Below are 57,671 nucleotides of genomic sequence, written 5' to 3'. Positions count from 1 at the left end.
GTGATTCTTTTCGTCGGGAGCGAAGTAATCGTAACTCAATCCGCCGCCGTTGATGTTGTGTTCTACCTGTTCGGCGATATTGGCTTCGTGAGGCGGGCGTCTCAGCAGGTTTCCCCCGCGGCGGAACTCATTGATGCCATGATATTGCAAGCTCAGTTTGGAATAAGGCGAAAGCCTCAGGAAGGAGCGCAGGCCGAGGGTTTGGTTTCTTAGAGTGGGGAGTTCCGTATATCCGTCTCCGTCGCGATCGTAGCCGGCGCGATACCGATTCTGCCCGTAGACAAAGAATCCCGCCTTATTGTCGTTCGTCACTAACGATGCGTTTAATGTGGTATTGTTTTCGAAAGAGTTCTTGCCGCCTAACGACATCAGCGAGTGGGTAGTTTCTGCCGAATTGCGGGCAGGCTCTTTGGTGATGATGTTGATAGTGCCTCCGATGGCCGATGCCCCGAATAAGGCGGAACCGCCCCCGCGTACTACTTCTACCCGTTCGATCATGTTCGATGGTATTTGCTCCAACCCGTACACTCCGGTCAAGGCCGAGAAGATCGGGCGCGAATCGATCAGTATTTGCGAATAGTGTCCGTCCAATCCGTTGATTCTGACTTGAGTAAAGCCGCAGTTCTGGCAATTGTCCTCCACGCGTACTCCCGGCTGAAAACATAATCCTTGCGCCAGGCAAGTAGAATGGGTGGATTCGAACAGTTTCGAGTCGACGACGTTGACCAGGTTCGGAGCAACTCTGCGCATCGTTTCCATTCGATTGGCGGAAATGACGACTTCGTCCAAGGCGATATCGTCCTCTTCCAGTTCGAAGTTCAGCTCTTGAGTAGTGTTCTTCCGGACGGTCACTTTCCTTTGTATCGTGCGGTATCCGAGATATTTGACTTCCACGGTCAGGGTACCTACAGGCACGTTTTTCAAGAAGTAATGCCCGGAGGCATCGGTCGTCGTGCCGATCGTCGTGCCTTTTATCACGATATTGATGTACGGCAGGTGTTCTCCGTTCTTTTTGTCTTTTACGTGCCCGTATATGTTGGCGTCCGTATCCTTACGGGGCAAGGGTAGGTTATCGTTGGCGAACAGCGGGGAGAAAAGCAGTTGCAGGGTGATGAACAAATAGATGAGTGTTTGTTTTTTATCGTGTATATGGTTCATAAAAATGATTGTTTGGTTATTGTATATGTATGTTTTCGTTTATTCTTTATCCAAAATCTTTATGCTTACGGCTTTCAGTTCTTGCCAGCCGGATTTGTCGGTTACTCTGATCATGAAATGATAGTCTCCCGAATCGATCTCCGTGGGAACAGGGATATTTACTTGCGCGTCGTAGCGCGATGATTTCTCTGGAATAGTGAAATCCTTATTGTACACCCACGGTCGTACGGGGGCTTTTATTTTGTCCAATGAACAATCCCCTGCTTCCGTGCTATGGGTATGGTGATCGAAATTATGATGAATTTCGATGTTGTAGCTTCCTAATTCCACGTTGTCGGTAAAAGTGCATCGAAAGGGAATTTCCTCTCCTTTGCGGTATGCCTGACAGTTCTGCGGAACGGCCTCACTGCTCGTTTCGATGACGGGTTTATCCAGGTCCTTGCCGTTGTCCTCTTTGCTACAACTTGTAGCAAAGAGGAAGATGAGCAAGCTGTAGATGATCAAATGCTTGTCGTTTGTCATAAATACTTTAAATTTTTAAGTGCGGATTTATTTTTCTATAATGTTAAATTTCTCCTTGAATACTTTGTTCGCCCCCTGCGCATATTCCACTCTGATCTCGAGAATATATGTTCCTGCGGCGGTAGGATTGCCTTTATCGTCCTTCGCTTCCAGCTTTTGGGAGAAAGCGTATTCTTTCAGCTCTTTGCCGGCAAATGCTTCTTTCCATGTACGGTTGTAGAAGTATTCGCTCGGGGCGGTTTCTTTGTAAATGCGCGTGCGGATCGCATGCAGGTCATCCTCGGCTTTTACCTTGAACTTCGTCGGTATGTCGGAGGCAGTAGCCGAGCGATTGGTTCCTATTTCGATCTCCGACAAGGCGGCATCGCTCTTTTTGAAGAAGATGCCTTCGATGGCGTGTTCCGACACTTCTCCGTTTTTATCGTAGACGTTGAAGTGCAGGTGATATTCGCCCACGGGAGCCTTTTCGGAAACGACGACGTGTTTGTGTTGTCCGCCGGTGCCCCATTCTTTTTCGCCGTTGAACGTATAGGTGGTATCTATTTCGAAGGCAGGCGTACCTTCTTCGTTATGGATAAATACTTTAATCTTTTCGAGGCCGTTTTCCGCTGTGATATGGGCGGATATCATCGGTTTGGTGCCTGCATAGCCGATCTTGTTGTCGGGGAAATCGTGCGACGCGCCGAACTTCAGGTCTTCCACCTTGATATGTGCGGCGACGGCTTTTACGGTCAGTTCCGATTCTTTCATTTCCGTTTGTCCCGACTGATCGGTCACGGAGAAGTGCAGGTGATATTTCCCGGCGGGAGCGTCGGCGGGAATATCGATATGTTCGTGGAAGGTTGTATTCTTCACCCCAATGTACTTGCCTTCGGTGAACGATTTTGTGATCTTGAAGCTACCGCCCTCTTCCTGATGGATATCGATGTCGATGCGTTTTATCAGATTTTCGGCGGTGATCTTGCCTTCGAGGTGGAGGTCGCTTCCGGCTGTTACGGTTTTGCTGTTTTCCATGCCTACTTCGTTCAACTCGATGGCTGGTTTGGCGGCATCTTCCGTTTTATCGTCTTTACAGGACGAAAAGATGAGTGCACATGCACTCCACAGTAATGTTATCGTAAATATCGAATTCTTTTTCATAATGGTTACTTTTTTAAATCGAAGTCTTTGCCGGTTTCTCTTTTTTTCGGCACGTTCTTCGTCGTTTTTAATATTTGTTTTAAAAATCAAATCCTATCATGAGCGAGAAGTTACGACCGGGTTCGGGCACATCGATCAACCGATAGTAGCTGGTATGGTCATAATATCTCTTGTTTAATAAATTCAGTCCTTGCAGATTCAGTCTTATCCTGTAGTCTTTCCATGCAAAAACTTTTCCTACGGCTATATTCAGTACCTGATATCCCTGGGTAGCTTTCTCGGGAGGGACGATTTCATGTTGATCGCCCACGACCTTGCAGGTGATCGAAACGAAGCCGCCCGCCTCTTCCTGTTCCGGCGAAAGGATGTATTTCAATTCCGCACTGGCCGACCAGGGCGGCGAGAAAGGCAACGTATATCCTTTTTTATCGCCCGAAAGTTGTTCGGCATGCAGATACTCTCCTTTTATTCCGGCTTCCCAGTTCGGTAGAAACCGATAACTGGCTTCCGCTTCGAATCCGTAGCGGATCACTCTGCTCTGCGTATAGTAGTAGGTCTGCAACCCTTCGGTATAGGCAGAAGTCGGATTCAAATAGATGTAATTGGGAAAATAATTCAAATACGGATCCACCTGAACGTGGATGGCCTCACTGTGCCAATGGATGCCGGCATCAAGCTGGTACGATTCTTCCGGCGATAGCCGGGATGTTCCTTTTTCGTAACGGAAGATGTGGTAATTGATTCCGTCGGCTCCCAATTCTTTCGGAATCGGCGCCCGGAAGCTTTTCCCGAGATTCGCCTTCCATATCCATTGCCCTGCATGGTAATTCACGCCGAGCGACCAGGTGAGGCTGTGGAAAGAACGTGTCAAGTCGGCGGAGCGTTCCTTATACACCGAGTCGGCTCCTTCGACAGGCGTCTTGTACCAGTCGTGATAAGGGCGGATGTGCGTATGCACTCTGTCGAAACGCACGCCCGCGCTCAGAATCATATTTTCCGTCAGATGATACCGCTCGTAGACATATCCTCCGCAGGAAGCCGTTTCGAAATCGGGAATGATGAACCCCCAACCGCCGCGTCTGTTATGCTGATATTCCATGTTCACGCCGGCGTTCAGGTTATGCTTTTCGGCTATCGAGGCGTTCATGCTGAGATGGGCCGTATAGGTATTCTTTACATATTTCCTTTCCAAGGTACCGGGGGGCAGGGGCATGTAGCCGTGCGATACGGGTTCCGACTGTTCCTTGCGGAGATTGTGCTGGTAGGCCAGATTGCTTTTCCAGCGGATCGTTCCCCATCGCCATGTCGATTGATTCAGTACTTTGATATGATTGACCAGGTGATAAGGCAGATCGATATCGCGCCGGGAGCGATCGTAATCGATGTCCGACATCCGTACTTCCAATCCGTGTGCGTCGGCGAAGAATCCGCTTTTGGCATAGGCATCGGAGACCTTTAAGTTGGTTGAGAAGTTATTTCCCAAGTATCCCAGCGTCAAGCTTCCGTCCCGTTCTTTCCCTGCCGTGTTGCGCAAGCGTCGCTCTTTCAACTTAATGTAATAAGAATAGTACTGAATGCTGTCGACGGGTACCTGGTAATCGGCATAGTCGATCCAGGTCAGGTTCGCCTTGTAATAAAAGCGTTTGCCTTTCCCCGCCAATTGCGCCGAGAGCCCGACCGATTCGTTGTTGCTTCGGGCGAAGAGATCGAGCTTGCCTTCGCATCGTTTGATAGGAAGATAATTGCTGTACAGATTGATGACGCCTCCAATGGCATCCGACCCGTAGAGCAAGGTGGAAGGGCCTTTGATCACTTCGACTTTATCGATGGCGAATTGATCGATCTCCAGACCGTGATCCTCTCCCCACTGCTGGCCTTCGTGTTTGATACCGTTCTCCGTCACCGCCATACGATTGAACCCCAATCCCCGTATGGCAGGCTTGGATTGCCCGGAGCCGATGTGCATGGCTTTTACTCCAGGTATGCCTGCCAAGCTCTGCATCAAGCTGCCCGCAATGTTGGCATCGAGGTAGGATTTGCTGATGCTGACGAGGTTTTGCGAGGATTTCATCTGCATGTCCCGCTGGTTCTTATTTCCTATAATGACGACTTCATTCATCGTTACGCCGTTTTTTATCATGCTTTGGACCGTATCCTGCGGTTGGGCGTGAGATAAAACGACGAACAGGAATATTACGACGGTGGTAATTATTCTCTTCATGGCTGCTTTTATTATTTGACAGAAATAGTTACTGAAATAATCTCTCGTATCCCAGTCGGCCGGTCAATGAACACTTTTTATTTGCGCAATCCGCCCTACGACAAATAATCTCAAATGCCGGCATAGAACAAAGGAGATAACGATACGATTACCTCATGCTATATGGCCTGACAAATAGGAGGAGCGCGTAAATGTGGAGAATAGACAGGGCGATGGCTCGGCTTGTCCACACGATATACCGGTTTATAAGAGAAAACCGGAATCAGACAGTGAATTTGAATCGTTTCGCCCTGGGTGAACGGAGAGAGCGTAAACTGACAGACTACGCATTCGTCGGCGGGTAGCTGGGCGGATCCCTTTTCCGAGTGGCAGCTGATCATTTTCTTTTCGCTGTGATAGTGAATGCTTTTCACAATGAAAAGAGGCATAAGCGCTATGAGCAGCACCCATGCGACGATGATTCTGTTTTTGGTCTTCGTCCTCATTCCGTTCTTTAAGCGATGACGAAGATAAAGACTTTTATTCGTTCGGGAAGATGTTTGAATGTTAATAATTGTTTTTCTGCGGACGATCCTCCTCCTTTTACCTACAAGTAGGTAGCAGAAATGCGTCGAACTTGACGGCGGGCGAGTCGACTGGCTTAGCAAGGCCCAAAGAATTATTTTGAAGGCTTTGACTGGCTTAGCAAGGCCCAAAAAATTATTTTGGAGGCTTTGACTGGTTTAGCAAGCTTCAAAAAATTATTTTGAACGTCTTGACTGGCTTAGCAAGGCCCAAAGAATTATTTTGGAGGCTTTGACTGGCTTAGCAAGCTTCGAAAAATTATTTTGGAGGCTTTGACTGGCTTAGCAAGCTTCGAAAAATTATTTTGGAGGCTTTGACCGGCTTAGCAAGCTTCGAAAAATTATTTTGAACGTCTTGACTGGCTTAGCAAGCTTCAAAGAATTATTTTGGAGGCTTTGACTGGCTTAGCAAGGCCCCAAGAATTATTTTGGAGGCTTCGGGATAGACCGGAAACCTTATTCAAAGGGAGTATCCCATGTTTTCGCGAGGTATTCGGAAAAAATCGGATAAAATTTGACTTTCCTCCGTGCTTACACTATCTTTGCACGATAAAATGATCGTCGTGCAATGAAAAAAGGGATCGCATACCTCGTTTGTTTTTTTCTTTTATGCAACTGTACGCTGCTGAACAGGACAGTTTGCGGTGGAGTCTGCTGACGTGTCAGCCGGGGCGAGAGATCTATCAATTGTTCGGGCATACGGCGTTGCGCTGCGAAAAGGTAAAGGATGGGACGGACGTCGTTTTCAACTACGGGCTGTTCAGCTTCGATGCTCCTCACTTCGTGCTGCGATTCATCAGAGGAGATACGGATTATGCGTTGGGAGCGGAATCGTTTTCCGATTTCGTGGAAAGCTACCGGCGAAGGGGAAGAGGCATCTTTCAGCAGCGGTTGAATCTGACCCCAGCGGAAGCTGTTCGCTTGTGGAACGTGCTCCTGGAGAATTGCAAACCGGAGAATAGGATTTATCGGTATAATTACTTCTTCAATAATTGCACGTCGAAAGTGCGCGATCGGATCGAAGAATGCGTGGATGGAAAGGTGGTTTATCCGACCGACGCTTCCGTGAAATCTTTCCGTTCCATCGTTCACGAATACACGAAGGAAAGCGCGTGGGACGAATTCGGTATCGATCTGTTGTTAGGGCAGGATGCAGATGCGCCCGTTTCCGTTCGGGAACAGATGTTCGCTCCGTTTTACCTTTCCGCGTATGCGAAAGACGCCCGCATCGTTGTCGGCGATACCGTCCGCAATCTGGTCGGCAGCGAGGGATACGTCGTTGCTTTTACCGAGGCGCCGTCCGCTCCGGGTTTTTTCCTTTCGCCGTTTGTCTGTGCTGTCTTGCTTTTACTCATAACAATGGTCGTGATGGGTATTCAAATAAAGCAGAAACGGATTTGCTGGGGATGGGATCTGTGCCTTTTCGGCGCGCAAGGTTTAGCCGGCATCATCCTCTTTTTTCTGATGTTCTTCTCCGTCCAGCCTACGGTCGACAGCAATTGGCTGTTCATGTTGCTGAATCCGATCCCCCTCTTTTACCTACCTTTTATGATCCGGAAAGATGTGAAGCGGCAGCGGGACGCATACCATGCTATCAATGTCAGCTATTTAATCATTTTTATGATTTTAATGCCGTTGGTTCGACAAACTTTCAATGCTTCGGTAGTACCTTTGGCATTGTGCTTGTTGGTAACATCCGCAAGCCATTGGCTTATTTACAAGAGTTATCCATGAAAAAAGAACATCTACTCACGTCGCTTTTAACCCTTTTAGCTTTGAGCCTGCAGGCTCAAAACATTCCCGAAGTCCCGAAGTTGGTGGTCGGACTGACCATCGATCAGCTCCGGGTGGACTTTCTCGATGCATTCTCTGCCTTGTACGGAAGTCGCGGGTTCAAGCGGTTGAAGAAAGAAGCCCGGTTCTATCCGCAGGCAGAGTATGATTTCATCGACGTCGATCGGGCGTCGGCCGTCGCCGCCATTTATACCGGTACCGTCCCTTATATGAACGGGATCGTCGGTAATCGGTGGATGGACCGCCGTACATTGCGCACGATCGGCTGCGTAGACGATGCTCGTTTCATGGGAATCTATTCTTCGGAGTCGACCTCCGCCGCAAACCTGAAGGCCTCTACGATTTCCGACGAACTGATGGTGGCCACGCAGGGGAAGGCTCAGGTATATGCGATCGCTCCGACTCGCGAAATGGCGGTTTTGGCTGCTGGACACTCCGCGAAAGGAGCTTTCTGGATCGACGACGATACGGGTAAATGGAGCGGGAGTACCTACTACGGCGCTTTTCCCGAGTGGGTCTCTGCGTTGAACGATCGGGAAGGATTGGACACGCGGATCGACGATCTCGTCTGGACTCCCTCCTTGCCTGCAGGAGTCTATCATTATTTGGCGACCGAGAATCCGTCGGCCGCTTTCAAGCATCGTTTCAGCGACGAGAAGAACAATAAATATCGCCGGCTGAAGACCAGTCCGTTGGTGAACGATGAAGTGAACAAACTGGTCGGTGCCTGCCTGGCTTCCGCGTCTATGGGGTACGATCAGGTGCCTGATTTCCTCTCCGTGGCTTATTATGCCGGAAATTACAACCAGCTGTCCGTGCACGACGGTGCGATGGAAATCCAAGATGCGTATGCCCGACTGGATAACAGTATCGCCGAACTCTTGGAGATGTTGGATCGCAGAGTCGGTCTGCACAATATTTTGCTGTTTGTCACTTCCACGGGATACGCGGATACGGATGCCGCCTATCCCGAACAGTACCGAATTCCCGGAGGAGAATTTCACATGAATCGCTGTGCGGCCTTGTTGAATATGTATCTGGCAGCTTTGCACGGCGACGGGCAATATGTGGAGACGCATACGGACAACGAGATTTTCTTGAATCACAAACTCTTGGAGACCAGGAATCTGAACCTGACAGCCATCCTGAATCAGAGCGCTGATTTCTTAGTTCAATTCAGCGGGGTGAAGGATGTCTATACCTCGCAACGCTTGCAGTTGGGTTCGTGGACGCCGGAGATGGCCCCAATAAAGAATCGTTATCATGTCGCCTGCTCGGGAGATATCTGGGTGGAGATATGGCCGGGCTGGACGATTGTGAACGACGCGGACGGTTCCAAGCAAGTGGTCAGGCATGCCTATCATGCCGTTCCCCTCTTCCTGATGGGATGGGAGATCAAACCCGAGCTTATTCAAGTTCCGGCAAAGATAGGTCGTATCGCGCCTACCATCGCTCATGCCTTGCGGATCAGAGCGCCTAACGCCTCTACGTTAGCGCCGATTGCCGATTGCCGAAAATAGACCTGATGGAATATTGCGCTCCTGTCGGTCGAGACAAACGGCCAGGGCGAAAATAAAAGCAGATAAGGTGCCGCGAAATCAGCATTTTGTTATACATTTGCATGAATGGAAATAAAGAGTAAATAGTAAAAAAAGAATACGATGGGATTTAATGAATTGGTAGGAAAGTTGTTTGGCAATAAAGCAACTCGCGATATGAAAGAAATAAAACCTTGGGTAGACAAGATTAAGGCTGTCTATCCGGATATTTCGGAATTGAGCAACGATGAACTTCGCGCCCGGACCGTCCGCCTGAAGGAAAAGGTTCAGGCACCGGTGGCCGAGAGCAAACAGAAGATTCTGGAACTGAAAGAAAAAGTGGAAACGTTGGAGCTGGAAGACCGAGAACCCGTTTTCAATCAGATAGATAAGTTAGAGAAAGAAGTCTTGGACATCTACGAGAAAGCGTTGGACGACGCGTTGCCGGAAGCTTTCGCCATCATGAAGGATACGGCCCGCCGTTTTACGGAAAATACGGAGATCGTGGTCACAGCTTCTGATTTCGACCGCGAATTGGCCGCGCAAGGGAAGGATTTCCTTCGTATAGAAGGCGACAAGGCTATTTATGTGAACCGCTGGATCGCCGGCGGCAATGAGATCGTATGGAACATGATTCATTATGATGTGCAATTGTTCGGCGGAGTGGTGCTCCATCAGGGAAAGATCGCGGAAATGGCCACGGGCGAAGGAAAAACGCTGGTGGCTACCTTACCGGTATTCCTGAATGCCTTGACCGGAAACGGCGTTCACATGGTGACGGTGAACGATTACCTCTCGAAACGAGACTCGGAATGGATGGGCCCTCTGTACGAATTCCACGGCTTGAGCGTAGATTGTATCGATAAGCACCAACCGAACTCCGAAGCTCGCCGGAAAGCATATCTGGCCGATATTACCTTCGGTACGAACAATGAATTCGGCTTCGACTACCTCCGGGACAATATGGCCATCAGCCCGAAAGACTTGGTGCAACGCGCCCATAACTATGCCATCGTCGACGAGGTCGATTCCGTCCTGATCGACGATGCCCGTACGCCGTTGATCATCTCAGGTCCGGTTCCTAAGGGGGAGGATCAGCTGTTCGAACAGTACAAACCGATGGTCGAACGCTTGTTCGAGATGCAAAAAACCTTGGCGACGAACTATTTGGTGGAAGCGAAGAAAGGGATCGCCTCTTCCGACCAGAAAGAGATCGACGCCGGTTTTCTCGCTTTGTACCGCAGCCACAAGGCCTACCCCAAGAACAAGGCGCTCATCAAGTATCTGAGCGAACCGGGCATAAAGTCGGGGATGCTGAAGACGGAAGAAATATACATGGAACAGAATAACAAGCGGATGCCGGAAGTGACGGATCCCTTATATTTCGTGATCGACGAAAAACTGAACAGCGTCGACCTCACCGATAAAGGCATCGACAAGCTGACAGGCAACGATCCCGATCCGTATCTGTTCGTCTTGCCCGATATTACCGGACAGTTGTCCGCTTTGGAAAACGAACAGGGCCTGACGGAAGAAGAACGATTGACGAAGAAAGATGAATTGTTGACGAACTACGCCATCAAGTCGGAACGCGTGCATACCATTCTCCAACTGCTGAAAGCGTATGCCATGTTCGACCGGGATGACGAATACGTGGTGATCGACGGCCAGGTTAAGATTGTAGACGAACAGACTGGGCGTATCATGGAAGGTCGTCGCTGGTCGGACGGCTTACATCAGGCGGTCGAAGCTAAAGAAGGGGTGAAGATAGAAGCCGCCACGCAAACTTTTGCCACTATCACTTTGCAGAACTATTTCCGCATGTATCATAAGTTGGCGGGTATGACCGGCACGGCCGAGACGGAAGCGGGAGAGTTTTGGGATATCTATAAACTGGATGTGGTCGTGATACCTACCAACCGCCCGATAATCCGTATCGACATGAACGATCGGGTTTATCGTACCAAACGCGAGAAGTACAGGGCGGTTATCCAGGAGATAGAGAAGATGGTGAAGGAAGGCCGGCCGGTGTTGGTCGGCACCACATCCGTCGAGATCTCCGAAATGCTGAGTAAGATGCTCGACATGCGAAAGATTCCGCACAATGTGCTGAACGCGAAGCTGCATCAGAAGGAAGCCGATATCGTGGCAAAGGCCGGTCAGTCGAGTATCGTAACCATTGCCACGAATATGGCCGGTCGCGGTACCGATATTAAACTGAGCCCCGAAGTGAGGGCTGCGGGAGGTTTGGCCATCATCGGTACGGAACGGCATGAGAGCCGTCGAGTCGACCGACAGCTGCGCGGGCGGTCGGGACGTCAAGGCGATCCGGGCTCTTCGGTGTTCTTCGTGTCTTTGGAAGACGATTTGATGCGTCTGTTCTCCTCCGATCGCATCGCCGGAGTAATGGACAGGCTGGGCTTCAAGGAAGGAGAGATGATCGAACATAAGATGATTTCCAAGTCGATCGAACGAGCTCAGAAAAAAGTGGAGGAAAATAATTTCGGCATCCGTAAACGTCTGTTGGAGTACGACGACGTGATGAACAAGCAACGGGTGGTTATCTATGCCAAACGTCGGCATGCGCTGATGGGCGAACGCGTCGGCATGGATATCGTCAACACGGTGTGGGACCGCTGTTCCTATGCGGTGGAACTGGGCGATTATACTAACGTTCGCGAGGAGATGTTCCAGACATTGGCGATGGAACCTCCCTTCACGGAAGAGGAATACAATGAGAAAAGCCATGACGGGTTGATAGAAAAAACGTTCGATACGGCTATAGCGAATTTCAAACGCAAGACCGACCGGATGGCGCAGATCGCGTATCCCGTAATCAAACAGGTGGAAGAAACGCAGGGCGACCGGTACGAGAATATCCTCATTCCCATCACCGACGGCAAACGGATGTATAACGTAGCGGTGAACCTGAAAGAAGCTTACGAAACGGAAGGACGCGAGATTGTAAAATCGTTCGAGAAATCTATCCTGCTGCATACGATCGACGATGCGTGGAAAGAAAATTTGCGCGAGCTGGACGAACTGCGCCATTCGGTGCAGAATGCGAGTTATGAGCAAAAGGATCCGTTGTTGATATTCAAGTTGGAATCCGTGACGCTGTTCGATTCGATGGTAAACACGATCAATAACAATACCATTTCGGTATTGATGCGCGGACAAATCCCTGTTCAACAGCCTGAACAGGTGAGGGAAGCCGCCCCCGAACCTCAGACTCCTCGACAGCGATACCGGGAGACCAAGCAGGATTTGACCGATCCCAACCAGCAGGCGGCAGCAGCGCGCGACACGCGAGAACAGAAACGAGAACCGATCCGGGTGGAAAAGAAGATCGGACGGAATGATCCTTGTCCTTGCGGCAGCGGAAAGAAATACAAGAACTGTCACGGAAAAGACTTGCCCCGCTGACATTCGTACTTTACTATCGGTAACTGACAAGAAAAATGAGAGGCGTATGCAAAAATTGCAATTAATAGTGATAGCCGCCGCGATCGGGGTATTGACATCGTGCAGCAGCATTCGGTTGATGAGCATAGAACAGCTGCAACCCGCTCAAACCACTTTTCCCGATCAGGTGAGGCGGGTAGCTGTCGTTAACAATATGCCTGACGACGAACGGAATTCGGGATCTTATCTCAGGTCGCGAACGAAAGATTTCGAAGGAGACGGCAAGACGTTCTCGCAACGTTTGGCCGATGCGTTGGCCGAAGGTCGCTACTTCGATAAAGTCGTGATCTGCGATTCGCTTTTGTATGAGGATAACGATTCGCTTCCCCAGAAATTTCATCCGTTGCAGCCCGGACAGGTAAACCAGTTGACGAATGATTTGGAGGTGGACATGATTATCGCGGTCGATCGCCTTTTCATTCGCAATGCCGATGCCCGCATCTATAACGACGATTACGGTCTGCTTATCGATGCCGTGAGTTCGAAGTATACGTCGTTGCTTCACCTGTACGTTCCGGGCAGAGAAAAGGCTTTGGCGTCTCTCTCGCATGCGGATACGTTGCATTTCCAATTGACCGTGGAGTTGACCAATCGGGAAATAGCGGAAAAGACGGCCGACTATGCAGGCACGAAGGAAGCCGCATACCTGATACCGTTCTGGAAAGAAGTTCAACGCTTTTATTATGATGGCGGTATCAGCGACTTCCGGGATGCCGGGGTCGCCTTGCGGGAAAACAATTGGGAGGAAGCTCATCGTTTGTGGAGCAAAGTCTATGATACGAGGAAAGGCAAATCGAAAATGCGTTCGGCCTATAATATCGCTTTGTATTACGAGTTGAAAGATGACCTCGATCAGGCGATGGAATGGATTGATAAGGCGGAGGTGTTGGCGAAAGAGACGAATGCCTCTGATAAACAGTTGATAGCGTATTATCAGACCAGTTTGACGCAACGAAAGGCGGATATAAGCAAGTTGAACATTCAGATGCAACGCTTCGACGAGCAGAAAGAGTAGGCCATATCCGAAAAAAAGGATGAAATGTATGGTGGGTAGTTTTTTCTTTGTATTTTTGAACATCGAATAAATTAGGAATAGAATATGAGATTTAGTGAACAGTCGAAAGCTGCGGTGATCTCCTGTATGGAGGAGGCGATGGATAAATACAGGAGAGGCACCGAAATGAATCAAGCGGTTACCGACATCTATCTGCAGCCCAGACAGGATGTGGGTGAATTGGTTATCTGTAATGATGAGGACGAAGAATTGGCTCGTACCATCGTCGCAGACTGGGTCGATTATGAAGAGGATGATTTCGACGTAGAGACTGAACGGATCTTGAGGAATATACTGAACGGAATGAAATCGACGGGAGGCTTCGATAAGTTGAATATTATGAAACCTTATTCCTTCGTATTGGTGGATGAAGAAAAGGAAAGCGTTGCGGAACTGTTGGTGATGGATGATGAGGATACCTTAGTGATCAACGATGGATTGATGGAAGGTTTGGATGAGGATTTGGATAAATTCTTGGAAGATCTGCTTAAAGAATAAACATAAACGGGCATAACAACCTCCACCCATTTCTTCCGGAAACGGGTGACAGAGGATACAAACCGGTCGAGATGAGCAGGCTCCGACCCTTTCTTCGGGTTTGGAAAGAGGTATGGGCAATTTATTTTCTCAAAGCGGCGATGCTTTGCCTGATAACTGCCATGCGATTTTCGGCGTCAGCCTGCTTCTTGCGCTCCATCTCAATGACTTCGGCAGGAGCTTTGCTGACGAAGTTTTTATTATTCAGTTTCTTTTGAACGCTTCTCAGGAAACCTTCTTCGTATTCCAATTCCGCTTCGAGTTTCTTTACTTCCTCTTCGGTATCGATCAGATTGCCTAACGGAACGGCATATTCGGTTATTCCGACCATGAAGTTGACTGCGCCTTCGGCCTTGTTCGTCGTTACGTCGATAGCCGATAGGTTGCAAAGTTTGGTCACAATGTCGTTGAATGGGGCGATAGGATTTTTCTCTATGATCTGAAGGGTGAGCGTTTCTTTCTGGGCGATTTGTTTCTGAGTGCGGATGGTACGAATGCCGCTGATGACGCCTTTCACCGTTTCGAACGCCGCAATGACCTGTTCGTTCCAGCTCGGACTGAATTCCATTTTTTGCACCATCAGGCTTTCGCCTTCTTTACGGTCGTACAGATGTTGCCACAGTTCTTCGGTAATGAACGGCATGAACGGATGTAATAACTTTAGCAAGCCGTCGAAAAAGTTCAATGTTTTTTTGTATGTCGCCTGATCGATGGGCTCGTCGTAAGCCGGCTTGATCATCTCCAAGTACCAGGCCGAGAATTCGTCCCAGAATAAGCGGTAGACCGCCATCAATGCTTCGCTGATGCGATACTTGTCGAACAGATCGGCCACTTCGTCGGCAGTTTTTGCCAGTATCGCTTCGAACCATTCAGTGGAAAGTCGGGCGTATGCGGGCTGTTCGATGTCGGCGATCCGCCATCTTTTCACTAGGCGGAAAGCGTTCCAGATCTTGTTGTTGAAGTTCCGGCCCTGTTCGCAAAGCGTTTCGTCGAAAAGGATGTCGTTTCCTGCGGGAGCCGACAGCATCATTCCCATGCGCACGCCGTCAGCACCGTATTGTTCGATCAATCCTAAAGGATCGGGGGAGTTACCGAGCGACTTGGACATTTTTCTGCCTAATTTATCCCGGACAATGCCGGTGAAATATACGTTTCTGAACGGCATCTCGCGTCGGTATTCATAACCTGCCATGATCATTCTGGCTACCCAGAAGAAGATGATGTCGGGGGCCGTCACCAAGTCGGCGGTCGGGTAGTAATACCTGATTTCTTCGTTGTCGGGGGCGAGGATGCCGTTAAACAGGGAAATCGGCCATAACCAGGAGGAGAACCAGGTATCGAGGCAATCCGGATCCTGTCGCAGGTCTTCCGCTTTCAGCGTACGATCTCCGGTCTTTTCCTGCGCCAGTTGCAACGCTTCCGCCATCGTCTCCGCCACCACGAAACCGCCTTGCGGCATGAAATAAGCAGGGATACGATGCCCCCACCAGAGCTGACGGCTAATGCACCAGTCTTTGATGTGCTCCATCCAATGCTTATAAGTGTTTTTATACTTGGCGGGGACGAACCGGATGTCGTCATCCATGACAGGATCGGTTGCAAGGTCGGCGAAGTGTCGCATTCGGAGGAACCATTGCATAGAAAGTTTCGGCTCGATGGGGACATTCGTCCTCTCCGAAAAGCCGACCTTGTTGGAGTAAGGTTCGACCTTCTCCATCAAACCGGCGGCCTCCAGATCCGATTCGATCCGTTTGCGGACGTCGAAGCGGTCCATGCCCACGTAAAGTACGCCGGCTTCGCCGATCGTTCCGTCATCGTTGAAAATATCGATGCTCTCGAGGTTGTATTTTTCACCTAACAGGTGATCGTTGACGTCGTGCGCCGGAGTTACTTTCAGACAACCCGTGCCGAAAGCTATGTCGACGTATTCGTCTTCGATAACCGGAATGACTCTGTTTAGCAGCGGCACGATTACTTTCTTTCCGCTCAACCAGCGGTTTTTCGGATCTTTGGGATGAATGCACATGGCCGTATCGCCCATGATTGTTTCGGGGCGGGTCGTAGCCACGACGGCGTAACGCTTTCCGCTTGCGTCGCGATGAACGACTTCTTTCTCATCGCCTGTTTCGCCTGTACCGTCGTCTTCCGTCAAGTAATACTTCAGGTAGTAGAGTTTGCTGTTTTCTTCTTTATAGACGACTTCCTCGTCGCTTAAAGCCGTCAGAGCTTTCGGATCCCAGTTGACCATCCGGACTCCGCGATAAATCAATCCCTTACGGTATAAGTCGATAAATACGCGAATGACGCTTTTGCTACGAATTTCGTCCATCGTAAATCCTGTGCGGTCCCAATCGCAGGAGCAACCTAATCGTCGGAGCTGTTTCAGAATGATGCCTCCGTGTTCTTCCGTCCAATCCCATGCATGCTTTAAGAATTCCTCGCGGGTAAGATCGGCCTTTTTGATGCCCTGTCGAGCCAGTTTGTTGACTACCTTCGCTTCGGTCGCAATAGAAGCATGGTCTGTTCCTGGAACCCAACAAGCGTTCTTCCCCTCCATTCTGGCACGACGGACCAGGATATCTTGAATGGTATTGTTCAGCATGTGTCCCATGTGGAGCACGCCGGTCACGTTGGGCGGCGGGATGACGACGGTATAAGGTTCTCGATCGTCCGGTCTGCTACTGAAAAGTTTATTATCTAACCAATATTGGTACCATTTTCCTTCCACATCGGCAGGATTGTACTTACTTGCTAATTCCATTTTGCTCTTTGCTTAAGCGGTTTCCATTTAAATTGGTGCAAAATTAATAAAATTGGTGTACAAAAGGAGAAATAATCGCGTACTTTTGTTCAACAAAATAAATAAGGACATCCCTACGAGAGAAGAACAGACGAAAACTTTCGGAGAGCTTCTCGATATCATGGACGATTTGTACGAGAAATGTCCGTGGGATCAAACAGACCACTGAGAGCTTAACACCATTATTTTTCTTATCCCCTAAATATGCTGAAATTATTATTTTATCGGGGATGACGCCATCGGTATCGTAGCTGTGAGGAATGCGGAGATTCATTAATTTTTCGTTTTTACACTTAAAAAAACTATCTTTGCAGAGAAAAACAACCGAGCCTCTTTTGAAGCTCGAACGATAAACGATGAGAAACGTCTGCAAGATATATGGTATGGCTTCCGCAATTCTGCTGACCTCGTGCAACGCCGACGTATTTATCGACGATTTTCTTTCTGAACCGCCGGAAATTACGGTGACGGCAGAAAAAGCTTCGGTGAATTTCAAGGCGAAAAACTGGGGGATCTTGGGAATCGCGAAAAACTTTTTGTCCTCCATTCCGGTCTATACCACCGTCTGCGATCCGGCGGGGAATCCGATGAAACCTCTCCCGTTGGAGGAAGGCGAGTTGGCAGTCGTCGCCGTAAAAGATGAATTCGTCGATTTCAGGATAGAGAAAAAAGACGATCGCAGGCTCGAGGTGATTCGCGGAGAGAACTTGGACGACGGTCCTGCCCGTTATCTGATCGAAGTAGGGAACAGGTACGAACGGAAGATGATTTCCGTGGTGTTTCCTCCGTCCGTAAAATATCGAATCGACGATGTCGTCTACGAATGGGATGCCCTCTTCCTGTCGAACAATTCCCTAGAGCCGGCGAGTTCGGTAATCGTCGACAATTCCGAGTCCGCCGCCCCGGTCGGGATATGGATTCGTCCGTATAGGGACGCATTTCGGGGGGTGAGTTGCAGCTTCGATACCGGATGGAAAACCCGGGAATTCGCAAAAATATTCGGTTCCGACTTACCCGAGCTCACGATACCGGACATCGCGGAAGGTCGGCCGGTCCTGAACGATACGAAGATCGTTTTCGGGACGGAGAATCAGAAGATCGACGCGGGGCTCGACAGGAATTATGCCGTAGAGGTAAGTATCAATGCCGGAGAAAAACGGAGAGTAGAGGTTTACATTCAGATGGAAAAATATTCGGTCCCTTTCAAAGTATACGCTTCCAATCCGGAAACGGGCAGAAAAAAGATTGTTTCCGGCACTATGTACAGCGAGCGGCCGTTCGATTACACGATTTTGAAGAGAAAAGCGGAAGATGAGAGGGACGATCATTGAAATTGCCATGCTGTGCCTGCTGCTTCAACTGTCTTCGGCCGATGCATCCGGCGGAGATGATACTCCCCGAAAAATCGTACCGGTTGCGGATGTGGGAGTCAATCCGTCCTATACCTTGCCTACCAACAGGTTTTTCAGAGGCACTGAAACCGAGGGAAGACCTGTCGGTACGGCGCTTTCCACTCATCTGAAATACGGTTTCCGTTTCGGCCCCGAAACATTCTACGGAAAGCTCTATCCTCATGTGATACAGGGGATAGGAATCGGATACGACACCTTTTTCAACCCTTCGACGATCGGGAATCCTGTCTCCCTGTACGTCTTTCAGACTTCCAGAATCGCCTCGCTGACGGAAAGGCTGTCGCTCGACTACGAGTGGAATTTCGGAGTTTCGTTCGGTTGGAAAAAATACGATCAGACCCCCAATCCGCCCAATACCATAGTCGGTTCGAAAGTTAATGCCTGCATTCGCTTCGGACTTTTGCTGAACTGGAGACTCGGTTCCCATCTCAAACTGAAAGCTGGAATAGGAATGGCACATTTCTCCAACGGTAATACCAGCTACCCAAACGCCGGAATAAATACGGCGGGAGGCAGCATGGGACTGGCATGGGATTTCGATCCCGAAAATGTCGGAAAGGACGAAAAGAGGGAGATTCGGTTCAAGCCGTACGTGAGCTACGATCTCGCATTCTACGGTTCGGTGAGAAAGAAAGGTTTCCGTCGGGACGACGACGGCACTCCGGTCGTCGTTCCGGGAACATTCGCCGTAGCGGGAATGAACCTGTCGCCGATGTATAATTTCAGCAAATATTTTCGTGCCGGGATCTCACTCGATGCGCAGTTCGATGAAAGCGCCAACATTGCCGATCATATTGTGAATACGGATCTCCCCGTCGACGATATCAAGTTCCACAGACCGCCATTCGGAGAGCAGTTCTCCTTGGGAGTCTCGGCTAGAGCCGAAGTCGTCATGCCGATCTTTTCCATCAACATTGGGGGGGGCCGTAACATATTGTGCAAAGGGCCAGACACGGATTCTTTCTATCAGATTTTTGCCTTGAAAACGAATATAACCCCCCAAATATTCATCCACACAGGTTATCAGCTTTACAGATTCAAAGATCCGAACAACCTGATGCTTGGAATCGGTTACAGGTTCCGTTAAGTTGGCTTTATCTCTTTTTTATTCCTCGATGCGACTAAAATATCCTGAAGGACAGGCTGTATCAGTCTCTCCCCGCAAACACGAGCAAATAAGCTTGCGGCAGATGTTGCCATAGGAGGTTCAACCACATCGAAACTATTGGTGTCAAGATTATATCGTCCAACGCGGATAAAGCGTCCGTTTGCACAGGATTGCATAAATAAGAGTGATCCGACCGGCAATAGTCAGTCACGGTTTGGTCAATAGACGATTTCGGGTCTTACAGCTGGTCGAGACGCATGCTTGCTACCTGTGCCATTCACTGCTTGAAGGACGTTGTCTTTGTATCAATTGGAAAAGCTGCTCCGTATCAGCAACATCCGTCAGGTGGTGCATCTTATCTTCAGTAGGATCGTATTTATTTGCTACTTCCGTTTTACCCTTTTGTTTAAGCGATTGCCATTTAAATTGGTGCAAAATTAATAAAACTGATGTGCAATAAGGAGAAATAATTGCGTATTTTTGTTCGACAAAATAAAAAGAACATGCATACGAGAGAAGAACAGATGAAAGCCTTCGGAAGGCTTCTCGATATCATGGACGATTTGCGCGAGAAATGTCCATGGGATCATAAACAGACCAATGAGAGCTTGCGGACGAACACCATTGAGGAGGCTTATGAGTTGAGCGACGCTTTGCTGGGCGACGATAAACAGCATATCTGCAAAGAGTTGGGTGACGTATTGTTGCAAGTTGTTTTCTATGCGAAGATCGGAAGCGAAACTGGCGATTTTGATATGAAAGATGTGTGCGATAAGCTTTGTGATAAACTGATTTACCGCCATCCTCATATTTATGGCCAGGTTGTAGCTGATACGGCAGAGAAAGTCGTCGATAATTGGGAGCAATTGAAGATGAAAGAAAAGGACGGGAATAAAATGATCCTGGGCGGCGTGCCGGCTTCCTTGCCGTCCGTGATCAAAGCTTACCGTATTCAAGACAGGGCGCGTGCGGTGGGATTCGATTGGGAAGAACGTTCTCAGGTCTGGAATAAAGTAAAGGAGGAAATCAGCGAATTTGAGGCGGAGGTGGAACAGATGGACAAGGAAAAGGCCGAAACAGAGTTCGGAGACGTGATGTTCAGCCTGATCAATGCGGCAAGGCTCTATCAACTGAATCCCGATAATGCGTTGGAACACGCGAACCGGAAGTTTATTCGCCGGTTTAATTATGTGGAAGAGCACACGGTCAAACGGGGGCGAAGTTTAAAGGAGATGACGCTCGAAGAAATGGATGCCGTTTGGAACGAGGCGAAAGCGCAGGAAGATCATTTGGAGCGGAAATGATTGAATCGGCGGAGTGTTGAGGTGAATTACCTGTGTCTCCTCACTCTTTCTTTATCTGGATGCCTCCCTTGCGGCCGATGCATGATCTTAAGCATGTGACGGTGGAATTGAATCTCCGCTCGCTGGATCAGGTAGATTTTCTTCGGAGGGATGATCTTTTTGAACTGTTCGATGTATTCCAAATCTAATTTGTCACAGGCGATTCTCGAATTTGCGAGCTCTTTCAAGATCTCTTCGTATTCGTGGTCGGTCATTTCTTTTCTCTCGCATTCGTCGGACTTGCGCCATGTTTCTTCGTGTATTTTGGCTTTCTTATCTTGCAGTTCGAAATAAACAGGGAAAAATGCCTTTGTTTCTTCGTGCGTCAGCCCTGCTTTCTCCCTCAGGTAGTCTTTCTGCTTCGCTCTGAATTCTTCGACATTAAAGCGTTGCGGATTTTTATTTTGAGCCTGCCCGAGGAAAGCGAGGCCAAATAACAGGCAACATAGTGAAATCGTTCTTCTCATCATGATCGTTTACGTTAATAATTCGCATCGGTTTCTGTCAGATACTGATACAGGGTATAGTCATCCATCATGGACTCGTTGGTGATCGTTTCCATATATTGGTCGGGGATGTCAAGGATTTCGACTACCATCGTTTCGTGGACAGCTGAGGCATGCTCCCTGATATGTTGGAACATTTTGAACATTAACATGATACCGGCGAACATTGCTGCCATATAAATCCAGGGTTTTATGCGTTGCCAGAGAGTAATGTTTAGGGGAGCAGAGTCCGGTTCTTTTTTCGGAAGCTTTGTCATCAAGTCCGATGCGAAGTTTTCGAAATAATTTTCAGGCACTTTGAACGGATTTTTGGTCCCGACCCTTTTTAATAAATCATCTTCTTGTTTCATGCCGTCTCATTTTTTTCATTCTTTAGATTATAAATCTGTCGAAAGGTTTAACTATTGTCTTTTAAATATTCTCGAATCTTTTTTATCGCATGGTGATAGGATGCTTTTAACGCACCGATGCTGGTTCCCAATACCTCGGAAATTTCATTGTACTTCATCTCCTGAAAATATTTCAGGTTGAATACCATACGCTGTTTCTCGGGTAAAGTGAGCAATGCTTTCTGGAAAAGTCGCTGTATCTCGTCGCCGTCGAAATCGGCATTATCTTCCAATCGATCGATCAATGGTGCTTCTGTGCCGTCGATCGATGCATGGGTTGTCGCTTTTTGTTTGTTCAGAAAGATTAAACATTCGTTAAAGGCTATGCGATAAAGCCACGTGGATAGTTTTGCTTCTCCCCGGAAATATGCTATATTGTCCCACGCTCTGAGGAACGTGTTCTGCAGAATATCGTTTGCATCGTCATGATTGAGCACCATGCGCCGAATTTGCCAGTACAGCTGTTCGGTGTAATGCTGGACGATCTGCCCGAAAGCATTCCTGTATCGGGAAGGATCTTGTAAAGAGGCTAATATTTCTTTTTCGTTATAATTGTTCATCCGTTTTTATTGCTTTAAAGTACGATCTTTAAGTTTTCGGACGCTAATATGGTATTCGGGAATATGCTGGATGCTTCTTCCAGCAATACGTTTTCGTCTTCGTAACGGGCAGAAAAGTGTCCGATGATCAATCGTTTTACTCCTGCCTCTTTAGCAATGGTCCCGGCTTGGAGGGAAGTGGTATGAAACGTTTCTCGGGCCCTGACGATGTCTCGATCCAACAGCGTAGCTTCGTGATACAGCAAATCGACGCCCTTTATTTGTTCGATGATCCGAGAGTAGTACACGGTGTCGGAACAGTAAGCATAACGGCGAGGAGGTGCTGACGGATAAGTGAGGCGTTCGTGCGGAATAAGCGTCCCGTCGGGTAGCTCATAGCCAGCACCGTTTTTTATGAGATTAATTTTATTTATCGGTATTTGATAAAAATCTATCATCTCGCGTTTGATATGATCGAGAGTTCTTTTTTCACAAAATAGGAATCCACATGTTGGGATCCGGTGTTTTAGCGGGATGGTGTTTACGCTTACCGATCTATCTTCATAAATTATTTCTTCTTTTTCCGGATGGACAGTATGAAATTCTACCTTGTAATTTATTCTTTTGCAGAAGTAATTCAATTGCGGTACTAATAACTTTTCCAAATCGACATGAGCATAGATATGCATCGTAGCAGTACGACCTAACAGATTGAAGGTAGAAAGTAGCCCGATCAAACCGAAGCAATGGTCACCGTGAAGGTGTGAAATGAAGATGTGGTTGAGTCGGGAAAATCTCAGTTTAGAACGCCTGAGTTGTAGTTGCGTGCCTTCTCCGCAATCGATCATAAACAGTTTTTCTCGGATGTTAACCACCTGTGAGGAAGCGAAATGTCGAATAGTGGGTAAGGCGGAACCGCAACCCAATATATATACTTCAAATTTTTCCATGTGTCAAATATAGTCCTTTTTTACTTATCGGACATGTAAAATAATGAAAATGTTATGAATGGATTTGATTTTATGCCTTTTTGATAGGGTTTTTAGGCTTTCTAACGCGATGTAAACGTCTTTTTGTGACGGAATGATATTTTTTCTCGTTTTTATTTGCTATAAAAAGAACGAAGCATTATTTTTACGAAATCAATTATATTAAAACCTTTAGTAGTATGGAAGTAAAATCTCAAATAATTGAATGTGTTCCTAATTTTAGCGAGGGACGAGACAAACACGTCATCGATCAAATAACCGGCGTCATAGAACGGGTGAAAGGAGTGAAATTGCTCAATGTGGATCCGGGAGAAGCTACGAATCGGACGGTAGTCACTTTTGTCGGTAATCCGGAGGCTGTTGTCGAGGCTGCTTTTTTAGCCGTGAAGAAGGCCGGACAAGTAATTGATATGCGGAATCATCATGGCGCTCATCCTCGGATGGGAGCGACGGATGTCTTGCCTTTAATTCCCGTGAGCGGTATCACCTTGGAAGAATGTGCTCAATATGCTCGAAGATTGGCCGAACGAATTGCCGATGAGCTGCAGATTCCTTGTTACTGCTATGAGGCGGCAGCTTATAGGGCGGAAAGAAAGAATTTGGCAGTTTGCAGAAAGGGGGAATACGAAGCGTTGGCGGAGAAGTTGGCTGATCCGGACAAAGCGCCTGACTTCGGAGCTCGTCTTTTTGACGAGGGAATAGCAAAAACGGGATGCACAGCGGTCGGAGCTCGCGATTTCCTGATCGCTGTGAACTTCAATCTGAATACGACTTCTACTCGTCGGGCCAATGCTATTGCTTTTGATGTGCGTGAAAAGGGACGCCCGGAGCGAGAAGGGGATTCGGTCGTCGGAAAGATCGTAAAGAACGAACAGGGAGAGCCTGTAATGAAGTCGGGAACGTTGAAATGTACGAAAGCTATCGGTTGGTATATCGATGAATATAAGATCGCTCAAGTCTCGATGAATATTACCAATATTAATGTGACCCCGCTTCACGTCGCTTTTGATGAAGTATGCAGGTGCGCCCAGAACAGGGGACTTCGGGTGACAGGGACGGAGATTGTGGGACTTGTTCCGAAACGGACACTGATAGAAGCGGGAAAATACTATTTGAAGAAACAGAACCGTTCGACGGGCATTCCGGAGGAAGACCTGATGAATATAGCTATCCGTTCCATGGGTTTGGGCGATCTGCATCCGTTCAATCCTCGGGAGAAAGTGATCGAGTATCTTTTGGAAGACGATAAGAAGAGGAAACTCGTCGATTTGACTGTGGATGAATTTGCTGATGAGACTTCTCGAGAATCTCCCGCTCCTGGCGGTGGGACGATTTCAGCTTATATGGGCGCCTTAGGCGCTGCTTTGGGAATCATGGTCGCCAATCTGTCAAGTCATAAGCCCGGTTGGGACGAACGCTGCGGCGAATTTAGTGAATGGGCGGATAAGGGACAACGGTTGATGGCCGAATTGCTCCACTTGGTTGATGAAGATACGGAAGCCTTTCATGCGATTATGAATGCCTTCGGCTTGCCGAAAACGACGCCGGAAGAAAAGGCGATCCGTTCGAAAGCGATTCAAGACGCTACCCTTTATGCGGCTCAGGTACCGCTAAGGACGATGAAAGTATCTTATCAAGTCTTTGAAGTATGTAAGGCCATGGCTGAGATGGGGAATCCGAATAGCGTGTCGGATACCGGAGTCGGTGCATTGGCGGCCAGAGGCGCTGTGCTTGGCGCCGGATTAAATGTAAAGATAAATGCTAAATCATTGACAGACAGAGAAACGGCCGAACGATTGATTGGAGAAGCCGACGCATTGATCACGAAAGCTAAGGAAATCGAAACGGAGATATGGAATATCGTTGAATCTAAAATTTAAATACTATGAAGAAAGAAGAATTTATAGCGGATATTCGTAGAGGAATTCCTGAGGAATTGCCGCAGCCTCAAGTTTATGATTTGGAAATCAATCATGCCCCGAAACGGAAGGATATCTTAACGCAGGAACAGAAGAAGTTGGCCATCCGAAATGCTTTACGCTATTTCCCCAGGAAGTTTCATGCCGTATTGGCCCCCGAATTTGCTGAAGAATTAAAGGAATACGGACGAATTTATATGTATCGCTTTCGTCCTCGTTATGACATGTATGCCCGCCCTATCGAGGAATATCCGCATCGTTCGCTTCAAGCGGCCGCTATCATGATGATGATTCAGAACAATCTGGATAAAGCGGTGGCGCAACATCCTCATGAACTCATCACTTACGGAGGGAACGGGGCTGTCTTTCAGAATTGGGCTCAGTATCGTTTGACTATGAAATATTTGAGCGAGATGACCGATGAACAAACCTTGGTGGTATATTCGGGCCATCCCTTGGGCTTGTTTCCTTCTCACAGGAATGCTCCTCGCGTAGTGGTTACGAATGGAATGATGATTCCGAATTATTCCAAGCAGGACGATTGGGAGAGAGGAAATGCGCTTGGCGTCAGTCAGTATGGACAAATGACGGCAGGCTCTTATATGTATATCGGCCCTCAAGGTATTGTTCATGGAACGACGATTACGGTCCTGAATGCAGCGAGAAAGAGGTTGAAACCCGGAGGAAAAGATATTCGCGGCATGCTGTTCGTTTCGTCGGGATTGGGAGGAATGTCGGGCGCTCAGCCTAAGGCGGGAAATATTGCCGGTGTGGTGAGCGTCGTGGCCGAAATTAATCCGAAGGCGGCTCAGAAACGATACGAACAAGGTTGGGTGGATGAGATACATTCGGAGTTGGAAGAACTGATTCCTGCCATTCGGAAAGCAGTCGACGGAAAGCGGACTGTTTCTATGGCCTATATTGGCAATGTCGTCGACTTATGGGAGCGGTTGGCGGATGAAAACGTATCGGTAGATTTGGGAAGCGATCAGACTTCTCTGCATAATCCGTGGGCTGGAGGGTATTATCCGGTGGGTATGACACTGGAAGAATCGAAGGTTATGATGGCCGATGATCCCGAGCAGTTTAAGGAACAGGTGCGCGCATCTCTTCGACGGCAAGTAACCGCCATCAATCAATTGACCGCCAGAGGCATGTATTTCTTTGATTACGGCAATGCTTTCTTATTGGAATCCTCTCGGGCGGGGGCCGACATCCTTTTGCCGGACGGCAAGTTTCGGTATCCTTCGTATGTTCAGGATATTATGGGGCCGATGTTCTTCGACTACGGCTTCGGGCCGTTCCGGTGGATCTGTACGTCTGGCGATCCGAAAGATTTGGCAGTCACCGATCGGTTGGCGACGGAAGTATTGGAAAAGGAGCGGACCACTGCACCGGAAGAAATTCATCCTCAGTTGGAGGATAATATCCATTGGATAAAGGAAGCGGGAAAAAATCGTTTGGTCGTCGGATCGCAGGCTCGAATCCTCTATGCCGATGCGGAAGGCAGAATCCGAATAGCCTTGGCTTTCAACAAGGCTATTCGGAAAGGAGAGATTGCCAAACCGATTGTCTTGGGACGAGATCACCACGACGTATCGGGCACGGATTCTCCATTCCGTGAAACCAGCAATATCTATGACGGTTCGCAGTTCTGTGCGGATATGGCGGTGCAGAATGTGATCGGCGATGCATTTCGCGGCGCTACGTGGGTTTCTATTCATAATGGCGGCGGCGTCGGCTGGGGAGAGGTCATCAACGGAGGGTTCGGTATGGTCATCGACGGAAGCGAAGCAGCCGAACGCCGGATTCGAGAGATGCTTTTCTGGGATGTAAACAATGGCATCGCCCGCAGAAGTTGGGCCCGCAACGATGGGGCGATGTTTTCTATCCGACGCGAAATGGAACGAACGCCGGATTTGAAAGTGACTCTACCGAATCTGGCGGACGATGCTGTCGTGGAACAGGCTATCGAGATATGTAAATAACTAAAATCGCTGTATGATGATACATAAAATAAGTGCAGACCATCTTTCCATCGAGAAAATCGATGAGATTATTCATAGAGGATATAGGTTGGAATTGAGCGAAGATGCTCGCCGTCGGATCACTCACTGTCGGGAATATCTGGACGAGAAAATAGCCAGAGATAAAGAGCCTATCTATGGCGTAACGACGGGTTTCGGCTCTTTGTGCAAAGTATCTATCGGCGCCGATCAGTTGTCGGAATTGCAAACCAATCTGATCATGTCGCATGCTTGTGGAGTCGGCGAGCGAGTGCCGAACGATATTGTAAAAATGATGATTTTGTTGAAGATCCAATCCTTGAGTTATGGTTATTCGGGCATTAAGCTGGATACCGTCGAGCGGCTGGTTGATTTTTTCAATCATGATATCTATCCGGTTGTGTATATGCAAGGTTCTTTAGGAGCTTCGGGCGATTTGGTTCCGTTGGCTCATCTTTGCCTGCCTTTGGTCGGTATGGGTGAGGTGGAATATCGAGGAGAGCGTCTCGCCGGTGCTGAGCTGTTGAAGAAGATGAACTGGGCGCCGATCAAGTTGGCTTCGAAAGAAGGGTTGGCGTTGCTGAACGGTACGCAGAATATGACCGGTTTTGCGGTATGGGCATTGATTAATGCCAAACGGTTGAGCGATTGGGCAGATAAAATTGCGGCGATGTCGTTGGAAGCGTTCGACGGACGAATTGAGCCGTTTACGCATACCGTTCATTTGGTTCGCCCGCATAAAGGGCAGCTTGAGACGGCCGACCGCATTCGCGGATTGTTGGAAGGTAGCGAACTGATAAGGCAACCCAAGGTCAATGTGCAGGACCCTTATTCGTTTCGGTGTATCCCGCAGGTGCATGGTGCCGTAAAGGATACGATCGATTACGTTTATTCGGTGATCGATCGGGAAATCAACTCCGTGACCGATAACCCGATTGTTTGCGAGGAGGATGATGCCGTCATTTCTGCCGGAAATTTCCATGGAGAGCCGATTGCCATGCCGTTGGATTTCTTGGCTATTGCTTTGTGTGAGTTGGATAATATCTCCGAACGTCGAATCTACCGACTGGTTTCCGGAACGAGAGGTTTGCCGAGTTTCTTGGTCGCTAATCCGGGGGTGAACAGCGGATTTATGATTACGCAGTACACGGCGGCGGCTGTGGTCAGTCAGAACAAAACGTTGGGTATGCCGGCCTCGGTCGACAGCATTCCTTCTTCTCAGGATCAGGAAGACCATGTCAGCATGGGAGCGAATGCGGCAACCAAATTATATAAGGTGGTATACAATACGGAGAAGGTATTGGCCATAGAGCTCTTCAATGCGGCGCAGGCCTTGGAGTTCCGCCGTCCGCTGAAATCTTCGCCTGCTGTCGAAGCCATCTTCGCGGATTACCGGAAGGTGGTTCCGTTTATTGAAGAAGATCAGGTGATGTACAAACATATTGCCCATTCTATCGAGTTCTTACGCTGATGAAACTGTTGGTGTATCATATCGGTATCTTGGCCGGGTTGGATTCGCACGGTTCGTTACGTCTGCAGGGAACCGAAATGAATCTTTTCGAATCCGTTCCGAATGCGTGGCTGTACGTGGAGGACGGGAAGTATGTGTCGTACGGAAGCATGGCCGATCTGCCTGCGGTTCATTACGACAAGGTTGTCGATGCAGAAGGCGGGGCGGTGCTTCCTTCCTGGTGCGATCCACATACGCATTTGGTTTATGCCGGCAGCAGAGAGCAAGAGTTCGTGGATAAGATTCGGGGATTGAGCTATGCGGAAATTGCCAAACGGGGCGGAGGGATTCTTAACTCTGCCGACTTGCTGCATGCTCTCTCCGAAGAGGAACTCTACCGGCAGGCCATGTGTCGGATGGATGAAATCGTTCGAAAAGGAACCGGTTGCGTGGAGATAAAGAGCGGTTACGGATTGAATACGGCGGATGAATTGAAGATGTTGCGCGTGATTCGGCGCATCAAGGAATCGACGCCGGCCGAGGTGGTTTCCACTTTTCTGGGCGCTCATGCGGTAGGCAGGGAATATGCCGGGAGGCAGGCCGATTATGTCGAGGTGGTTGTTCGGGAGATGATTCCGAACGTAGCGAAGGAACATTTGGCCGATTATATCGATGTGTTCTGCGATACGGGATTCTTTACGCCGGAGGAAACAGCCCGTATCTTGGAGGCTGGAGCGAAGTATGGCCTGCAGCCCAAGATACATGCTGACGAATTGGCTTCTTCGGGAGGAGTCGAGGTGGGAGTGAAGCATCATGCCTTATCGGTGGATCATCTGGAAAGCATGACGGAAGACGAGATCGAGCTTTTGAAAGGCACTGCCACCATGCCGACCGTTCTACCCGGCACTTCGTTCTTCCTGAACCTGCCTTATGCCAAAGCTCGTCGGATGATCGATCGAGGCTTGGGTATCGCGGTAGCTTCCGATTATAATCCGGGCTCGACGCCTTCGGGCGATATGAAGTTCATTGTTTCGTTAGCTTGCATCAAATTGCGGCTGCTCCCCGCCGAGGCGATGAATGCCGCCACATTGAACGCTGCTTATGCCATGGGTTTGAGTAAAGATTACGGCTCGATTCGAAAGGGAAAGGTTGCCAACTTCTTTCTAACAGAGTCCATACCTTCCGTTGATTTTATACCTTATGCTTATACTGCTCCTCTTATCCGTAGGGTATTCTTGCGGGGAGAAGAGATATTATAGTATAAATTCTTTGCGATATCGGTTCTGTTGCAGCAGATCATCCGCAACGTGGCTGCCGATGCCGAGGTGTCAGTCCCACTGCAGCATGCGGTGGATCCGTTGCAGGTGCACGACGTGGCGTCTGCCGGTGTTGCTTGCTCCGCGCAGTGCGACGTATCGGTTTTTTCCGGCGGGCAGCCTCGAGCCATCTGTTCTTTTATAGGTTGGCGAACATTTCGAGGGTGGGAGAGGGCCGAGAATAAAAGTTAGGAGGTAAACTTGCAAGTTTACCTCCTAACCGATTTTTCTTATCATGAAAGAGTATGCTAATTACTTATCATCCCCTTTTTCCATTTGTTCTTTCAAAGCAGCCAATGCATCCAAATCGCCCAACGTGGTGGAAGCAGCTTGGTTCTGGATTACCGGAACATCGTCTTTCTTCTGCGACCTCTTGGTCTTGCGTTCCGCCCTCGCTTCGGCTTTCTGAGCGTCTTCGTAGATACGGCTGTGAGAAAGGATGATACGTTTGGCATCTTTGTTGAATTCGATGACTTTGAACGGTAATTTCTCATCCAACTGCGCCTGCGTTCCGTCTTCTTTGACTAAATGTTTGGGAGTAGCGAAACCCTCGACCCCGTATGGCAAGGCAATCACGGCACCTTTGTCAAGCATCTCTACGATCTGTCCTTCGTGAACGGAACCTACGGTGAATACCGTTTCGAATACGTCCCAAGGATTCTCTTCCAACTGCTTGTGACCAAGACTTAGACGACGGTTTTCCTTATCGATTTCGAGCACGATGACGTCGATATCCGCACCGATTTGAGTAAATTCGCTGGGATGTTTGATCTTCTTCGTCCATGATAGGTCTGAGATATGGATCAGGCCGTCGACTCCTTCTTCGAGTTCGACAAATACGCCGAAGTTCGTAAAGTTGCGAACTTTAGCCACGTGTTTGGAACCGATCGGGTATTTTTCTTCGATCGTCTCCCACGGATCCGGTTTAAGCTGCTTGATGCCTAAAGACATCTTGCGTTCTTCGCGGTCTAATGTGAGGACGACCGCTTCGATTTCGTCTCCCACTTTTAGGAAGTCTTGTGCCGAACGTAAATGCTGCGACCACGACATTTCCGAAACGTGGATCAACCCTTCTACACCCGGAGCGATTTCGACGAAAGCACCATAATCGGCCATCACTACGACTTTGCCCTTCACCGTATCGCCTACCTTCAGGTTCGGATCGAGCGCATCCCACGGATGGGGAGTCAATTGTTTCAGACCTAAGGCGATACGCTTGCGATCTTCGTCGAAGTCGAGAATAACGACATTCAGTTTTTCGTCCAACGCTACGACTTCGTGCGGATCGTTGACGCGTCCCCATGAAAGATCTGTGATGTGGATCAGTCCGTCTACGCCGCCTAAGTCGATAAATACGCCGTACGAGGTGATGTTTTTGACAATTCCTTCGAGCACCTGTCCCTTTTGCAACTTGCCGATGATTTCCTTCTTCTGTTGTTCCAATTCCGCTTCGATCAGCGCTTTGTGAGACACGACGACATTCTTGAATTCCTGATTGATCTTGACCACCTTGAATTCCATAGTTTTACCTACAAATACGTCGTAGTCGCGAATAGGCTTCACATCGATTTGAGAACCCGGCAGGAAAGCTTCGATACCGAATACATCCACGATCATACCGCCCTTGGTACGACACTTGATGAAGCCTTTAATAATTTCTTGATTTTCCAGCGCAGCATTGATCTGATCCCACGCACGGGTTGCACGAGCTTTTTTGTGCGACAGAATCAGCTGCCCTTTCTTGTCTTCCTGATTGTCGATGTATACTTCTATCGTATCGCCGACTTTTAATTCAGGATTGTACCGGAATTCGCTCAGGGGAATAACGCCGTCGGATTTGTAGCCGATATTGACCACTACTTCCCGCTTGTTCATAGCGATGACTTTCCCTTCCACTACTTCCCGGTCGGTTACATTGTGTAGCGTACCGTCGTACGCCTGTTCTTGTTCTTCGCGACTTACTTCAGTGGTTGATTCACCGTGTTCGTAAGCGTCCCAATTGAAATCTTCAACAGGTTGAATGTTTTTTAATTCTTCCATTAAAAAATTGTTAGTTAATAAAATTAATTACATTAGACATTATATTGATATATAATCCGATCGCAAAGGTACAACAATTTGCTGAAACATAAATAAGTTGATAATTTTTTTTCTATTTCTTCTCGTTGTATGCACAGGTAATCGTTCGGATCCAGCGAATAAGCTCTCTTTCTTTCTACTTCGTGAATCCTTTGATTTTCGACCGAATGGAAATTAGTATCAACAAAGAAAAAATATTTTGTCTCAATGTGCAATAGGAAAATATATAGTATATTTGTATCGATAAAAATAAATCTTAAATCTATCGAAAATATGACAAAGAAATACAGGTATTTCTGGATGTTTATCAATATCTCTAAAAAGCCAACGAGCATGCTGTCCATCGTAACTGGCTTTTGATAGAGAGAATATAATCACTGTGTTTATCGAACTCTTGTCGAGAGAACATAATTGAAAATTAATATTGTATGATTAAAACGTATTGCCTATGAGAAAGTGAAATACTTTTTTGCAGAGAATAATTCTGATGATAAAATTACACATGTTATTACTTTAAATCTTAGAACATGAACAAGCCTTTTTTAAATTTATTTCGTAAGACACTGAGTCTTATTTTGATCTTCGTGATGTTTTCAGTTGCAGCATTCGCCCAACGAATCACAGTAAATGGAAAAGTCGCCGATGGAAACGGAGAGCCGCTGATCGGCGTGAATGTTTCCGTGAAAGGAACGACTATGGGCATTATTACGGACGTAGACGGTAATTACACGCTCCAAGTTCCTGCTAATGGTACGCTTGTTTTTTCATACATCGGTTATAAGACCCAAGAAATTATCGTCGGAAACCGGACGACGATCAATGTAATCATGAAAGAAGATACCGAGCAGATAGAAGAAGTGGTGGTGGTCGGTTACGGTGTTCAGAAGAAAGTGACGGTCACCGGAGCCGTCGCTACTATTTCCGGTAAAGATTTGCAGGTGTCTCCGACCTCCAACCTGTCGAATGGAATGGTAGGCCGTATCCCCGGTGTCATCGGCTTCCAGACTGCTGACGAACCCGGCGGAGGTGCAAGTACGATCCGCATTCGCGGTACGAACTCTTTAGGCAGTAAGGATCCGTTGGTCGTGATTGACGGTATTCCTGACCGTGCCGGCGGTTTGAACCGTTTGAACCCGAACGAAATCGAGAGCATGTCCGTATTGAAAGATGCCGCCGCCGCCATCTACGGCGCCCGTGGAGCTAACGGCGTTATCTTAATTACGACGAAACGCGGTAAAGAAGGTAAGGCGGTTGTGAACTTCGACGCGAGCTACGGATTCTCTCGAGCCAATCGTTTACCGAAAATGTGTAACGCCTTTGAGTACGCGACTATGGTCAATGAGATCAATCCCGGCACATGGAGTGAAAAAGACCTCGAATCGTTCAAAAACCATGACGATCCGTGGGATCACCCGGACACGGATTGGTTCGATACCACCATCAAGAGTTTCTCGCCGACATACCGTACGGATATGGGCGTGCAGGGTGGTTCCGAAAAGTTCAAATTCTATGTGAATTTATCGGCCAACGGAGAAGACGGTATCTACCGTCGTTCAAGTAATCGCTTCGATCAGTATGCGATACGTACGAATCTGGATTTCAAGCTTAACGAATACGTCTCGATCTCGGTGGGAAATGAAATGCGTTTGGAGGATACACACTATCCGATGAAGAGCGCAGGCTCTATCTTCTCCGGTATCCGTCGCGGTAAACCCACGCAGGTTGCTTTCTGGCCTACCGGCCAAGCCGGACCTGACTTGGAACGGGGCGACAACCCCGCTGTCACTTCTACGGATGAGGCCGGTACGGACCGTCAGAAAAACTACTATGTACAAAACAATATTACCGGCATATTCAAGATTCCGGGAGTGGAAGGCCTGACGTTGACGGGAACGGCTTCCTACGATAAGCACTTCTTCAATCGCAGTCGGTTCGAGAAGCCTGTCATCCTGTATACTCGAGATACTTCCAAACCGAAGGACGCTTCTTCGCTGACCGGTGCGAGACGTTATATCGATGCTCCCCGTTATAGCAAATACGTTAATGACTATACCGACTGGATGCTCAATGTCACAGCCAATTACGAAAGGACTTTCGATAGCCATACGTTTGGCATCATGGCTGGCGTCGAGGGACAGAGCAAGGAGATGGAGTATATGTATGCTCGCCGCCAGAATTATGTGTCCGGTGCGAAGGCCGAATTGAGCTTAGGCTCTGCTGAGGGTATGGAAAACGAGGGCTATTCTTGGAAAGAGACTCGTTTGAACTATTTCGGTCGCGTTAATTATAACTATTTGGAACGGTACTTGATCGAGTTTGTGTGGCGTTATGACGGTTCGTACCGTTTTCCGAAAGCACATCGTTACGGTTTCTTTCCCGGCGTATCGGCGGCATGGCGTATGTCTGAAGAATCGTGGTTTAAGGAGCATATACACTTCATCACTTACGCCAAGTTGCGCGGATCTATCTCGCAGACCGGTAATGATGCGTTATTGGATTCGGATGGCAATTATGACCGTTCCATTCAATATTTGGATACGTATGCCTTCACTACCCAAGGCGTCGTATTCGGTAATGAAGAGCAAAGACGGTTATATCCTTCCCGTACCCCCAACCCCGATATCACTTGGGAACGCGGTACTACTTATGATATCGGTCTCGACCTTCGTTTCCTGAACGACCGCTTAAGTATCGAAGCCGATTACTTCTACCATAAGCGTACCCACATGTTGATTTCCCGTAACGCTTCTTTGCCGCAGGTAACCGGCATTACGTTGCCTCGTGAAAATATCGGTAGAATGCGTAACCAAGGTTTTGAAATGTTGGTCAGCTGGCAGGATCGCAAGGGCGATTTCAACTATGGCGCATCTTTCAACATGACTTGGGCTAACAATAAGATTTTGTATTGGGACGAGGTCCCCGGAATTCCGGAATATCAAAAATCGACCGGGATGCCGGTAGGCGCAAGATTGTATTATAAGACGGACGGTATATTCCATACGCAGCAGGAAATCGACGCCTATCCGCACTGGACAGGTGCCGTTCCCGGCGATGTTAAGTTCGTCGACGTAAATAAGGATGGGGCTATCGATGCTAACGATCGCGTTCGTTCCAACAAGACTTACGAACCGAAATTCGTCGGCGGTCTGACATTGACGGCTGGTTACAAAAATTGGGATCTCTCGGCATTGATTCAAGGAGCTTTAGGCGGACAGGCTTACATCAAAACCTGGTCGGGCACTATCGGTAACTTCTTGAAAGAATACTATGACAACCGTTGGACTCCGGAAAACCCGAATGCGAAAGGCCCTCGTACTTACGAACGCGAAAATCAATACTGGGCAGGTTCTTACGAGGGGGATCATGCTAACGACTTTTTTCTGAGAAGCGGGGATTACCTCCGACTGAAGAATTTAGAAATCGGTTATGCGGTGGGTGAAAAAACGCTGAAAGCCATCGGTTTCTCTAAGCTTCGTTTCTATGTCAGTGGTCGTAACTTGTTGACATTGGACCATATCAAGGTGGCCGACCCCGAGTCGCGTAATCCTAATTTGGAGAACTATCCTCAACGAGTATTCTATCATATAGGTTTTCAAGCAACATTCTAAATCCGATTAGTATATGGAAAAGACATTTAAATATTTAGGTTTATCGGTAGCAGTCGGGCTGGGTATATCCCTCTCCGCATGCTCCGACTTTATGGATCTGACTCCTAATGATCAGTACATACGCGAGGTGGTATTTACCGATGCCGGTTTGGTTGAAACCGTTGTGAACGATATCTATGGATACGTGCCTCACTATTCCGATGAGTGCAACCTTTCGGGAGCGACCGATGACGCTTATTTTACGCACGATTACGGCATGAAAGCCATGTCGGAAGCTACTACTTCCGGCAGTTACTTGGGATGGTATGACAACGACGTCGATCCTATCGACTGGAGCAATACTTATAAAGGTATTTATCGTGCTAATTTGGTATTGAATAATATAGATAACGTACCGGCTGACGGTAATTACGATCTGACCCGCATGAAAGGGGAGGCATATTTCCTTCGTGGCTATCTGTATCATGAACTTTTAAGAGGTTATGGCGGCGTACCTATCGTAACCGAAGAATATGATCTGGCATCTGCTCAGGCTGCCGCTGCGGAAAAACGTTTTACGCGCGCCAACGTCAGCGAAGTGCTGAATCATATTTTGAAAGATTTGAACGAGGCCGAGAAATTTTTACCCGATCTGCAAAGCGGTTCGCATACCGGACGCGCTACAAAGTGGGCGGCCGAAGCCCTGAAAGCGCGTATCCTTTTGCACGTGGCGAGTCCGCTTTATGCCGACCGTACCATCAACACGCTGGCATGCAATCAGTATAACGGCGACCGGAAAGCTTTGTACGAACAAGCCGTTGCTGCGGCAAAGAATGTAATCAACAGCGGCTATTTCTCTTTGATTCAATGTGCTGCGTTGACCGCAGAAGAAACAGGTGAAAATTGGCATCAGATCATGCTGACTGACAATCAAGAGCATATTTTCTACAAGCAGTTCATCAATAAAGTAGGCGGCAATCTCTATAACCGTAACCGAATTGGTCTGGTGCACGGACCGAACGGTTATCATGCGTGGGGCGGTACTACTCCAACGCACGACCTCGCCAATTCATTCGAAATGGAAGACGGTACGCTCTATCCTTACTTGCAGAAGGTAGGCGATAAGGTGGAATCGAATCCGTATACGGGACGCGAACCCCGTTTTTACGGTACTATCGGTTACGACGGAGCAGTTTGGGGACGTCAACGCCCCACCGATGTACGGGGACTTGATCCTACTCCTTTAGGACAATTGCAAATGGGCTATTATGCAGTGCCGGGCGGCACGGAATGCAGCGTTACTTTCAATGAAAAGACTTCCAGTCCGGTCGTCAGTTATTCGTACACGGGCATATACGGTTGCGATACCCGTAAATCGTCTATCGAAGATTGGAACGGTTCGTTCACCGGTTATTTGGAAAAGAAGTTGATCGACTGCACCTTGGCTGCTTCCGAAGAGACGTTCCAGACCAGTCAGTTGCCTTTCATCCGTTTGGCGGAGATGTATCTGATCGTAGCCGAAGCCGCAACGGAATTGGGCAACCTGGATGAAGCTGTCGAGTATATGGATGCGCTTCGCTCGCGTATCGGAATGCCCTCCACTTCGCAGACATTGAAAAAACGGGACTTAAGTCTCGATCAGGAGAATATGCGTCAGTTTGTTCGCCAACAGCGTCGCTCCGAGTTGGCTTATGAGGAATCCCGTTTCTTCGATATTACCCGCTGGATGATCGGCGACCAAACCGGAAACAAGAAGCTGATGGGTATTTACGTGCAGGCTACTCCGAAAGTCGGCGCTACGCCTTCATTGCCTTATGTGCATGATGAAACCAAATACGATTATAAATACGAAGTCATTGACTTGAGTTATCGGGAGAATCGGGCATGGGATAACAAACGTTATTTCGGACCTATTTACCGGGACGAAGTGAATCGGCTGGGTATTGAACAAAATCCGGGTAATTGATGCACAACGGATAAAGTGAAAGAGGAGAGGCCGTCTGCAAATCGCATGGAGATGGCCTCTTTCCTTACGTCGAAAAAGTTGTTCGATGTCGAACGATTGGCGTATGACCTTCGGTTTGTATACCTTTTTATGCTAATTTTCTCTCTCGTTGCCGCATTTCTATGAAAAATTTGTAACTTGCACCCCGTTATAAATGGTTTTGCGGTTTCGTCGCAGCGTGGTAATATGAAGACAATTGAAAAATATAGTCCTGTTTTCGTAGGGGGTGTCGCCTTTCTTTTGCTTTGGCTTTTCTTGCAGGCAAATCAGGAATTTCTGTTTTATTACCGCGAACAGCAACAACTATTCATGAAGGATGTCGATTTTATTCGTGACAGGTATACGACGTTGGGCGGACTTTCGCTGTGCCTTGCTCAATTCCTCGTACAGTTTTTCAGTATTCGACTGTTGGGGGCTGTGGTCACGGCCGGAATAGGTGTGTTGTCTGCCATGCTTTTGTGGTTTTCTCTTCGTAAGTTGAACGCTTCGGTCTATTTGTTTCCGCTTTGTTTCGTGCCGTGGTTGTTTCAGGTAAAAGGATTACTCGATTACTACTACCATTACGAAGGGGTGCTCGCTTTCTTTCTCTCCATGCTTTTCTTCTGGATTTATACCGCTTCATCTTCTACAATGCGCCCGCTTTTTCGTATTGGTTGGGGATGTTTGTTTACCGTTTGTCTGTACCTTTTCGCCGGTTCGATCGCCTTACTCTTCGCTGTCATGCTTTTGCTTTACGATGTCTTGACGAAGTCACCGGGAGGGTATTGGCAGCTGTTCTCCGTTTTATCGGTAGCGGTACTCGGGATGATTTTCGTACATGTAGGGCGCCTCGTGTCCTATCGTTTTGCTTACACGAACGATTTTAATTACGAACCTATTCTCGTACCTCTACAGTCGACAAATGGCTCCTGGTTTGCTGCCGTCGGTTGTATGCTGCTGTTCTTTCTCGCTCGATACGTTTCGATAAAGACGCCTGCCGCCCGTATGGTGTGTACGGTCGTTTTATCCTTGGGTGTGGGTTGGGGGTACGGTCGCTATGCTGCTATGGACGCGGGAGATAAGACTTATGCGATGGTCGAACTTCAGCATTATGTGACGACGGAGCAGTGGAATGCACTCTTGCGGTCGAAGAAGATTCGCAATAATAATTATCTGATCATGAACTATGTGAATTTAGCCTTATCGCAGGAAGGGAAATTGTTGACTCGTTTGCTCGATCTCCAGCCGAGAGACCCGCAGACGTTGTTGGTCGGCGGAGAAAAGACCGAATTGGTCACTGAATTAACCGTGTTGCTGAGCGATATTTATTACCGGATGGGGATTATCGCCTCTGCGCAAGATAAGGCTTTCGACTCTTCCATCGGTGTCCGCTACGGCAGTCCGGCCATGCTGAAGTTGCTTGTGAAGACGAATCTGATTTACGGAGCCTATCCGGTTGCCGAGAAATACATCTCCGTATTGGAAAGGACGTGGGGATATGGAAAATGGGCCACGAGCATGCGTCGTTTCCTCTATGACGACGAGGCGGTGGAACAGGATCCCGAACTGGGAATGAAACGAAGAGATTTGCCGGCGACGGACGCCTTTTCCCTACAGGATGGGGTGTATGCCGATTTGGTGCATATCCTCGAGACGAATCCGAAGGATATGGCCGCGAGAGACTATGCGGTAGCTCATCTGCTCTTGTCGAGAGACCGGGAAAGCGCGAATCGGTTTGTAGAGCGGTTCTACGGAACGGATGCATTGAAGAGCGTTCCGCAGATTCTTCAGGAAGCGATGATCGTCTTTAATGAAAATGACATGGATTTTTGCAGGAAACACGGTGTGACGGAAGAAACCTTGACGAGGTACGACGAGTTTAAACGGCAATTCATCGCTTTTCAACGGACGAAAAGAAATCCGGCGGCATTGAAGGCCGGCTTCGGGAAGACTTATTGGTATTATTTCTTATTTAATCCGGTACGGTAATATGAAACGACTTATCTTTTATCTATGCGGTATCGTTTGTCTGACATTGCCCCCTGCTTGCAGCAATGAGATACATATCTCGAGGAATCTGGACGAGGAAGTCTCCATCTTCCCCGATTACAAGGAGGTAACCATTCCCGTGAACATTGCGCCGCTCGATTTCTCGGTTTTGAATGCGGGCGGTTCCGAGACGGCGCTGCGGATCGAAGGAGGGCCGACGCGTATCGTCGTGAAAGGCGACGACGATTGTTTCGTCATTCCCCAAAGGAAATGGAAGAAGTTGTTGGAGCAGCGGCAGGGCGATTCGATTCGGTTGACGGTTTGTAAAAAAATCGAGGGAGCCTGGTGTGCTTTCAAGCCTTTTACGATGAGGGTGGCGGCGGATAAAGCGGATAAGTATGTCGCTTACCGGCTGATTCCGCCCGGATATGGCCTGTGGAATAAGATGGGAATTTACCAGCGGGATGTGGAAACATACCGTCAAAGTCCGATTTACGAGAACAAGCTGACCGATTTCAACTGCGTGAATTGCCATGCTTTCCGGATGCAGCATCCCGATCGGATGGTGTTCCACATGCGCTCCAAGTACGGCGGAACGGTTCATATCGATCGGGGCAAGATCGAAAAGCTCAACACCAAGACGGAACGGACGATCTCTTCCTTGGTATATCCTTATTGGCATCCTGAGGGCGATTACATCGCCTTTTCGACGAATAAGACCGCTCAGTCGTTCTTTTCGAATCACATCAACCGTATCGAGGTGTTCGATTCGGCTTCGGATGTGGTGGTCTATGACGTGAGGACGCATCAGATCATTTCTTCTCCGCTGTTGATGGATAAGGATGCCTTCGAGACATTCCCCACCTTTTCGCCCGACGGAAAAAGTCTTTATTTTTGCAGGGCCCGCGCCGTAGCTCCGATGCCGAACCGTTACAAGGAGGTGCACTACAATCTTTGTCGGATCGATTTCGATGCTGCTTCCGGAACGTTCGGCACGAAGATCGATACGGTTTATCATGCGGCATGCGATTCGATGAGCGTCTCCTTCCCACGTATTTCGCCGGACGGGAAGTATCTGGCTTTCACCCGTCATCATTTCGGGAATTTTTCGATCTGGCACAAGGAGGCTGATTTATATATGATCGATTTGACCAACGGCCGGGCTTACCCGTTGGACGAGGCCAACAGCGAGGATGTGGACAGTTATCATTCCTGGAGCCGTAACGGCCGTTGGCTGGTTTTCAGCAGCCGTCGGGTAGACGGACTTTACACCCGTCTTTTCTTCACGTATATCGATGCGGACGGCAAGGCGCACAAACCTTTCATGCTGCCGCAAAAGAATCCGAAGAAATATTACAACGACCTCCTGTTCTCCTACAACATCCCGGAATTTGTCACGGACAAAGTGAAGATCGACCGGCATGCCGTCGCAAAGGAAATGCGAGAAGCGAAAGGAATCGACGTGACGTATAAAGAGTAGGGACATTTCCCTCCCGCCGAGCGGCTTGCTAAGGCCTAAAACGGATTTTATCTCCCGCCGAGCGGCTTGCTAAGGCCTAAAACGGATTTTATCTCCCGCCGAGCGGCTCGCTAAGGCCTAAAACAGATTTTATCTCCCGCCGAGCGGCTCGCTAAGGCCTAAAACGGATTTTATCTCCCGCCGAGCGGCTCGCTAAGGCCTAAAACAGATTTTATCTCCCGCCGAGTGGCTCGGCAGCGTCTAAAACGGATTTTATCTCCCGCCGAGTGGCTCGCTAAGGCCTAAAACGGATTTTAGCTCCCGCTGAGCGGATCGGCAGGGGCTAAACTGTTATTCGTTCCCGACTTAATTCTCCAACGAGTAATCGATGGTGGTAACTACGCGGATATGCTTGATGTGGGGCGTATAAGGGTCGCGGTCTTCGATACTGAACTGACCTTGCGTAGCCTGTTTGATCTTTCCCAATTTGCTGCCGGAATCTTTGGCGAATTTCTCCGCTGCTTGTCGAGCATTTTTGGTAGCCTCTTCGATCATGGAAGGTTTCACGGTATTCAGTTCTGTGAATTCGTAGGTAATGCCTTGTTCCCAGTCGCCGGCCACGATGGCGATGCCTTGTTTCAGCAGTTCTCCCTGTTCGGTGATCAAGCTGCGTATCAGGTCTACTTTCGCCGAGGTGACGGTGATGATTTCCGTCAGGTTATACCGGTATTGGACGATGCTGTTATCGTATCGGTCGGCTTGTTTGTCGACGATGCTCGGCGCTCCGATACTGATTTCTTTTTCGTCGATACCTTTCCTTTTGAGGAATTGTACGATGGTCGCATTCGTCTCGCGAATTTTGTTATACAAAACGGTGAGGTCGTTTCCTACTTCTTTGTAAACCAAGGGCCATACCACTTTGTTGGCCGGCACATCCATCTCGGCGAGTCCTTTTACTTCGACTGCGCGGTCTTTGTCTGAGAATGAATGGAGTCCCGACTTGATAAAAAGTCCCATCAGCAACAGGCCTGCTGCTATTATGGCAGCTTCGATTTTCCAACTTTTCATAACAAGCGAATTAAATGATTGATTTTATAGGTGACAAATATAAGGGTATTATTCATATAAACATTTTATTTCCGCCTTTTTATAATAGTGCGATAAGATGCGGTCGAACGTGCAGCCCTGTTCGCCCATCATCGCTGCGCCGATCTGGCATAAGCCGACGCCGTGTCCCCATCCCGCGCCGATCAGCAGGAATCCTTCCGGTATTCCGTCTGTAATTTGTTCTTTCTCGACTACGAAGGCCGAACTGAACAGGTGAGTGGGGGAGAGGATCCGGCGGATTTCCAATTCTTTGCCTACGACGAGCGTTTTCTTCTCTCCGACGATCTTCAGTTTCCACAGTCTTCCCGATTTGCCTCGTGCCGTCGGGATCAGATCGAGGATTGCACCGAAGTCAATCCCCGATTTATCTTTTATCAGTGTCGAGAGTTCGGCTTGAGCATATCGGATTTTCCACCGATAGAAATCGTTCGTTTCCTGATCGTAGTTATTGAGTACCTGACTCAATACTTTCCGGTCGTTCGTATGGCAGAACGCTTCGGGTGAGGATCGGATCCACCGTTCTGCCTCTCTTTCCTCGGTCAGATCGGGGAGGCGACACTGTTCTTTCCCGTCGTAGACGGCCGAGAGGTAGGGATACGAGCGGTCTTCCCAGGCGCAGGAAAACTCTTCCGTGATACCTCCGCAACATTTGCTGAAGCGGGCGTCGCAGATTTCGTTTCCGCTCACGAGGACCATTCCTCGAGTAGCGCGGACCGCTTCGACGACATTAGGATTGGAAGCCTTGGTCATGCCTTGGTAGCGTTGGCAATGGTCGTCGGCGCAGACGTCGTAGTGCATGTGGTCTTCCCGGTCGTACCACCGAATGTGCGTTTCGTCCGTCTGTCGGAGGGAAAGTGCTTTCAGCTCCTGTTTTTCCGTTTTGTTCTTCTTTTCGATCTGTGCGATGAGCCAGCTGCGCGAGATGATGGCATGCGCTTTCAGGAACTCTACGGAGGAGGTTGCGTTCATTTCGGAAGAGATGACGCTGGTCAGGTAGGTTTCTACGGGCAAGGTATTGACGGCGACGATTCGATCTCCTTCGATGATCAGCTTTAAACTTCCTCCGAACAGTTGAGTTTCTTTCCGCTCCCAATGGAAATGTACGCCGATGGTCACGTCCTCGATGGAGAAAGTGGCCTGTTCGTCTTTCGGAACGAACAGCAGCTCTTCGTATTTTTTCCCTTTCCACAGCATCCGGTCTTCCTCGAGCGATACGCTTTGTTTGCCCGTCGCCTCCCGGTCTTTTCCGTGACAGGCATACGGCCCGTTCAGTTGAAAATGAATCTCGGGGGCCGAGAGGATACCGACGTTTACAGGCAGTTCTTGCATCTTGTTCAATTTAGCAGTTCGTTATCCGTATTCCTCCAATATTTGTAGCTGTCTAATAAATCCGCGTCCTCTTCTTCTTCGTCGTCCTTCTTCTCGTAATCTTGATCGTCTGCTTCGTAGCGTCGGATCACCTCTTCCGTCTCTTGTTCCGACAAACCGCATTCGTGGAAGATCTGCAGGATCTGCTTTTCATCGATCTTATCGAAATCTTCTTTTCGGGCAGCGACGAGGATGCCGGCCATGTCCAAAGCGCCCGGACTGATCAACAGTTGTTTGTCGCCTTTTGCATTATAACAGTCCGGACGGTGTTTGTTTCGGGGAATAATGATGATGGTCAGCATCTCTACCGTTCGCCATGCTATCATATTGAATCGGGGTTCTGCTTCGCCTGCGTGTTTCGGCAGGTTGTGCAATAGCTTTTGTATCATGGAGAGGGATCTGATGTCGATATTTGTTTCCAAACTGAACAGGGGGCAGAGATAATGGTTTACCTTGTAGAGGTTCGCTTCCAAATAATCGGTGTCTCTTTCCTCGAATTTGAATTTTTCTTCCATTCTGTCTATTGGAACCTTCTCGCAGAGCTTGCTGTTATAGAACGTTATCAGCGGTATGTATTTGAGAGGTGCGGCCTGATAATGCAGATGATCGGGGGCGGAGGCACCGCAAAGTGCGCCGTTGTAAAAGATGGCGTACGAATGCGGGATCATCATGAATTGCTTTATGAACGCTTCGATAGGTTCGGTGACCATCTGCGGTTCGTGTTCGGTAAAGGGGATGGTCAGGTGGTTGGGAAGAACGGGATAAGGGTTCACGAGGATGTCGTAATCCTCAAAACTGTCGAATGTCTTCTGTTCGTGCGGTCGGTTCTCTTTGCAAAGGAAGCAGGGACGTTTACAAATGCTTTCCTTGTCGATCTTAGCGCCGGTCGAAATCATTCTGGCCGGGTTGAACTGTATGGATATTTCGACGTCGTTTATGTTCATGACATCGGTCAGTACCTCTTTTTTCAATGCCGCATGATTTGTGCCTGCCAAAGTCCAGTTTTTCAATTGTCGATCAATGAATTTTTGCAGTTTATTTTCGAGTTTCTCCTGATCGATCAATCCGTATTCGTCGCTTGCGATCAGTGTTTTCCGGCGTACGACGGCTTTTCTGATGAACAGTTCTCGGGTGCGAATGTTGTCTTTAAACGTATTGTTTGCATTGATTTGCTCGATGCTGAGTACGGCATCGGAATTCCCTTCCCATCGGCGGCACAGGTAAATGGGGGCATAGATTCGTCCGATGGGGTAACTGCGCGAAATCGCCAGACAGACGGCATAATCTTCTCCGTAACTGACATTGGGGAATCCTATTTTTCTGAGAAGAGGCGTGTAGAATGCGCGCGGCGCCCCGAAACCGTTTATGCGAAGAGCGTTGTTGTGCCCGTTCTGATCCGTCCATTCTCTATGGGCGATTATTCCGGGAGGCAACGTATTCAAATCGAAGTCCGTCATCCGGTAAGAGCCGATCACCATTCCGTAATGTCCTTTCTGAAATTTATCGATGATCCGTTGTAAGGTCGAAGGGCCGCTGTAAAGGTCGTCGCTGTCCAATTGAACGGCGAAGCGTCCGCAGGAAGGATGGTTGACGGCGAGATCCCAACAACCTCCGATGCCTAAGTCCGTTCTTTCCGGCTGCAGATGAATCACCGTCGGGTTATCTTTATATCGTTCTATGACAGCTGTGGTTCCGTCGTCGGAATGATTGTCGACGACGAGGATATTATACTTGAATTTAGTCTTTTGATTCAGGGCGGAACGGATAGCGTCTTCAATGGTACGGACGCGGTTCCGAACCGGGATGACGACAGAGGCCGTATAGTCGAAATCGGCTTTCGACACGTCTATCTTTTGCTTGACGGGCAAGAGATGTGCCCCGAAATCTTCCAAATAGGAAGTAAAGGCTTCTTCCATCTCTTGTTGGGCTTCCCGATTCCGCGGATCCACATAGTCGAATTGCTTTTCGCCGGACTCGCGTAAGCCTTTCTCGGTTTCTGTATACAGGTATTCGTCGATATGGATGATACGGGCGTTTATGCTTAAGAAAAGTCTGACCATGTAGAGCCCTGCGTAATTGAAGGTATCGCCGATTTCAAAGCAGGTATAACTGGCAGCTTTGAATTGGATCGTGTTGAACATTAGCAAAGAACCGAAATCGAAGTCATCCCGCACGCTTCCCGCTTGATAGTCGATAACTGGATGCTTTTGTTTTTTACCGTCTTTCCATTCATAAAAGTTGGAATAGGCTAACCCGGCCATAGGGTCTTCCAGGAACTGAATCATGCGTTCCAATGCCTTATAGGATAGCTCGAAAGGAGTTGACTTCAAACGCAGCAACAGGTGGGAGGATTGGGCTGCATAGCTGATGGTCTGTATGGCATCGCTGCTTGTCAGGCGGTCGATTTTCAACCAATAGCAGCGGGGCGGGAGTTTTGTGACGGGTTCTGCCCCGCGGTACATCAGGTGGATGTTTTTCACCAATGGGCATGCTTGTAATAAACTTATCGAGTTTATTGCGGTTCGAGCATCGTTGAAAGGAATAAAACAGTCTATCATGATTCGATTTCAACATTTTAATTTCAGGTAAAGATAAATATAGTCCACGGATTTGCCAAACAAGGATCGGTGAAAGTTTAACAATATTCGTAAAAATGGGAAATAATCAGTTACTCCTATCGGCATTCATGATAATTTCCGTAATATTGCAGACAAATAGCGAAATAGATGAATGCGTTGGCAATAATTGATAAATATTACCCGAAAGATGATGAGTTGAAACATATTCTGTTGACTCACAGCCGGTCGGTGACCGATAAAGCGTTGAGTATCTCCGAGAAGCATCCCGAACTACATCTCGATGCCGTATTTATCGAGGAGGCGGCCATGTTGCACGATATAGGCATCTTTCTTTGCGATGCCGACGGCATTTTCTGTGTCGGCACTTATCCGTATATTTGTCACGGTTATCTCGGTGCGGAGCTGCTTCGCAAAGAGGGTTATCCTCGGCATGCTTGGGTTTGCGAGCGGCATACCGGTACCGGCATTTCCGTCCGACAGATCATCGAGCGGCACTTGCCTCTTCCTCACCGAGACATGTTGCCTGTCTCGTTGGAGGAACAAGTGATATGCTTTGCCGATAAATTTTTTTCGAAAACGAAATTGGACAAGGAAAAGACGGTAGAAGAAGCGATCGAAAGCCTTGCCAAGTTCGGAGAGGAGGGAATCGCCCGTTTTAAAAAATGGTGCGAATGTTTCTTGTAAGTCGATAAAATAAATTAAATCTGAGGCCGATTCTTTATAATTGACGGAATATGCTTAATTTTGTCGATCAAACGAAGTGTAAACTGTTTGCGAATGGCGTCATTCAAATTAAATAGATATACCCCGTATTTATTCCTTGTCTTATTGCTGATGTGTTCTCTTAGCGCGGAGGCTCAACGAAGTCGAAGGCGTAGGACGGGAGAGGCCGCCGACGCTGTGCGGATGGATTCCCTTCGGACGGATTCGTTGGCGACGGATACGATTAAGAAAGATAAGACGCCTCTTGAAGCTCCCGTGGATTACGAAGCCTCCGACTCCATCGTGTTCGAAAACGGATTGGCCCATCTATTCGGGCAGGGCAAGGTGAAGTATCAGCGGATAGAACTTACCTCCGATATTATCACGATGAATGTAGACAGCAGTTCGGTTTATGCCTGCGGGGTGAAGGACAGTACGGGAGTGGAAGCGGGAACTCCGGTGTTTAAAGACGGCGACGACCAGTATGAATCGAAAATCATGCGGTATAACTTCAAGTCGAAAAAGGGTTTTATCAACGATATTACCACGCAACAAGGCGAGGGATACATTACGAGCGAGGCTACCAAGAAAGGATCGAACGACGAACTCTTCATGAGCCATGGTAGATATACCACTTGCGAGAATCACGATCACCCGCATTTCTATTTGAGACTGTCCATGGCAAAAGTCCGACCGAAGAAAAATGCGGTGTTCGGACCGGCTCAGCTTGTGGTCGAAGACGTGCCCTTGCCCATCGCCGTTCCTTTCGGCTTCTTCCCTTTCAATAGCAGTTATTCTTCGGGTTTTATCATGCCTTCTTATGGCGATGAGACGAATCGGGGCTTTTATTTGAAAGATGGAGGATATTACTTCGCTATTAACGATCGGGTCGACCTGAAACTGTTGGGCGAAATCTTTACCAAAGGCTCGTGGGGATTGACGACGCAATCTAATTATAATAAACGCTACAGGTATTCGGGGTCGTTCAATGCCAGTTATTTGGTGACGAAGACCGGAGAAAAGAACCTTCCCGATTATCAGGTGACGAAAGATTTCAAACTCTCCTGGGCTCATCGGCAAGACAGCAAAGCGAATCCGAACAGTACGTTCTCGGCCAACGTAAATTTCTCGACAAGCAGCTATGATCGTCGTAGCCTGAGCAGTTTGTATAATCCTTCCATGTATTCGAACAATACGAAGGCGTCTTCCGTGAACTATTCCAGAACGATCCCCAGTCTCGGATTGAATTTCTCGGGTACGTTCAATATCACCCAAAATACGAGAGATTCATCGTTGAGTGTGACTTTGCCCGACTTGAATATCACGTTGAATCGCATCTATCCGTTCAAACGAAAGAAAGCCGCCGGCGAGGAACGTTGGTACGAGAAGATTTCCTTGCAATATACCGGCCAGTTGACGAACAGTATCAATACGAAGGACAACCTGATCTTCAAGCAGGGATTGAAGGATTGGAAAAACGGCATGCAGCACAAAATTCCTATCAGCGCTACGTTCACCCTTTTCAAATATATCAATTTCGTGCCTACTTTTAATTATACGGAACGGTGGTATACTCGGAAGGTGGAACAGCATTACGATCCCCTGGCTTCCAACCATACAAAACGCGATACGATCAACGGTTTCAGCCGCGTATATAATTATAATATGAATGTGTCGGTAAATACCAAGCTGTACGGGTTCTTCAAACCGTGGAAGATGTTCGGCGATAAGGTGCAAATGATCCGGCACGTGTTCACTCCGTCCGTCAGCTTCAGTTATGCACCTGATTTCGGTGCGGAACGGTACGGTTATTGGAAGACCTATCAGTATACCGATCCGGATGGAGAAGTACATACGGTGGAATATTCTCCTTTCGCCGGACAGACATTTTCTCCTCCCGGTAAAGGAAAACAGGGGGCGATAACGTTTACCGTCGATAATAATGTGGAAATGAAGATCAAATCGGACAAAGATACTACGGGTATCAAGAAGGTGAGCCTGATCGATCAGCTCTCGGCGAATATCTCGTACAATACGGCGGCGACCGTACGCCCTTGGAGCGATTTGAGCACCAATATCCGCCTGAAATTGTCGAAAAGTTACACCTTTACGATGAACGCTTCTTTTGCCACGTATGCTTATCAATTCGATAAGAATGGTAATGTGGTGGTAGGTGACCGTACGGAATGGTCGTACGGTCGATTCGGCCGTTTCCAGGGATATAGCGGTTCGTTCTCCTATACTTTCAATAACGATACGTGGAAAAATTGGTTCGGGAAAGAGAAAGATAAGAAAAAAGAAGAGAAGAACGAGCAAGAGAACACAGACCGAGAAGACGAGAACCGAAACGAAAACGAAGAGGATAAAAAAAACGCTACCAGGAAACAGGAAGATGCGAAATTGGATCCGGACGGGTATTTGGCCTTCAAGATGCCGTGGTCGTTGAGTTTGAGCTACAGTTACAGCATTCGGGAAGATCGATCGAAGAAGATCAATATTAAGAGCATGCGTTATCCCTATGCGATCACTCACTCGGTCAATGCTTCGGGAAATTTGAAATTGGGGAGCCGTTGGAATATCAACTTCTCTTCGGGATACGATTTCAATGAAAAGACGATCTCGATGAGTACGGTCAATATTTCCCGCGACCTGCATTGCTTCAGTATGAGTTGCGGCTTGGTGTTCGGGCAGTTCACCTCGTACAACTTCAGTATCCGAGCGAATGCGAGCATGTTGACCGACGCTTTGAAATGGGATCAGCGGAGTAATACGGGCTCATCGATTACATGGTATTAAAATGTTGACAATATGAATGTGCAAATCGAATCTACGTGGCGACAGGTCTTGTCGCCGGAATTTGAGAAGCCGTATTTTCTGCGACTGACAGAATTCGTCCGTGGGGAATATCGTGCTACGACTTGTTACCCTCCGGGAAAGTTGATATTCAACGCTTTTAATCTTTGCCCTTTCGATCAGGTAAAGGTGGTGCTTATCGGGCAAGATCCCTATCATGAGCCCGGACAGGCGGTCGGTCTGTGCTTCTCTGTCAATGACGGTATCCCGTATCCGCCTTCGTTGCAGAATATCTTCAAAGAAATACAGGCCGATTTGGGGGAGGCCGTTCTCTCTACCGGAAACTTGACCCATTGGGCAAAACAGGGCGTTTTATTGTTGAATGCCACGTTGACAGTTCGTGCTCATCGGGCAGGCTCGCATCAGGGGAAAGGATGGGAAGAGTTCACCGATGCAGCCATCCGTGCATTGGCAGAACAACGCGAACATTTGGTTTTCATCCTTTGGGGGGCTTACGCTCAAAAGAAAGGAGCCTTTATCGACCGTAACAGGCACCTGGTGCTTACCTCTGCGCACCCATCTCCCTTGTCTGCTTCTCACGGATTCTTCGGCAATAAACATTTCAGCCGGACGAACGACTACTTGACGGCTCACGGGGAAACGCCGATAGCGTGGTGAGCGATCCTCACTTTATGCCGTAGATCAGGCCTACGCCGGAGAGTATTCCCGGAATCTTCATCCAGCGGGGAAGAGGCATTCTTTTCTCACTGTATGCGAGATAATGGATCTTTGTGATACCTTCTCTTTTCAATGTTTCTACAAATGCGGGAAAATCTCCGTAGATGGATTTCTGCCCGAAGAGATCCAGCAAGGAGAACGATCCACCTTTTTTCAATACTCGTAAAGTTTCACGTATTAAAGAGTATTTGTCCGGATTGTTCCGTACCTCGTGGTATACGAAATTGCTGACTACCGCATCGAAGGTCTCGTCTTCAAAAGCGAGGTGGTTGGCATCTCCTTTCGAAAAGAAACACCGTTCGTCCACTCCTTCGACCTTGGCATTCGACTCGCACAGTGCTTGTCCGTAATTCCATATCGCCCCCCAATAATCTATACCATAGCATTTGGCATCCTTGAATTTCTTTGCGCAACGAATGGTGAGCGCCGCCGAACCGCAACCTACTTCGAGCAATTTCCCCTTGCCGTCCCAATTCAGGTGATCTACGAGAAACTGATGAATGACGCCCATCATTCCCCCTCCCTCGAAGGAGAAAGCTCTTCGAAGGAGATACAGGTATGCGGTAAGGAATAGGATACATGCGGTTGGTACGGAGACGAGTGCAATCCATAACCATCCACGGGTCAGGACGATCAAGCAGAGGAGTACTATCAGAAAGAGTAAGAGGCAATTGCATACCAAAATCATCAGGTTGGTGGAGATCCAGTTTCCGTAGCGGGCTTTTGCTTTATTTTTCATAAGATTGAATTTTAATTTTCGCAAAAGTAAGGAGTCCTCGCCGATCTTTCAAATTCGTCTCATCGCAAAAAATAGGTATATGAAGGGATTATCTTTACAATACTTTCAATTTCAGTATCTCTCTGGTATATAATATCATGAAATAAAGAAAGCGCATGTCAATGTCGTGCGTAAGTTTTTTATAAATTCACTGAATTCTTGAAGAATAAGGAATGGCATTAACTGCTGTATTCTTTTCTTCTATAACAGTTTTTATTCGCCCTATGTACAAACTTGTTATGCCCTGATTATTGACATAAACACATTTTTTCCGTTTTGGGTCGGTATGCAAACTGATTGACACTGCAGCAGGATTTGGATGCCGGTGTGAGTTTTAAAGCTCGTAGAGGAAATTAATAAAATATAGAGAACAAGTTGCTGACAACTAATGTTGTTGGAAGTTGTTTTTTGTCTTCATTTATCTATACATGTACATAGGAGGGATTGGGAAGATATTAGAGGAAGTTTTTTTAGAGGAAATATACGAAAAACATTTTGTAAAACAATATAGCCGTATTTTTATTGATATTTAATAATTTCATTTGCTTCTTGAATGTACGAATCTTTTTTTTTGAGATTTCGAATGATTTTATTCAAAAATGATTACCTTTGCAAAATTTTAATCGGAAGATCGATAGAAAATGTATAAAAAAACTGACAAAATTCCCCTGATTGTCGGTAAATCGAAAGGACTTTCTTTTCCGCTGATCGGATCGGCAGTATTTAAAATTAAAAACGGATTTTAGCTCTCGTCGAATTACTCGGTAGCGTCACGCCGCCTGGGTTCGAACTTGGTATAAATCGATTAAAACAATAGTTTATGAACAATAATGAACAGTATGAATCGTCCTTGTGCGAAGTGATTGATCTGGAATTGCAAAGCTTGATTGCAGCCAGCAGTATCGGAATGACTCCCGGCGTCAGCCCCATCGGGGACGACGGCGAAGAGGAGTTGGATTTCTAAGTATCTCGAAAGGAAATAAACTCTCCTGTAAAAAGAGACATAAAAAAGAATTAACAAACACTGTTAACAAAATCCTCGATATTCGTCCCTGTTCAAGTGGCGAGAATGAGGTATCCACATGATGAATAGAACATTTTTCCTCCATTCCGCTGCGGTGCTCGTCTTACTGAGCTCCGTGGCTTTTACTGCCTGTATGGACGAGAAGCTCGTTGACGAAGGTGGTAAGGGTACGAAAAACGTACTTGCCTTTACCGTGACCGACGTACAAGACGCTCCTGAGATCGGGACGCGCTCCTTGCCGAGCGAAGTTTACGAAATGCATCGAATCGATTTTCAACAGACGGCTGGTCTGGAGGTGTGCCTGCGAGAGACGACCGTCGATGGCGTGAATCCCATACGACACGATGCTTCTACCCGCGCCGAAATCAAGACGAACATCGACGGCGACTTCAGCATATCGGCTATTAAAAATGGCGCTACTACGCCTGACTTTCTGTATCATGCGAAAGTACATTTTTCCGGTACTCTGTATACGCCGACGGACTGGCCAACAGATGCCGCCACATTGAGCTTTTACGCTCTGTTCCCCTATGAGGACGATGCACAGTTGTCCCCTGCCACGTACAGCGGTACGCCGTATGTGGACTTCACCGTGAAGTCGTCCGTAACCGATCAGGTCGACCTGATGACCGTCGCTACCGGACCGATTTCCAAGCCCGGTGAAAATCAAACCGTTCCCCTAACATTCAAGCATGCTCTGACGGCCATCAAGTTCGCCGTAGGCAGCAACCTCTCGTGGGAGAAAACCATCGCGAAAATCGAGATTGTAGGCGTGTATGGCAAGGGACGTTGTACATTAGGCACGAACACGTGGACGAATCAGAATACTCCCTCTGTCTACACCCTGGACGGGCTTCACATTTCCACCTCGCAGGCCTTCAACAGTGAACTTACTAACGGCGACAAGCTTTTCCTGATGGTACCTCAAACTTGCCCGGCAGGTTCGAAGGTGGTCGTCACCTTCGATGACGATACGCAGATTACCGCCTCTTTAGAAAATCGTATCTGGACTCCCGGTACGACGAAAACCTATCAGATATCGAACCCCTCGACGAGTAATTGGGAATGGAAACTTACGGCCACTTCGCCTGCCGCTACTGTGGCTTTCGATCAGACACAGAGCGGTGCTTACGGTATTACTTCCTATCGTCAATCCGGTACGAAGCAAGAGGCTGTACCTTGGGAGGTCGTCGGCTACAGTATGGACGGCGGCCTGAATTTCAGCGCCGAAAAACCGGACTGGCTTACTGCATTGAGCAAGGAGAACGGCGAGGGTGGTACGGCTGCCGAAACCGGTACTGCCACGCTGACCGTGGACATTATCGATGGAGTAGAGACGCGTAACAACGCCTTGAAGAATGCGACGCCACGAGGTACATCGGGCGCTGAATGGGATTTGTCCATGCACGATATCAAGGGTGCCGTGATATTGCAGAATACGGCCAACTGCTATGTCATCTCCGCCCCCGGTCATTACAAGTTGCCTCTGATCTACGGGAATGCCATCGTCAATGGGGCGACCAACGAGAGCGCGTACAAAACTTCCAAGTCGAGTATCTACCTCTTGCAGAATTTCAAGGATCACGCCAATACGGACATCGCTTCGCCTTACATCAACGTACAACACAGCAACGATCCGGCTACTCAAGCCGCTATCGTATGGGCGGACGAGAGTGGACTCGTGACTGATCTCGATGTTACGGGTACGGGACAGGATTCCTATTTGGTCTTCGAGGTTCCGCAGAGCGCCATCAAACAGGGCAATGCGGTGGTGGCCGCAAAGAATGCGGATGGAATTATTCTGTGGAGTTGGCACCTGTGGTTCGCTCCGGACGATGTACTCGATGCGACGGAATGTATCAACTTCCAGAACGTGAAATACCAATTTAGTAAAGAAAACATAGGTTGGAAATACACCGAATACGTGAAGACCGTCTATAATACGCCTCGCAGCGTACTGGTCAAGGTGAAGCAGAAATATGGTACGGGTACTCCTGCCGTGTTCACCGTCACGCAAAATCCCGGTAACAGAAAAAAAGGTCATAACACCTTTTATCAGTTCGGGCGTAAGGATGCCTTTCCGGGTACGGAGACTGGTCTTAACGGTTCGTTTGTGCCCAATGGTGGTAATAATATGTCCATCCAAAATGGTATCCAACATCCCGGCACATTCTATAATGAGGGCAATTCTTGGTCTAATATTTACAATCGGTATAACTATTGGTCGACAGACAACAATGACACCGGTTATAACGACAATGTGGTGATCAAGACCGTCTACGATCCCAGTCCCGTCGGTTTCAGGATGCCCCCATCGAATGCTTTTTCCGGATTCACTACCAACGGTCAGAATAATGGTCCTATGAATACGAGCGGCGCTTGGAACTACGGCTGGGATTTCAATAACAAACTTTCTTCTCCTGATGCAGTCGTCCATTTCCCTGCTTCGGGGTATCGCAACCTATACACCGGGGTGTCGTCCGGAGCCGGTAACTTCGGTTATTATTGGACAGCGATTCCACACCGAACGTCGATCTACGGTTGCGACCTGTACTTCGGCTCGAGCTTTATATGCTCGTTGTACAGCAATTACCGTTCATTGGGGCTCTCCGTGCGTCCTATAGCGGAATAATACAGTTTTTATTTGTTAGCTGGCAGGCGGCTTCAAGCCGCCTGCTTTTTTGTACTCGATCATTCGCAATCCGTGCCCGTCTTTAAAAAATCCATAAAGAAATAGAAAAGCACGGGGGAAATCCCATGCTTTCAGGTAGCCTCTAGGGGAATCGAACCCCTCTTTCAAGAATGAAAATCTTGCGTCCTAACCGATAGACGAAGAGGCCGTCGGCGCTTCCGTTCGGACGGAACGATGATCAAGATCGCTACAAAGGTACGATTATTTTCTGAATCTCCAAATGTCTTGTATATAAATATGGAGATGATTGGCGATTATTTCGGTTGTAAAGAGTCAACCAGCAAGTGCAATATTACGCATAATATTTGTAAAACTCCCTCTTTGGTGTTGAGAAGTTTAATTTTTCTCTTGGTCTTCTATTGATTTTAGCCTGTATTCTCTTTATTTTCCTGTCTGTAATAGTACTTATATCCGTCCCTTTTGGTATGTACTGTCTGATGAGTTTGTTGGTGTTCTCAATGGCTTCTTTCTGCCATGAGGCGTAAGCATCGGTGCAATAGACATCCAGTCCCAGATGTCTGGCCATCCATTCATGTTCTGCAAACTCACTTCCATTATCCGTGGTAATGGTCTTGAGGTTCTCTCCCTTGTAGGGCATGAGCAGTCTCCATACCGTCCTTGCCAAAGGCTTGGCTTTCTTGTCGAACCTGAGTTTCTCCATAATCAGGAAATTGGTGCTGCGTTCAATCATTGTGAGTATAGCATGGTTGTCCTTGTCTACAATCAGATCGATTTCCCAGTCCCCGAACCTCTTTCCGTTGGCTTCCTTTGGGCGCTCGTGAATACTTACTCTGTTCTTGATACTGGGTGCCTTGGTTTCATGCCGGTGCGAGGGTCTGCGACGGTATTTCATCCTATGTCGGCAGTTTGAAGCAAGCATGCCGCTCACATCCTTGCGGATTATCTTGTAGATGGTTTCATGGGAAATGCTTGTCCCCTCCTTCGCCAGATAGCCGGATATTTGCTTAGGAGACCATTGCTCCTGAATGATAAGCTCCTTGACACACCAAATAAGCGAAGGGCTCACGGCACGGTTTCCGGGTGCACGATGCATACGGCCTACGGAAAGGGTGTCTGCCTTGTCCCAGACATACTTAGCACTCTTCGTCGCATTGCGCCTTAATTCACGGCTTACGGTTGATTCACTGACCTTAATCAGCCGAGCAATTGCCTTATTGGTCAGTTTCTTTTGTTTTCCCAGGTAGATTGCATACCTTTGCTCACGGGTTAAATGCTTGTACATAACAATACAAAAGTAATTAATCCTTGGGAGACGGTGGTCTCCCTTTTTTGTATTGCCGGTTGTTTCTATTCCTCTCCGTTGGCTACGGACAACCTTGTCGCTTCGCTCCAAGAACGTCTGCAGCCAACGGAGAGGTCAACTCTTACAAACACACGATAAGAAATTGCACTTCTATCTTGAATGTTTAGATTATTTCGGTTGGAGCGATTCGATTGTCGTCAGATTTTTAGCGATTTCATCGTCGGTCAACTCGTAGTTTTGCAAGTTTCCTTCCAAATATTGATCGTAGGCGGACATGTCGATCAGTCCATGACCGGAGAGGTTGAAAAGAATGACTTCTTCTTCGCCGGTTTCCTTGCACCTGTTTGCTTCGCGGACAGCAGCGGCGATGGCATGGCAGGATTCCGGTGCGGGGATGATGCCTTCGGTGCGGGCAAAGAGGGTACCCGCCTGGAAAGATTCGAGTTGCTTGATGTCTACGGCTTCCATCAGCTTATCCTTCATGAGTTGTGAAACGATTACGCCCGCTCCATGATAGCGGAGACCTCCGGCATGAATGTTGGAAGGTCGGAAAGAATGTCCTAAGGTATACATTGGGAGGAGAGGGGTGTATCCTGTCTCGTCGCCAAAGTCGTATTCGAATTTCCCGCGGGTCAGCTTGGGGCAGGATGCCGGTTCGGCTGCCACGTACCGTGTTTTTTTCCCCTCCATGATCGTGTGCCGCATGAAAGGGAAGGCGATGCCACCGAAATTAGAGCCGCCGCCGAAGCAGGCGATGATCACATCTGGGTATTCACCGGCCATGGCCATCTGTTTTTCCGCTTCCAGACCGATGACGGTTTGATGCAGTGCCACATGGTTTAACACGGAACCTAAGGTGTATTTGCAATGGGGGGTATGTCCGGCTAATTCGATGGCTTCGGAGATGGCCGTACCCAACGATCCCTGATGATTGGGATATTGGGTCAGGATGTCTTTACCGGCGCGGGTCGACATGGAGGGGGAGGGGGTAACGATTGCGCCGAAAGTCTGCATGATGCTTCGGCGGTAAGGTTTTTGGGTATAGCTGATTTTGACCTGGAAGACGGCAGCCTCCAAGCCGAACGCTTGTGCCGCGTAAGAGAGGGCGGCTCCCCATTGCCCCGCTCCTGTTTCCGTGGTGATGTTCGTAACGCCTTCGGCCTTGCAGTAATAGGCTTGGGCTAAGGCGGAATTCAATTTGTGAGAGCCGACAGGACTGACACTCTCGTTCTTGAAATAGATGTGAGCCGGAGTTCCCAAGGCCTTTTCCAAACTGTAAGCGCGCACCAGCGGCGTACTGCGGTAGTATTTATACATGTTGCGTACTTCGTCGGGAATCTTTATCCAGGCGTCTGTTTGGTTCAATTCCTGTTGACAAACGGCCTTTGCGAAGATCGGGTAAAGATCTTCCGCTTTCAGCGGCTCTTTGGTCTTCGGGTTCAACGGCGGCAGGGGTTTGTGCTTCATGTCGGCCTGAATGTTATACCAATATCGGGGAATTTCTTCTTCCGGTAGAAAATAACGCTTTTGCAGATGGTTCATATTGCTTGTGATTTGATAAATTCGAAGACAAAAATAGGTAAATATTTTAATTTGCAAGTAAAAGACTTTTGAATTTTACGGATAATGAAAATCTTTGCGCAATTCTTGTAAGTGTCGGGACGATTTCGTTATTTTGCCTTGTAAAATTCGACTTATGAAAAATCTTTTTTTACTGTTTTTTATCGGGATGCTTTGGATGACGAGCTGTTCGAAAACG

At 48.1% G+C, this 57,671-nt stretch carries 39 protein-coding genes and 1 tRNA gene (2 of these 40 cut by a window edge); 22 read left to right on the top strand and 18 right to left on the bottom strand.

The window, feature by feature from the left end; translation table 11 throughout:
* From BN102_RS05850 to BN102_RS05830, 5 genes are all read right to left on the bottom strand, one after another.
* Positions 1 to 1,158 carry the beginning of a TonB-dependent receptor gene (locus tag BN102_RS05850; protein ID WP_019208175.1) on the bottom strand. The gene continues 1,215 nt to the left of window position 1, outside the view, so only the first 1,158 of its 2,373 coding nucleotides appear in the window; the start codon lies at positions 1,156 to 1,158; its stop codon lies off the left edge, out of view.
* Positions 1,159 to 1,197: 39 nt separating this feature from the next.
* Positions 1,198 to 1,680: a DUF4625 domain-containing protein gene (locus BN102_RS05845; protein WP_019208174.1), complete on the bottom strand. Its 483-nt coding sequence runs from the start codon at positions 1,678 to 1,680 to the stop codon at positions 1,198 to 1,200.
* 27 nt (positions 1,681 to 1,707) lie between these two features.
* The gene (locus BN102_RS05840) at positions 1,708 to 2,820 is read right to left on the bottom strand and encodes a DUF4625 domain-containing protein (protein WP_035455551.1); all 1,113 of its coding nucleotides are present in this window, start codon (positions 2,818 to 2,820) and stop codon (positions 1,708 to 1,710) included.
* Positions 2,821 to 2,899: 79 nt separating this feature from the next.
* Positions 2,900 to 5,041, bottom strand: coding sequence for a TonB-dependent receptor (locus tag BN102_RS05835; RefSeq protein WP_036787366.1), 2,142 nt, complete (start codon positions 5,039 to 5,041; stop codon positions 2,900 to 2,902).
* 158 nt (positions 5,042 to 5,199) lie between these two features.
* Complete coding sequence (locus BN102_RS05830; RefSeq protein ID WP_019208171.1) at positions 5,200 to 5,526, bottom strand: hypothetical protein; 327 nt, start codon at positions 5,524 to 5,526, stop codon at positions 5,200 to 5,202.
* Between the two features lie 687 nt (positions 5,527 to 6,213).
* Here BN102_RS05830 and BN102_RS05825 point away from each other — a divergent pair.
* The 5 genes from BN102_RS05825 to BN102_RS05805 all read left to right on the top strand — a co-directional run bounded on the left by BN102_RS05825 (position 6,214) and on the right by BN102_RS05805 (position 13,953).
* Positions 6,214 to 7,338: a lipoprotein N-acyltransferase Lnb domain-containing protein gene (locus BN102_RS05825; RefSeq protein ID WP_019208170.1), complete on the top strand. Its 1,125-nt coding sequence runs from the start codon at positions 6,214 to 6,216 to the stop codon at positions 7,336 to 7,338.
* The gene (locus BN102_RS05820; RefSeq protein WP_019208169.1) at positions 7,335 to 8,918 is read left to right on the top strand and encodes an alkaline phosphatase family protein; all 1,584 of its coding nucleotides are present in this window, start codon (positions 7,335 to 7,337) and stop codon (positions 8,916 to 8,918) included. Before BN102_RS05825 ends, BN102_RS05820 begins: the two co-directional genes overlap by 4 nt.
* Before the next feature lie 141 nt (positions 8,919 to 9,059).
* Positions 9,060 to 12,362 carry a preprotein translocase subunit SecA gene (secA, locus tag BN102_RS05815; RefSeq protein ID WP_019208168.1) on the top strand — a complete coding sequence of 1,101 codons (3,303 nt, stop codon included), beginning with the start codon at positions 9,060 to 9,062 and terminating at the stop codon, positions 12,360 to 12,362.
* Positions 12,363 to 12,408: 46 nt separating this feature from the next.
* A complete protein-coding gene (locus tag BN102_RS05810) occupies positions 12,409 to 13,416 on the top strand; it encodes a DUF6340 family protein (protein ID WP_019208167.1) in 1,008 nt (335 codons plus the stop codon).
* A gap of 84 nt (positions 13,417 to 13,500) precedes the next feature.
* Positions 13,501 to 13,953, top strand: a complete 453-nt coding sequence (locus BN102_RS05805; protein WP_019208166.1) for a hypothetical protein — start codon at positions 13,501 to 13,503, stop codon at positions 13,951 to 13,953.
* Between the two features lie 121 nt (positions 13,954 to 14,074).
* Here BN102_RS05805 and BN102_RS05800 read toward each other — a convergent pair whose 3' ends face one another.
* Entirely contained in the window at positions 14,075 to 16,753 is a 2,679-nt protein-coding gene (locus BN102_RS05800) for a valine--tRNA ligase (RefSeq protein WP_019208165.1), read from the bottom strand.
* Positions 16,754 to 17,175: 422 nt separating this feature from the next.
* Between BN102_RS05800 and BN102_RS05790 the strand changes: the two genes are divergently transcribed.
* From BN102_RS05790 to mazG, 3 genes are all read left to right on the top strand, one after another.
* Entirely contained in the window at positions 17,176 to 18,123 is a 948-nt protein-coding gene (locus BN102_RS05790) for a hypothetical protein (RefSeq protein ID WP_156810942.1), read from the top strand.
* Positions 18,104 to 19,291 (top strand): acyloxyacyl hydrolase, encoded by a 1,188-nt coding sequence (locus BN102_RS05785; protein ID WP_019208162.1) that lies wholly within the window; start codon positions 18,104 to 18,106, stop codon positions 19,289 to 19,291. The genes BN102_RS05790 and BN102_RS05785 overlap by 20 nt, the downstream gene beginning before the upstream one ends.
* Positions 19,292 to 19,815: 524 nt before the next feature.
* A complete protein-coding gene (mazG, locus tag BN102_RS05775) occupies positions 19,816 to 20,616 on the top strand; it encodes a nucleoside triphosphate pyrophosphohydrolase (RefSeq protein ID WP_019208161.1) in 801 nt (266 codons plus the stop codon).
* Positions 20,617 to 20,642: 26 nt separating this feature from the next.
* Here mazG and BN102_RS05770 read toward each other — a convergent pair whose 3' ends face one another.
* From BN102_RS05770 to BN102_RS05755, 4 genes are read right to left on the bottom strand one after another with little or no spacing between them, the layout of a single operon-like run.
* Positions 20,643 to 21,125 (bottom strand): hypothetical protein, encoded by a 483-nt coding sequence (locus tag BN102_RS05770; protein ID WP_019208160.1) that lies wholly within the window; start codon positions 21,123 to 21,125, stop codon positions 20,643 to 20,645.
* Between the two features lie 11 nt (positions 21,126 to 21,136).
* Positions 21,137 to 21,511, bottom strand: coding sequence for a hypothetical protein (locus tag BN102_RS05765; RefSeq protein WP_019208159.1), 375 nt, complete (start codon positions 21,509 to 21,511; stop codon positions 21,137 to 21,139).
* Positions 21,512 to 21,558: 47 nt separating this feature from the next.
* Positions 21,559 to 22,110: an RNA polymerase sigma factor gene (locus BN102_RS05760; protein ID WP_019208158.1), complete on the bottom strand. Its 552-nt coding sequence runs from the start codon at positions 22,108 to 22,110 to the stop codon at positions 21,559 to 21,561.
* Positions 22,111 to 22,124: 14 nt separating this feature from the next.
* A complete protein-coding gene (locus BN102_RS05755; protein ID WP_019208157.1) occupies positions 22,125 to 23,039 on the bottom strand; it encodes a ribonuclease Z in 915 nt (304 codons plus the stop codon).
* 218 nt (positions 23,040 to 23,257) lie between these two features.
* Between BN102_RS05755 and ftcD the strand changes: the two genes are divergently transcribed.
* The 4 genes from ftcD to hutI are packed head-to-tail and all read left to right on the top strand — an operon-like array spanning position 23,258 to position 29,712.
* The gene (gene ftcD, locus BN102_RS05750; RefSeq protein WP_019208156.1) at positions 23,258 to 24,958 is read left to right on the top strand and encodes a glutamate formimidoyltransferase; all 1,701 of its coding nucleotides are present in this window, start codon (positions 23,258 to 23,260) and stop codon (positions 24,956 to 24,958) included.
* Between the two features lie 5 nt (positions 24,959 to 24,963).
* Positions 24,964 to 26,985: a urocanate hydratase gene (locus BN102_RS05745; RefSeq protein WP_019208155.1), complete on the top strand. Its 2,022-nt coding sequence runs from the start codon at positions 24,964 to 24,966 to the stop codon at positions 26,983 to 26,985.
* Positions 26,986 to 27,001: 16 nt separating this feature from the next.
* Positions 27,002 to 28,474: a histidine ammonia-lyase gene (gene hutH, locus BN102_RS05740; protein ID WP_035455554.1), complete on the top strand. Its 1,473-nt coding sequence runs from the start codon at positions 27,002 to 27,004 to the stop codon at positions 28,472 to 28,474.
* Positions 28,474 to 29,712 carry an imidazolonepropionase gene (gene hutI / locus BN102_RS05735; protein WP_019208153.1) on the top strand — a complete coding sequence of 413 codons (1,239 nt, stop codon included), beginning with the start codon at positions 28,474 to 28,476 and terminating at the stop codon, positions 29,710 to 29,712. The genes hutH and hutI overlap by 1 nt, the downstream gene beginning before the upstream one ends.
* Positions 29,713 to 30,021: 309 nt before the next feature.
* On the opposite strand, the gene rpsA is transcribed toward hutI, so the two are convergent.
* Positions 30,022 to 31,809 carry a 30S ribosomal protein S1 gene (gene rpsA, locus BN102_RS05725; RefSeq protein WP_019208151.1) on the bottom strand — a complete coding sequence of 596 codons (1,788 nt, stop codon included), beginning with the start codon at positions 31,807 to 31,809 and terminating at the stop codon, positions 30,022 to 30,024.
* Between the two features lie 566 nt (positions 31,810 to 32,375).
* Between rpsA and BN102_RS05715 the strand changes: the two genes are divergently transcribed.
* From BN102_RS05715 to BN102_RS05700, 4 genes are all read left to right on the top strand, one after another.
* Complete coding sequence (locus BN102_RS05715) at positions 32,376 to 35,456, top strand: SusC/RagA family TonB-linked outer membrane protein (RefSeq protein WP_021311055.1); 3,081 nt, start codon at positions 32,376 to 32,378, stop codon at positions 35,454 to 35,456.
* Positions 35,457 to 35,469: 13 nt separating this feature from the next.
* Positions 35,470 to 37,401, top strand: coding sequence for a RagB/SusD family nutrient uptake outer membrane protein (locus tag BN102_RS05710; RefSeq protein ID WP_019208148.1), 1,932 nt, complete (start codon positions 35,470 to 35,472; stop codon positions 37,399 to 37,401).
* Positions 37,402 to 37,626: 225 nt separating this feature from the next.
* Positions 37,627 to 39,408: a DUF6057 family protein gene (locus BN102_RS05705; protein ID WP_019208147.1), complete on the top strand. Its 1,782-nt coding sequence runs from the start codon at positions 37,627 to 37,629 to the stop codon at positions 39,406 to 39,408.
* A 1-nt stretch (position 39,409) separates the two neighbouring features.
* On the top strand, positions 39,410 to 40,888 hold the full coding sequence (locus BN102_RS05700) for a TolB family protein (RefSeq protein ID WP_019208146.1): 1,479 nt from the start codon (positions 39,410 to 39,412) through the stop codon (positions 40,886 to 40,888).
* Positions 40,889 to 41,233: 345 nt separating this feature from the next.
* On the opposite strand, the gene BN102_RS05695 is transcribed toward BN102_RS05700, so the two are convergent.
* From BN102_RS05695 to BN102_RS05685, 3 genes are read right to left on the bottom strand one after another with little or no spacing between them, the layout of a single operon-like run.
* Positions 41,234 to 41,935 carry an SIMPL domain-containing protein gene (locus BN102_RS05695; RefSeq protein WP_019208145.1) on the bottom strand — a complete coding sequence of 234 codons (702 nt, stop codon included), beginning with the start codon at positions 41,933 to 41,935 and terminating at the stop codon, positions 41,234 to 41,236.
* A gap of 48 nt (positions 41,936 to 41,983) precedes the next feature.
* Positions 41,984 to 43,303 (bottom strand): SpoIID/LytB domain-containing protein, encoded by a 1,320-nt coding sequence (locus tag BN102_RS05690; RefSeq protein WP_036787482.1) that lies wholly within the window; start codon positions 43,301 to 43,303, stop codon positions 41,984 to 41,986.
* Between the two features lie 5 nt (positions 43,304 to 43,308).
* A complete protein-coding gene (locus BN102_RS05685; protein ID WP_019208143.1) occupies positions 43,309 to 45,900 on the bottom strand; it encodes a DUF4922 domain-containing protein in 2,592 nt (863 codons plus the stop codon).
* Between the two features lie 168 nt (positions 45,901 to 46,068).
* Between BN102_RS05685 and BN102_RS05680 the strand changes: the two genes are divergently transcribed.
* The 3 genes from BN102_RS05680 (at position 46,069) to ung (ending at position 50,094) form a co-directional block, all read left to right on the top strand.
* Positions 46,069 to 46,605, top strand: coding sequence for an HD domain-containing protein (locus BN102_RS05680; protein WP_019208142.1), 537 nt, complete (start codon positions 46,069 to 46,071; stop codon positions 46,603 to 46,605).
* A 93-nt stretch (positions 46,606 to 46,698) separates the two neighbouring features.
* Positions 46,699 to 49,419, top strand: a complete 2,721-nt coding sequence (locus BN102_RS05675; RefSeq protein WP_019208141.1) for a putative LPS assembly protein LptD — start codon at positions 46,699 to 46,701, stop codon at positions 49,417 to 49,419.
* Between the two features lie 12 nt (positions 49,420 to 49,431).
* Entirely contained in the window at positions 49,432 to 50,094 is a 663-nt protein-coding gene (ung, locus tag BN102_RS05670) for a uracil-DNA glycosylase (protein ID WP_019208140.1), read from the top strand.
* A gap of 7 nt (positions 50,095 to 50,101) precedes the next feature.
* Here the strand turns inward: ung and BN102_RS05665 are convergent, their stop codons facing one another.
* Complete coding sequence (locus BN102_RS05665; RefSeq protein ID WP_019208139.1) at positions 50,102 to 50,893, bottom strand: class I SAM-dependent methyltransferase; 792 nt, start codon at positions 50,891 to 50,893, stop codon at positions 50,102 to 50,104.
* 859 nt (positions 50,894 to 51,752) lie between these two features.
* Here BN102_RS05665 and BN102_RS10905 point away from each other — a divergent pair.
* A complete protein-coding gene (locus tag BN102_RS10905) occupies positions 51,753 to 51,896 on the top strand; it encodes a hypothetical protein (RefSeq protein ID WP_019208136.1) in 144 nt (47 codons plus the stop codon).
* A 118-nt stretch (positions 51,897 to 52,014) separates the two neighbouring features.
* Positions 52,015 to 54,588: a fimbrillin family protein gene (locus BN102_RS05660; RefSeq protein WP_019208135.1), complete on the top strand. Its 2,574-nt coding sequence runs from the start codon at positions 52,015 to 52,017 to the stop codon at positions 54,586 to 54,588.
* A 136-nt stretch (positions 54,589 to 54,724) separates the two neighbouring features.
* On the opposite strand, the gene BN102_RS05655 is transcribed toward BN102_RS05660, so the two are convergent.
* From BN102_RS05655 to BN102_RS05645, 3 genes are all read right to left on the bottom strand, one after another.
* Positions 54,725 to 54,796, bottom strand: a tRNA-Glu gene (locus tag BN102_RS05655).
* A gap of 144 nt (positions 54,797 to 54,940) precedes the next feature.
* Positions 54,941 to 55,891 carry an IS30 family transposase gene (locus tag BN102_RS05650; RefSeq protein ID WP_019208134.1) on the bottom strand — a complete coding sequence of 317 codons (951 nt, stop codon included), beginning with the start codon at positions 55,889 to 55,891 and terminating at the stop codon, positions 54,941 to 54,943.
* A gap of 189 nt (positions 55,892 to 56,080) precedes the next feature.
* A complete protein-coding gene (locus BN102_RS05645) occupies positions 56,081 to 57,454 on the bottom strand; it encodes a TrpB-like pyridoxal phosphate-dependent enzyme (protein ID WP_019208133.1) in 1,374 nt (457 codons plus the stop codon).
* 154 nt (positions 57,455 to 57,608) lie between these two features.
* Between BN102_RS05645 and BN102_RS05640 the strand changes: the two genes are divergently transcribed.
* Positions 57,609 to 57,671: the start of a DUF4738 domain-containing protein gene (locus tag BN102_RS05640; RefSeq protein ID WP_019208132.1), read on the top strand. The gene runs 522 nt beyond the window's last position; the window shows 63 of its 585 coding nt (coding positions 1-63); it begins with the start codon at positions 57,609 to 57,611; its stop codon lies beyond the right edge, outside the window.

The sequence above is a fragment of the Phocaeicola abscessus CCUG 55929 genome (assembly GCF_000312445.1).
GTDB classification, from domain to species: domain Bacteria; phylum Bacteroidota; class Bacteroidia; order Bacteroidales; family Bacteroidaceae; genus Phocaeicola; species Phocaeicola abscessus.
This window is presented reverse-complemented; position numbering and strand designations above follow the sequence as displayed.

Bases quoted from the DNA above. Each gene is read 5' to 3' on its own strand.
- BN102_RS05845 (WP_019208174.1), bottom strand. From the start codon at position 1,680: ATGACAAACGACAAGCATTTGATCATCTACAGCTTGCTCATCTTCCTC.
- BN102_RS05840 (WP_035455551.1), bottom strand. From the start codon at position 2,820: ATGAAAAAGAATTCGATATTTACGATAACATTACTGTGGAGTGCATGT.
- BN102_RS05835 (WP_036787366.1), bottom strand. From the start codon at position 5,041: ATGAAGAGAATAATTACCACCGTCGTAATATTCCTGTTCGTCGTTTTA.
- BN102_RS05830 (WP_019208171.1), bottom strand. From the start codon at position 5,526: ATGAGGACGAAGACCAAAAACAGAATCATCGTCGCATGGGTGCTGCTC.
- BN102_RS05825 (WP_019208170.1), top strand. From the start codon at position 6,214: ATGCAACTGTACGCTGCTGAACAGGACAGTTTGCGGTGGAGTCTGCTG.
- BN102_RS05820 (WP_019208169.1), top strand. From the start codon at position 7,335: ATGAAAAAAGAACATCTACTCACGTCGCTTTTAACCCTTTTAGCTTTG.
- secA (WP_019208168.1), top strand. From the start codon at position 9,060: ATGGGATTTAATGAATTGGTAGGAAAGTTGTTTGGCAATAAAGCAACT.
- BN102_RS05810 (WP_019208167.1), top strand. From the start codon at position 12,409: ATGCAAAAATTGCAATTAATAGTGATAGCCGCCGCGATCGGGGTATTG.
- BN102_RS05805 (WP_019208166.1), top strand. From the start codon at position 13,501: ATGAGATTTAGTGAACAGTCGAAAGCTGCGGTGATCTCCTGTATGGAG.
- BN102_RS05800 (WP_019208165.1), bottom strand. From the start codon at position 16,753: ATGGAATTAGCAAGTAAGTACAATCCTGCCGATGTGGAAGGAAAATGG.
- BN102_RS05790 (WP_156810942.1), top strand. From the start codon at position 17,176: ATGGCTTCCGCAATTCTGCTGACCTCGTGCAACGCCGACGTATTTATC.
- BN102_RS05785 (WP_019208162.1), top strand. From the start codon at position 18,104: ATGAGAGGGACGATCATTGAAATTGCCATGCTGTGCCTGCTGCTTCAA.
- mazG (WP_019208161.1), top strand. From the start codon at position 19,816: ATGCATACGAGAGAAGAACAGATGAAAGCCTTCGGAAGGCTTCTCGAT.
- BN102_RS05770 (WP_019208160.1), bottom strand. From the start codon at position 21,125: ATGATGAGAAGAACGATTTCACTATGTTGCCTGTTATTTGGCCTCGCT.
- BN102_RS05765 (WP_019208159.1), bottom strand. From the start codon at position 21,511: ATGAAACAAGAAGATGATTTATTAAAAAGGGTCGGGACCAAAAATCCG.
- BN102_RS05760 (WP_019208158.1), bottom strand. From the start codon at position 22,110: ATGAACAATTATAACGAAAAAGAAATATTAGCCTCTTTACAAGATCCT.
- BN102_RS05755 (WP_019208157.1), bottom strand. From the start codon at position 23,039: ATGGAAAAATTTGAAGTATATATATTGGGTTGCGGTTCCGCCTTACCC.
- ftcD (WP_019208156.1), top strand. From the start codon at position 23,258: ATGGAAGTAAAATCTCAAATAATTGAATGTGTTCCTAATTTTAGCGAG.
- BN102_RS05745 (WP_019208155.1), top strand. From the start codon at position 24,964: ATGAAGAAAGAAGAATTTATAGCGGATATTCGTAGAGGAATTCCTGAG.
- hutH (WP_035455554.1), top strand. From the start codon at position 27,002: ATGATACATAAAATAAGTGCAGACCATCTTTCCATCGAGAAAATCGAT.
- hutI (WP_019208153.1), top strand. From the start codon at position 28,474: ATGAAACTGTTGGTGTATCATATCGGTATCTTGGCCGGGTTGGATTCG.
- rpsA (WP_019208151.1), bottom strand. From the start codon at position 31,809: ATGGAAGAATTAAAAAACATTCAACCTGTTGAAGATTTCAATTGGGAC.
- BN102_RS05715 (WP_021311055.1), top strand. From the start codon at position 32,376: ATGAACAAGCCTTTTTTAAATTTATTTCGTAAGACACTGAGTCTTATT.
- BN102_RS05710 (WP_019208148.1), top strand. From the start codon at position 35,470: ATGGAAAAGACATTTAAATATTTAGGTTTATCGGTAGCAGTCGGGCTG.
- BN102_RS05705 (WP_019208147.1), top strand. From the start codon at position 37,627: ATGAAGACAATTGAAAAATATAGTCCTGTTTTCGTAGGGGGTGTCGCC.
- BN102_RS05700 (WP_019208146.1), top strand. From the start codon at position 39,410: ATGAAACGACTTATCTTTTATCTATGCGGTATCGTTTGTCTGACATTG.
- BN102_RS05695 (WP_019208145.1), bottom strand. From the start codon at position 41,935: ATGAAAAGTTGGAAAATCGAAGCTGCCATAATAGCAGCAGGCCTGTTG.
- BN102_RS05690 (WP_036787482.1), bottom strand. From the start codon at position 43,303: ATGCAAGAACTGCCTGTAAACGTCGGTATCCTCTCGGCCCCCGAGATT.
- BN102_RS05685 (WP_019208143.1), bottom strand. From the start codon at position 45,900: ATGATAGACTGTTTTATTCCTTTCAACGATGCTCGAACCGCAATAAAC.
- BN102_RS05680 (WP_019208142.1), top strand. From the start codon at position 46,069: ATGAATGCGTTGGCAATAATTGATAAATATTACCCGAAAGATGATGAG.
- BN102_RS05675 (WP_019208141.1), top strand. From the start codon at position 46,699: ATGGCGTCATTCAAATTAAATAGATATACCCCGTATTTATTCCTTGTC.
- ung (WP_019208140.1), top strand. From the start codon at position 49,432: ATGAATGTGCAAATCGAATCTACGTGGCGACAGGTCTTGTCGCCGGAA.
- BN102_RS05665 (WP_019208139.1), bottom strand. From the start codon at position 50,893: ATGAAAAATAAAGCAAAAGCCCGCTACGGAAACTGGATCTCCACCAAC.
- BN102_RS10905 (WP_019208136.1), top strand. From the start codon at position 51,753: ATGAACAATAATGAACAGTATGAATCGTCCTTGTGCGAAGTGATTGAT.
- BN102_RS05660 (WP_019208135.1), top strand. From the start codon at position 52,015: ATGATGAATAGAACATTTTTCCTCCATTCCGCTGCGGTGCTCGTCTTA.
- BN102_RS05650 (WP_019208134.1), bottom strand. From the start codon at position 55,891: ATGTACAAGCATTTAACCCGTGAGCAAAGGTATGCAATCTACCTGGGA.
- BN102_RS05645 (WP_019208133.1), bottom strand. From the start codon at position 57,454: ATGAACCATCTGCAAAAGCGTTATTTTCTACCGGAAGAAGAAATTCCC.